46 protein-coding genes (2 of these 46 cut by a window edge) are annotated in these 57,671 nt (G+C 62.5%); 8 read left to right on the forward strand and 38 right to left on the reverse strand.

Going from position 1 to position 57,671, the window contains the following annotated elements; all coding sequences use genetic code 11:
* The 8 genes from BLL38_RS14000 to uvrD form a co-directional block, all read right to left on the reverse strand.
* Positions 1 to 186, reverse strand: the beginning of a protein-coding gene (locus BLL38_RS14000; RefSeq protein WP_029290059.1) for an SMI1/KNR4 family protein. Its footprint begins 222 nt before the window's first position; only the first 186 of its 408 coding nucleotides appear in the window; it begins with the start codon at positions 184 to 186; the stop codon falls past the left edge of the window.
* A 99-nt stretch (positions 187 to 285) separates the two neighbouring features.
* A complete protein-coding gene (locus tag BLL38_RS14005) occupies positions 286 to 1,719 on the reverse strand; it encodes a surface lipoprotein assembly modifier (RefSeq protein WP_076963119.1) in 1,434 nt (477 codons plus the stop codon).
* 159 nt (positions 1,720 to 1,878) lie between these two features.
* Positions 1,879 to 2,637 carry a Slam-dependent surface lipoprotein gene (locus BLL38_RS14010; RefSeq protein ID WP_076963080.1) on the reverse strand — a complete coding sequence of 253 codons (759 nt, stop codon included), beginning with the start codon at positions 2,635 to 2,637 and terminating at the stop codon, positions 1,879 to 1,881.
* A gap of 88 nt (positions 2,638 to 2,725) precedes the next feature.
* Positions 2,726 to 5,842: a TonB-dependent receptor domain-containing protein gene (locus BLL38_RS14015; RefSeq protein WP_076963081.1), complete on the reverse strand. Its 3,117-nt coding sequence runs from the start codon at positions 5,840 to 5,842 to the stop codon at positions 2,726 to 2,728.
* Between the two features lie 135 nt (positions 5,843 to 5,977).
* Positions 5,978 to 6,958, reverse strand: a complete 981-nt coding sequence (locus BLL38_RS14020; RefSeq protein ID WP_242627611.1) for a FecR family protein — start codon at positions 6,956 to 6,958, stop codon at positions 5,978 to 5,980.
* A gap of 43 nt (positions 6,959 to 7,001) precedes the next feature.
* Positions 7,002 to 7,499 (reverse strand): RNA polymerase sigma factor, encoded by a 498-nt coding sequence (locus BLL38_RS14025; RefSeq protein WP_038444572.1) that lies wholly within the window; start codon positions 7,497 to 7,499, stop codon positions 7,002 to 7,004.
* Between the two features lie 185 nt (positions 7,500 to 7,684).
* Positions 7,685 to 8,557: a Tim44 domain-containing protein gene (locus BLL38_RS14030; RefSeq protein WP_076963082.1), complete on the reverse strand. Its 873-nt coding sequence runs from the start codon at positions 8,555 to 8,557 to the stop codon at positions 7,685 to 7,687.
* Positions 8,558 to 8,780: 223 nt separating this feature from the next.
* Positions 8,781 to 10,964: a DNA helicase II gene (uvrD, locus tag BLL38_RS14035; RefSeq protein ID WP_076963083.1), complete on the reverse strand. Its 2,184-nt coding sequence runs from the start codon at positions 10,962 to 10,964 to the stop codon at positions 8,781 to 8,783.
* A 279-nt stretch (positions 10,965 to 11,243) separates the two neighbouring features.
* On the opposite strand from uvrD, the gene BLL38_RS14040 reads away from it, so the two are divergent.
* The 3 genes from BLL38_RS14040 (at position 11,244) to BLL38_RS31425 (ending at position 15,566) form a co-directional block, all read left to right on the forward strand.
* Positions 11,244 to 14,117 carry an EAL domain-containing protein gene (locus tag BLL38_RS14040; protein WP_076963084.1) on the forward strand — a complete coding sequence of 958 codons (2,874 nt, stop codon included), beginning with the start codon at positions 11,244 to 11,246 and terminating at the stop codon, positions 14,115 to 14,117.
* 162 nt (positions 14,118 to 14,279) lie between these two features.
* Entirely contained in the window at positions 14,280 to 15,146 is an 867-nt protein-coding gene (hexR, locus tag BLL38_RS14045; protein ID WP_029290040.1) for a transcriptional regulator HexR, read from the forward strand.
* A 222-nt stretch (positions 15,147 to 15,368) separates the two neighbouring features.
* A complete protein-coding gene (locus BLL38_RS31425; protein WP_076963085.1) occupies positions 15,369 to 15,566 on the forward strand; it encodes a PA3496 family putative envelope integrity protein in 198 nt (65 codons plus the stop codon).
* On the opposite strand, the gene BLL38_RS14055 is transcribed toward BLL38_RS31425, so the two are convergent.
* Complete coding sequence (locus BLL38_RS14055) at positions 15,496 to 16,470, reverse strand: LysR family transcriptional regulator (RefSeq protein ID WP_076963086.1); 975 nt, start codon at positions 16,468 to 16,470, stop codon at positions 15,496 to 15,498. The two genes, BLL38_RS31425 and BLL38_RS14055, sit on opposite strands and share 71 nt — an antisense overlap.
* Before the next feature lie 194 nt (positions 16,471 to 16,664).
* On the opposite strand from BLL38_RS14055, the gene BLL38_RS14060 reads away from it, so the two are divergent.
* Together BLL38_RS14060 and oadA are read left to right on the forward strand one after the other, a co-directional pair.
* Positions 16,665 to 18,080 carry an acetyl-CoA carboxylase biotin carboxylase subunit gene (locus tag BLL38_RS14060; protein WP_029290035.1) on the forward strand — a complete coding sequence of 472 codons (1,416 nt, stop codon included), beginning with the start codon at positions 16,665 to 16,667 and terminating at the stop codon, positions 18,078 to 18,080.
* 11 nt (positions 18,081 to 18,091) lie between these two features.
* Positions 18,092 to 19,900 (forward strand): sodium-extruding oxaloacetate decarboxylase subunit alpha, encoded by a 1,809-nt coding sequence (gene oadA, locus BLL38_RS14065; protein ID WP_076963087.1) that lies wholly within the window; start codon positions 18,092 to 18,094, stop codon positions 19,898 to 19,900.
* 78 nt (positions 19,901 to 19,978) lie between these two features.
* On the opposite strand, the gene BLL38_RS14070 is transcribed toward oadA, so the two are convergent.
* Entirely contained in the window at positions 19,979 to 21,247 is a 1,269-nt protein-coding gene (locus tag BLL38_RS14070) for an autotransporter outer membrane beta-barrel domain-containing protein (RefSeq protein WP_076963088.1), read from the reverse strand.
* 281 nt (positions 21,248 to 21,528) lie between these two features.
* Here BLL38_RS14070 and BLL38_RS14075 point away from each other — a divergent pair, with 281 nt between their 5' ends.
* Together BLL38_RS14075 and BLL38_RS14080 are read left to right on the forward strand one after the other, a co-directional pair.
* Positions 21,529 to 22,863 carry a type II toxin-antitoxin system HipA family toxin gene (locus BLL38_RS14075; RefSeq protein WP_076963089.1) on the forward strand — a complete coding sequence of 445 codons (1,335 nt, stop codon included), beginning with the start codon at positions 21,529 to 21,531 and terminating at the stop codon, positions 22,861 to 22,863.
* Positions 22,860 to 23,138, forward strand: coding sequence for a helix-turn-helix domain-containing protein (locus tag BLL38_RS14080; RefSeq protein WP_076963090.1), 279 nt, complete (start codon positions 22,860 to 22,862; stop codon positions 23,136 to 23,138). The genes BLL38_RS14075 and BLL38_RS14080 overlap by 4 nt, the downstream gene beginning before the upstream one ends.
* 3 nt (positions 23,139 to 23,141) lie before the next feature.
* Here BLL38_RS14080 and BLL38_RS14085 read toward each other — a convergent pair whose 3' ends face one another.
* From BLL38_RS14085 to BLL38_RS14095, 3 genes are read right to left on the reverse strand one after another with little or no spacing between them, the layout of a single operon-like run.
* Positions 23,142 to 23,813 carry a GNAT family N-acetyltransferase gene (locus BLL38_RS14085; RefSeq protein ID WP_076963091.1) on the reverse strand — a complete coding sequence of 224 codons (672 nt, stop codon included), beginning with the start codon at positions 23,811 to 23,813 and terminating at the stop codon, positions 23,142 to 23,144.
* A 10-nt stretch (positions 23,814 to 23,823) separates the two neighbouring features.
* Positions 23,824 to 24,270 carry a GNAT family N-acetyltransferase gene (locus BLL38_RS14090; RefSeq protein ID WP_076963092.1) on the reverse strand — a complete coding sequence of 149 codons (447 nt, stop codon included), beginning with the start codon at positions 24,268 to 24,270 and terminating at the stop codon, positions 23,824 to 23,826.
* Positions 24,267 to 24,902: an FMN-binding negative transcriptional regulator gene (locus BLL38_RS14095; protein WP_076963093.1), complete on the reverse strand. Its 636-nt coding sequence runs from the start codon at positions 24,900 to 24,902 to the stop codon at positions 24,267 to 24,269. Before BLL38_RS14095 ends, BLL38_RS14090 begins: the two co-directional genes overlap by 4 nt.
* 103 nt (positions 24,903 to 25,005) lie before the next feature.
* On the opposite strand from BLL38_RS14095, the gene pdxR reads away from it, so the two are divergent.
* A complete protein-coding gene (gene pdxR / locus BLL38_RS14100; protein ID WP_076963094.1) occupies positions 25,006 to 26,541 on the forward strand; it encodes a MocR-like pyridoxine biosynthesis transcription factor PdxR in 1,536 nt (511 codons plus the stop codon).
* A gap of 3 nt (positions 26,542 to 26,544) precedes the next feature.
* Here the strand turns inward: pdxR and BLL38_RS14105 are convergent, their stop codons facing one another.
* From BLL38_RS14105 to BLL38_RS14225, 25 genes are all read right to left on the reverse strand, one after another.
* Positions 26,545 to 31,155, reverse strand: coding sequence for a dermonecrotic toxin domain-containing protein (locus BLL38_RS14105; protein WP_076963095.1), 4,611 nt, complete (start codon positions 31,153 to 31,155; stop codon positions 26,545 to 26,547).
* Between the two features lie 114 nt (positions 31,156 to 31,269).
* Positions 31,270 to 32,361 (reverse strand): polyamine ABC transporter substrate-binding protein, encoded by a 1,092-nt coding sequence (locus BLL38_RS14110; protein ID WP_076963096.1) that lies wholly within the window; start codon positions 32,359 to 32,361, stop codon positions 31,270 to 31,272.
* The gene (locus BLL38_RS14115) at positions 32,358 to 33,392 is read right to left on the reverse strand and encodes a histone deacetylase family protein (protein WP_076963097.1); all 1,035 of its coding nucleotides are present in this window, start codon (positions 33,390 to 33,392) and stop codon (positions 32,358 to 32,360) included. Before BLL38_RS14115 ends, BLL38_RS14110 begins: the two co-directional genes overlap by 4 nt.
* Positions 33,393 to 33,539: 147 nt before the next feature.
* Positions 33,540 to 34,532 carry an AraC family transcriptional regulator gene (locus tag BLL38_RS14120; protein ID WP_076963098.1) on the reverse strand — a complete coding sequence of 331 codons (993 nt, stop codon included), beginning with the start codon at positions 34,530 to 34,532 and terminating at the stop codon, positions 33,540 to 33,542.
* 48 nt (positions 34,533 to 34,580) lie between these two features.
* Positions 34,581 to 39,152, reverse strand: coding sequence for a coiled-coil domain-containing protein (locus BLL38_RS14125; protein ID WP_076963099.1), 4,572 nt, complete (start codon positions 39,150 to 39,152; stop codon positions 34,581 to 34,583).
* Positions 39,153 to 39,265: 113 nt separating this feature from the next.
* Positions 39,266 to 40,243, reverse strand: coding sequence for an asparaginase (locus BLL38_RS14130; protein ID WP_076963100.1), 978 nt, complete (start codon positions 40,241 to 40,243; stop codon positions 39,266 to 39,268).
* Between the two features lie 77 nt (positions 40,244 to 40,320).
* The gene (locus BLL38_RS14135) at positions 40,321 to 41,772 is read right to left on the reverse strand and encodes an alanine/glycine:cation symporter family protein (protein WP_076963101.1); all 1,452 of its coding nucleotides are present in this window, start codon (positions 41,770 to 41,772) and stop codon (positions 40,321 to 40,323) included.
* 360 nt (positions 41,773 to 42,132) lie between these two features.
* Complete coding sequence (locus BLL38_RS14140; RefSeq protein WP_076963102.1) at positions 42,133 to 43,359, reverse strand: hypothetical protein; 1,227 nt, start codon at positions 43,357 to 43,359, stop codon at positions 42,133 to 42,135.
* A gap of 385 nt (positions 43,360 to 43,744) precedes the next feature.
* Entirely contained in the window at positions 43,745 to 44,704 is a 960-nt protein-coding gene (locus BLL38_RS14145) for a PDR/VanB family oxidoreductase (protein ID WP_076963103.1), read from the reverse strand.
* Entirely contained in the window at positions 44,697 to 45,104 is a 408-nt protein-coding gene (locus tag BLL38_RS14150) for a Rid family hydrolase (protein ID WP_076963104.1), read from the reverse strand. The genes BLL38_RS14145 and BLL38_RS14150 overlap by 8 nt, the downstream gene beginning before the upstream one ends.
* Positions 45,101 to 46,135 (reverse strand): aromatic ring-hydroxylating oxygenase subunit alpha, encoded by a 1,035-nt coding sequence (locus BLL38_RS14155; protein WP_076963105.1) that lies wholly within the window; start codon positions 46,133 to 46,135, stop codon positions 45,101 to 45,103. The genes BLL38_RS14150 and BLL38_RS14155 overlap by 4 nt, the downstream gene beginning before the upstream one ends.
* Before the next feature lie 21 nt (positions 46,136 to 46,156).
* Entirely contained in the window at positions 46,157 to 46,384 is a 228-nt protein-coding gene (locus BLL38_RS14160) for a recombinase-like helix-turn-helix domain-containing protein (RefSeq protein ID WP_029289990.1), read from the reverse strand.
* Between the two features lies 1 nt (position 46,385).
* Positions 46,386 to 46,703 (reverse strand): hypothetical protein, encoded by a 318-nt coding sequence (locus tag BLL38_RS14165; RefSeq protein ID WP_075122335.1) that lies wholly within the window; start codon positions 46,701 to 46,703, stop codon positions 46,386 to 46,388.
* 2 nt (positions 46,704 to 46,705) lie between these two features.
* Positions 46,706 to 47,848, reverse strand: a complete 1,143-nt coding sequence (locus tag BLL38_RS14170) for an FAD-dependent monooxygenase (protein ID WP_076963106.1) — start codon at positions 47,846 to 47,848, stop codon at positions 46,706 to 46,708.
* 13 nt (positions 47,849 to 47,861) lie between these two features.
* A complete protein-coding gene (locus BLL38_RS14175) occupies positions 47,862 to 48,827 on the reverse strand; it encodes a VOC family protein (RefSeq protein ID WP_076963107.1) in 966 nt (321 codons plus the stop codon).
* On the reverse strand, positions 48,827 to 50,320 hold the full coding sequence (locus BLL38_RS14180; RefSeq protein WP_076963108.1) for an aldehyde dehydrogenase: 1,494 nt from the start codon (positions 50,318 to 50,320) through the stop codon (positions 48,827 to 48,829). The genes BLL38_RS14175 and BLL38_RS14180 overlap by 1 nt, the downstream gene beginning before the upstream one ends.
* A gap of 10 nt (positions 50,321 to 50,330) precedes the next feature.
* A complete protein-coding gene (locus BLL38_RS14185; RefSeq protein WP_076963109.1) occupies positions 50,331 to 51,134 on the reverse strand; it encodes an aspartate dehydrogenase in 804 nt (267 codons plus the stop codon).
* 10 nt (positions 51,135 to 51,144) lie between these two features.
* Positions 51,145 to 52,827: a thiamine pyrophosphate-binding protein gene (locus BLL38_RS14190; protein WP_076963110.1), complete on the reverse strand. Its 1,683-nt coding sequence runs from the start codon at positions 52,825 to 52,827 to the stop codon at positions 51,145 to 51,147.
* Positions 52,820 to 53,617, reverse strand: coding sequence for an SDR family oxidoreductase (locus tag BLL38_RS14195; RefSeq protein WP_076963111.1), 798 nt, complete (start codon positions 53,615 to 53,617; stop codon positions 52,820 to 52,822). Before BLL38_RS14195 ends, BLL38_RS14190 begins: the two co-directional genes overlap by 8 nt.
* 1 nt (position 53,618) lies before the next feature.
* On the reverse strand, positions 53,619 to 54,452 hold the full coding sequence (locus BLL38_RS14200) for an IclR family transcriptional regulator (RefSeq protein ID WP_076963112.1): 834 nt from the start codon (positions 54,450 to 54,452) through the stop codon (positions 53,619 to 53,621).
* Positions 54,449 to 55,327: an alpha/beta fold hydrolase gene (locus BLL38_RS14205; RefSeq protein WP_076963113.1), complete on the reverse strand. Its 879-nt coding sequence runs from the start codon at positions 55,325 to 55,327 to the stop codon at positions 54,449 to 54,451. The genes BLL38_RS14200 and BLL38_RS14205 overlap by 4 nt, the downstream gene beginning before the upstream one ends.
* Before the next feature lie 4 nt (positions 55,328 to 55,331).
* Complete coding sequence (locus tag BLL38_RS14210) at positions 55,332 to 55,871, reverse strand: cupin domain-containing protein (protein ID WP_029289969.1); 540 nt, start codon at positions 55,869 to 55,871, stop codon at positions 55,332 to 55,334.
* A gap of 13 nt (positions 55,872 to 55,884) precedes the next feature.
* Positions 55,885 to 56,649: an SDR family oxidoreductase gene (locus tag BLL38_RS14215; RefSeq protein ID WP_090413059.1), complete on the reverse strand. Its 765-nt coding sequence runs from the start codon at positions 56,647 to 56,649 to the stop codon at positions 55,885 to 55,887.
* Positions 56,649 to 57,422 (reverse strand): ABC transporter permease, encoded by a 774-nt coding sequence (locus BLL38_RS14220; RefSeq protein WP_076963115.1) that lies wholly within the window; start codon positions 57,420 to 57,422, stop codon positions 56,649 to 56,651. Before BLL38_RS14220 ends, BLL38_RS14215 begins: the two co-directional genes overlap by 1 nt.
* Positions 57,419 to 57,671, reverse strand: partial view of an ABC transporter substrate-binding protein gene (locus BLL38_RS14225; protein WP_076963116.1) — the final stretch only. It continues 755 nt past the right edge of the window; the window shows 253 of its 1,008 coding nt (coding positions 756–1,008); its start codon lies off the right edge, out of view; its stop codon occupies positions 57,419 to 57,421. Before BLL38_RS14225 ends, BLL38_RS14220 begins: the two co-directional genes overlap by 4 nt.

A 57,671-nucleotide genomic window follows, 5' to 3' on the forward strand; every position in this document is an offset into this window, starting at 1 on the left:
GATGGTCACCGGCTCCAGGCTGCCATACACCACATCGCTGACGGTCAGCAGGAATTCCTTGAATACAAACGGGATGTTGATAAACAGCTGTTCTTCGACTTCCACCAACTGGTCTTCGTCGGGCAGTTCCAGAGGAACCGGTACCGGTTCGTTGGCTTCACGCAATTGTTCGATGACTTCTTCCACGGCCGGGATCCTCATGCTAGATGGCGCGGTTTATAGGGGCGTTTTATACAGTAGCTCGCTATAAGTGCAACCGCGAAATAGAAAACCCGGTGAAGCCGGTTAAAACTGCTTTTCTAGCTTTAGGCTGATGCTGTTTTTGTCGTAGGAATAAAGCCAATCCACATTACTGACAACCTTGTTGTACTTGACCGTCAGGCTGGGCACCGCATCCAGCACCGCCAGGCGTGGGGCACGTAGGATAAAGGTGTAGCCTTGTTCTTTCTCATTGCGTCGGTCATCGACGATAGCGCTGTAGGCATCGTATTGGCGTTTGCGGTACGAGGCGAACAGCACGGCGCTGACGCCCACCTCGAAATCCTTCGCCACCCCTAGCCGCACGCCCTTTTGCAGGTAGGCCGCCGTGCGGTCCTGGGTGTTGCGGTCGCTCAGGTCTACGCCGCCGAACAGCGTCCACCGCTGGGGCAGGGCCTGCCACAGGGTGGCGTAGACCGAACTGATGCCGCCGTCGAGGTTGCTATTGATCTCGTGTTTGTAGGCCATGTCCTTGTATTCGCCTTCCAGCTTGAACATACGCGTGGCCGACAGTGTATGAGTCCATTCGCCGCGCAGCCCCCAGGCGCTGTACATGGCGTTGTCACCAATCGTATTGAATTCAAACGACGGCCCGAGGGCGTACTGGTTTTTGGCGTCGTGGTAGCTATAGCCGGCGTTATTGATGAGGGTGCCTTCGTTGTACTTGCTCTGTTTTTCATAGGCCTGGCCATAGAGCAGCGAGCGCATGAACACCCCGTGATGGCCGCTGATGGCCACGCGTTTGTTGAGCGTGGCCTCGTAGTCCGCGCCGTGGGCAGACACGGCCTTGGGCAGTGAGCGTTTGACGTAGATGGTTTCGTCGGGGGTGACGTAGCGATAAGTCACCTCGCTTTCCGGGGACTGGTTGAGGTTGTAGCCCCAGGTCGGGCCGATAGCCAGGGAGCCCTGCCAGTCTTCACGGTGGTCCAGGGCCTGGATAAAACTGTCGACGGTCTTGCCCACGCCCATGGCTTGCGCGTCAGCTGGGCTGAGGCTGCTGCTGATCTGCTGGAATACGCTGTTGGACTCGCCATCCTTGCGGTTCTCGAACAACACCCGCGCCAGTTCCAGGCGCCCGGGCAGGAAGTCGGCCTGCAATGCCAGCAACTGGCGGTATTGGCTTTCGGCCTGTTCAAGATCGCCATCGGCGCGGGCCAGGCCGCCCTTGGCATAGGCGGTGAGCATCGGGTCGTGGCCGGGCAGGGCGGTGTAGCGCCTAAGGTAATCCCTGGCTTGCGGCCATTGCTGGCGCTCGATGGACAGGTACACCGCGCGCCCCAGTTCATCGAGGTTGTTGCCCACGCTGTAGGTCTGCCCATCGATATTCAACAGCGGCGGTGCGCCGTCGCTGGGCAGTTCATCCTTGAGCAGCTCGCGCTCTTGCTGGTTGGCGCGGTATTCGATGGTCTGGTTCAGGCGCAGGCGGGTGTCCTGGTCGGCGGCAAAAACCCTCGGGGCCATGGACAGCAGCAGAAAAAAGGGCAGAACGTGGAGCGTAAGGGATCGCATGCAGTAGGGCTGGGGCATTACCGGGCTCTCGGGATCGCTTCAAAACGCCAAAAGCAAGTGCCTGGGGGCAGGCACTTGCTTGGGTGGTGCTACAACAGGTTCAACGGGCGATTACTTGGCGACGCCACCGAAGGCGGTGTCGTAGTTGCGGTCGGTGAACTTGGCGATACCGGCCAGCGACGCGGTAGAGCCTGCGCCGAAGAAGCTGCCTTGTGAGGTGCCGGACGAAAGCAATGCGTTGGTTGCGGTATTACGCGCCTGGGCAGTACCGGCGAAGCCTGCGGTGGCGGTGTCGATGGCTGCGGTGACTTGAACTTTAAGCGCGCTGTTGCTCAGCGAGCCGGTCAAGGTGGGTGTCGCGTTGCCGAACGAGGCGGTCAGGTCGCCAGACAGCACATTCGCCCCGGAGTAGTTGTTGATGCCCTGTACTGCATAGGTCACGTTGGCTGTTGGCAATACACGGCCGGTGGTGTCGCCGGAGTAGTACACGACACGGGTCGGGTCGTTGGTGGCGCCGGTCTGCGACCATTCGCCGTAGTACACCTGCTGGTTGGCGACTTGTTTGAAGTCGAAGTTGCCAAGGGCGGAGTGAGAGGCTGGCATCATCGCCGGGGTAATGGTTGTCACCCCATTGGTGTCAGTGGCCACCATGCCTTTGAGGCCGCTAAACGGCACTTTTGCGCCACCGTAGAACGCGAGGACGCCCACGGCGGGCTGGCCTGGCGAGCTTGGGTGGTTAGGCGATGTGGCGCCCGTGCCGCCGACGACGATAGTACCGGTGTAACTTTGCGCGGAAGAAGTGTCTGCCTGGGCAACGCCGGCTAGACCCAGAAGTGCCACTGCCAATACTGTGTAGTTGAAAGATTTCATTTCATCATCCATTGAGTGATTTAAATTAAGTCAACACGTCAAGCGTTTGCCAATTTCTTCTTTAGCCTCCCATGCAGTACCTCCAAACTTAAAAAGTAGTGGTGAAAGCGAGTTTTAACGTTCGACCGGGCGCGGGCATGGCCGAACGCGTCAGTGGGTCGATGTAATAAAGGTTGCTCAAGTTGGTGCCGGTTAACTCGATGGATGCGTCATCGGTCAATTTGTAGTTAACGTAGGCGTCATACGTGATGATCTTGTCCCATGACATGGGCGTATTCAGGTAATAACTGACCATGGCGCTGTTGGGGTAGTTGTCATAGAACTTGTTTTCATGTTGGCGGTAATAAATAGCCCGTCCGCCCACTTCCAGTTTGCGATCAAGGAAGCGCGCACCTAACCCGAGGTTGGCAGTCCACTCCGGCATTGCCATGCTCACCAGGTATCCACCTACAAAACCGTCATCCACGCAGTTGGGGGTACTGCCATCGGTGCTGACGGAGACCGCCGAGTTTTCATCGCAGACTCTGTTTTTCAGGACATGGCCGATACTCATATCGGTGAAAAAACGTCCGTTATCGTAGCGACCCTGGAACTCCACGCCGGAAGTGACTTGCTTCTCAAGGTTACTGAAGCGCAGTTGTGGGTCGCGTTCGATCACGTTTTTTGTAGTGTTGTAGTAATAGCTCAGCTTGATGTCAGCGCTTTCACTGCCACCCCAGCCGGCCAGGTTATGGATGTAGGCGGCTTCGTAGTTATGCGCATGTTCTGGCTCAAGCCCCCAGGGGTTGACCGATGAGGAAAAGCCAATGGTGCTTTCAAACATGCTTGGGTAACGGATGGCCTCGCTGTAGCGCAGGTAGACCCGGCCATTTTCCGAGGTATAGAACGTTGCAGAAAGCGAAGGTGTCCAGCCACTGTCTTTCTGGTGTTTGGCTTTGATATCTTTTTCGTAGCCCTCGCCGTTTCCGGAAGCGCTGCAGGAAATGATATTTTCGCCTGCACTCAATCCATTAATGCATGGATTGTTATCGCGTGAATAACGACCTTTTGCGTCACTCGCCCAATCCGCCTTGTGCTGAGTGTCTTGCACACGTGGTGTTTGTTGTTTGATTACGTCAATTATCTCCTGACGCTCCGACTCCGGGGTATCAAACATATCCCAGAAAACTTTGTTGTTTGCAATTTGTCGATCAATGTCGGCTTGCCACTCGGACTCGGTCAGCGTCTTTCGCGTGGTGTAATCCACCTGCCGCCCGGTTTCTTCAAGTTGTGTTGTGACCCCACTCTTGTCTTGGGCACTTTTCAAGTAGTCATCAAATGCCCAATAAGACGAATAACGCATCCCCGCCTCAAACTTGGCAAAACTCACGGGCCGCCAGTCGAATTTGAAGTTGTATTCCTGTTCCTCGCGGCGTCCGGCCCGAGGGTACATGCGCAACGTGTCGCTGATGATAGGGTCGTAATAGTTGTCGTTCGAGCCCAACTTTTCATGCTGATAACTACCACCCAGGGTCAGATCGAGGCTATCAAGCAACTTAAACTTATTGCTTGCGGTCAGGCCGACCCGATCATGCTTGGCGTTGGCCAGGGCGGTATTACGGTACACCGGGTCGGTGATGGTGGTTTGATTGGGCACGCCACCGCTGCTGTAGGTATCGCTACGGGTGTTGGTCATCCACAGGTTGGAATAGAAATCCACCCACGGGTTGCCTTCGGGCTTGAGGTTGTATTCCAGGTTGTAGGCTTTGCTTTGCACATGGCTCAACGGCCATTGCGGCACGCCGTTGGTGGCGGCGTCGTAAGTCGTGCCGGGTTTAAAGAACGAGATCCGTGATGGCAGGATCTCGCCGTACAGCGCATCGGTGTCGCGATAGCCGAATTCCAGGGACTGGTTTTCATCAATCTTGAGTTTGGCCTTGCCCAGCCAGGACTCCATCTTGCTGGAGGTGTTGGGCACTTCATCGCCCGGTTTGTAGATAGTGGCGAGGTTGGGAATGTAGTCAAACTCGCCGTTGACTTGCTTGCCGCTGGAATAGAAGCCGCTCTTGTTCTTACCCGCGTAGTGGTTGCCTTTTTCACGCAAGGCGTAGGCTGCCAGCAGTTCGAATTTTTCCTGGCGCGTGGCCAGTGCCAGGCGGTAGGCGGAGTCATCGCTGGACAGCAGTTTGTTACTGCTGCTGGTGCGTGGGTGTTTGTACAGCGAGTGATCGTAATAGCCCCTGATGGGTGAGTACTCATAGCCGGGGCTGGGCATTTGCCCGGTCATCAGCGTCGGCAGTTTGGGCGACACCGAGTTGTTGCTGCCTTCGATTTTAAGTTCGCCACCATATTCCTGGTCCTGCTTGAGCACGTCGTCGACGTTTAGGGTGCTGGCCACCACCGCGCCGCCAATGCCGCTGTAGACGTTACGCTCCAGGTTCGGCCCCTTGAGCACCTTGATACTGCCGATCAGGTTGGGGTCGATATAGTTACGGTTGTTGGCGCCCATGTAGCCGCGATAAGCGGTGATTGCCTGTTCGGTGCCGTCGATGGTCAGGGGCACGCGGCCAGGGCCCTGGATGCCGCGGATGTTCGGATCCAGTGCGCCGCTGTTGCGCGAATCGCCGCTGTACACGTTGAGCATGCCCTTGAACATATCGGCGGGGGCCGCGCCTTTGTAGCGTTCGATCTGCTCCTTGCCGGCATACACCGAGGAGATGTCCTGATCGTAGATATCGTTGTAGCCCTTTTCGTCGCGGGACTGCTTGCCTTCCATGCCCATGACGTAGGTCGGATGCAGGTCGCCGGCCTGGATCCCCGTCGAATTGGGTGCCGATTGCACCTGGATGATCGGGCGCTCGGCTGAGCCGGTGAGGCTGTAGCTGACCCCTTGGTTGGCCAGCAGTGTTTGCAGCGCAGCGTCCAGGGACAGGCGACCCTTGACCGGGTTGCCGTAGCTGTTGGTGAAGTCGTTGCTGCCCAGATACAGCTCGACACCGGCCTGGCGCGCCAGCAGGACCAAGGCTTGATCCAGCGCCAGGGTGGGCACGTCGAAGTTGTGTACGTCAGTGGCCGGGGCGTGGTTGGCGCTTGCGGCTGGCGCTGCCAGCACCGGGCTGATGGTCGTGGCATCGGCGACCAGCGCAATGGCGGCCAACTGAATCCCCAGGCTCAGTCGGGTGCGTTTTGTTGCCTTGCGCTTTTTGTTGTTTTCTTGCGTCTGCAAAACCGGCCTCACTAAAGTAAATAAGATTTATTCACATGTAGTAGAAACGGCCCAGCTGCAAAAACGCGATAGATCGTTATGATCTATTAATATTGTTTTTTATCTGATTTTGAAGTTGTCGCGGCGTGAGGCCGCTCAGTAGATCAGCGTCAACCCAGGCAGGTTAACCATGCGCCCGTGGACTTGCGCCACCAGGCGTTCAAGCGCGGCGTCGAGGTTATCCAGGCGCATTACCGCGCTGACCCGTACGTTGCGCAGGGCCTCGCCCTTGACCAGCACCCGCCCGGGTCGGTAACGGTTGATGTGGGCTGCGACGTCGGCCAGGGATTCGCGCTGGAAGACCAGCCGGCCTTCCTGCCAACTGGCCAGTTCCTCGGGGCTGGTGTTCAGCGGTACCAGGCCCGTCTTGGGGCTGAAGTGCAGGCTGTTGCCCTGTTCCAGCAGCGCGGAACCTGCGGCTTCATCGCGCCCGTGCTGGGTCAGGTTGACCTCGACCCGATGCTGCAGCACACCCACCCAGCCTTCGCGATCCTTGCCGACACCGACCAGGTAACGTGTGCCTCGCGCGGTGATATCGGCCCCGGGCGCTTGTACGGTGAAGGGCCGCCGCTCCTGTTCATTCATTGGCGCAGGGGTGAAGACCGCCTCGCCCTGGCTCAAGCGCACCCGGCGGGTCTGGTCGTCGTAGGCCAGGTTCAGGATGCTGTGGCTCCCCAGTTGCACCTGGCTGCCGTCGGCCAGGGTGATCTGGCGCACTTCGCCAAACCCGGTGTGATAGTCGCTGTTCAGGGCTTGGACCCAGAAAGGTGGCGCCAGCAGCATCCAGCAGCCCAGCGCCAGCGCAGCCACGGCGCTGCCGCCGACCACCGGCATACGCAGCCAGGCGGCACGCGGCGGGCGCTGGGGTTTTATATAACCGGGGCGTTGCTTAAGCTGGGCGGTGGCCTGCCACGCACGGTTGGCGCGCTCGGCGGCGGCGGCGTGCAACGGGTCGGCGGCCAGCCAGCGCTGAAAAGCCTCGAGTTCACGTGCCGAAAGCTGTCCTTGGCGATGGCGCATCACCCAATCGGCAGCTTTGCGCTCTACCGGGTCGATAGTGTGTGGGGAGGCGTTCACGGTTCGGTCTATTTACCTTTTGGCTCTTTGTCGTACACAAGGCTCAGCCCTCTTGGCCTGGCTCCAGCGCCCGACCAATCCTGGCCAGGGCCATTGCCATGTGTTTTTGTACAGAGCTTGTGGATATCCGTAAATAGCGCGCGGTCTCTTTGTGCGTCATGCCCTCCACCCGGCACAGCATGAACACATCGCGGGTACGCGGTGGCATGCGCTCCAGCAGGCTTTCCAGGTGCTCCAGCTCCAGTGCGCCGAGGGCCTGTTCTTCGGGGCAACTGGTCTCATCGACCAGGGTGGCGAAGAAGGCGGTGGGGTCATTGTCGTAGCGCTTTTCACCATAACGGCGGTGATGATCGATCATCAGGTTGTGCGCCACCCGAAACAGGTAGGACGGTGCGCACAGCACGCGCTCCAGGCTCTCCAACTGAGCGATGCGCAGGAAGGTGTCCTGCACCAGGTCCGAGGCCAGGCTTGGGGAGCATTTCTTGCGCAACAGGTAACGATGCAAGGCAGGTGCATGTTGAGTGAACAGTTTTTCCAGCACGGCGGCACTTTCCTATGCTCGGGCAGAACCGGGGAGGGCGAGTATAATGAGAGTCGTTCTCATTAATCCAGCGAAACTGCGCACTGACTTTTCCACAGGCAAAAAAACACCCCGGTTGTGCAGGCTCCCAAGAGCACTGCACACGACCGGGGTGTGTGTTACAGCAGGCTGTGTGCCTTTGCGGATCAGCCGTTCTGGCGGATACCGGCGACCAGCCAAAGCTGGTTTTCGCCCTGCGGACGTTCCATGTTCCAGCTTTCGCTGAACACTTCGCCCTGGTCGAAGCGCGAAGTCTTCGACACACCGCTGAAGGTCAGGGTGGCGATGGTCTTGTCGGCGCGGTCATCCACACCTTCCAGTTGCACGCGCAGGTCGTCGATATAGGTCGACTGGAACGCGTCGCCCAACTCGGCGCGTTCGCGCTTGAGGAACTCCAGCAGTTGCGGGGTCACGAACTCGGCGATCTTGTCCATTTCGTTGGCGTCCCAGTGTTGCTGCAGGGACTGGAAGTGGTTGCGGGCCGCTTCGACGAAACGCTCTTCGTTGAACCAGGCTGGCGCGTTGATCACCGGACGAGCGGCAGCAGGTGCTGCCGAGCCGCCGAAGATCGAACCCATGGCAGGCTTTTGCTCGAACACTTCACGCTGCATCGGCGCGCCGGCTGGAGCCAGGTGCTCCTGCTGCTTGCGGCGACGGGCGGCGATAAAGCGGAAGATCACAAAGGCGATGACCGCCATGATCAGGATGTCGAAGATCTGCATGCCCTGGAAGCCGCCGCCCATGAACATGGAAGCGAGCAGGCCGCCGGCAGCGATACCGGCCAGCGGGCCCAACCAGCGCGAAGCACCGCCGGCCTTGGCAGCAGCGCCCGCGGCACCGGCCGCACCTGCGGTGGCCGCCGCTCCGCCCATGCCGCCAGCGGCGGGGGCCATTTGGCTGGTCTGGTGGCTCGGTGCTGCGCCGGAGCTTTTACCGCCACCGAAGCGTTTGGCGTTGGCGTCGAGGCTCATCGTCAGGCCGATGCACAACGCCATGGCGATGCTAAGAAAACGTTTCATAAAGGGAATTCCCATTTGTGGATTGCACGCGCGCCATGTTGCACAGGTGCAGAGGCAGTGGCTAGCGGCATAATGTTTCGGGCTTTTGCGTAAGACCTTTGCGAATGGTCTGTAGGACTAATTACAGATATTGGCCCGTACTTGCTAAAAACAAGGGCAGGGCGCCTTCAAGAGCGGACGCAGAGCGTCCAGGGCAGCGTTCCCACGCAGAGCGTGGGAACGATCAGACTGCTTCGAGCTTGGCGTAACCCATCATCAGCCACTTGCTGCCTTCGGCGAAGTTCACCTGCACCCGAGCCTGGGCCCCGGCGCCTTCGAAGTTAAGGATCACCCCTTCGCCAAAGATCGCATGCCGGACCTGCTGGCCAAGGCTGAACGGGGTCTCGGGAATTTCCGAACCGGCAAACAGGCTGCTGGAGCTCTGCTGCTGGCCCCCGCCAAACGGCCGGCTGACGCTATTGGACAAGCGCACTTCCTGAATCAGCCCTTTCGGCACTTCCCGTACGAAACGCGACACTTTGTTGTAGGTCTCGCTGCCATACAGGCGCCGTGTCTCGGCGTAGGTCATCACCAGGTTCTGCATGGCCCGGGTGATGCCCACATAGGCCAGGCGGCGCTCTTCTTCAAGGCGGCCGGGCTCTTCCAGGCTCATCTTGTGCGGGAACAGGCCTTCTTCCATGCCCACCAGGAACACGTAGGGGAATTCCAGGCCCTTGGCACTGTGCAGGGTCATCAGTTGCACGCTGTCTTCGTGTTCGTCGGCCTGGGTATCGCCGGCTTCCAGGGAGGCGTGGCCGAGGAACGCCGCCAGTGGCGACAGGTCGGCATCTTCCTCGCTGTTCTCGAAGGCGCGGGCGGCGCTGACCAGTTCCTCAAGGTTTTCTACCCGGGCCTGGCCTTTCTCGCCTTTTTCCGCTTCGTGATAAGCGATCAGGCCGGATTGCTCGATCACGGTCTGGGTCATCAGGTGCAGCGGCATTTCCAGGCACTTGGCGGCGAGGTTGTCGATCAGCTCGACAAACGCCCCCAAGGCCCCGGCAGCACGGCCGGTCAGGCCTTTATTGGCGATCAGCAGGCGCATGGCCTCCCACATCGACACATCGCTGTGACGCGCATGCTCGCGGATCGCCTCGACGGTTTTCTCGCCGATGCCCCGCGCCGGTACGTTGATCACCCGTTCCAGCGCGGCGTCATTGCCGCGACCTTCCAGCAAACGCAGGTAGGCCATGGCGTTCTTGATTTCTGCGCGCTCGAAGAAGCGCTGGCCGCCGTAGATACGGTACGGGATACGCTCGCGCAGCAAGGCCTCTTCCAGCACCCGCGACTGGGCGTTGGAACGGTACAAAATGGCGATATCGCTGCGTGCCAGCCCGGTTTTCAGGGCGCTTTCAATGGTTTCCACCACGTAGCGCGCTTCGTCGTGCTCGTTGAAGGCCGCGTAGAGGTTGATCGCCTCGCCTTCGCCGCCGTCGGTCCACAATTCCTTGCCCAGGCGCCCGGTATTATTGGCGATCAAGGCGTTGGCGGCCTTGAGGATCCCGGCGGTGGAGCGATAGTTCTGCTCCAGGCGAATGGTCTCGGCGTCGGGGAAGTCGTCGGAATACTGGTAGATGTTCTCGATTTTCGCGCCACGCCAGCCGTAGATCGACTGATCGTCGTCGCCCACCACCATCAGGCTGTCGCCGCCCTTGGCCAGCAGGCGCAACCAGGCGTACTGCACGGCGTTGGTGTCCTGGAACTCGTCCACCAAAATGTGCCGGAAGCGCTTCTGGTAATGGGCCAGCAAGCCGGGGTTGTCGCGCCACAGGTCGAGGGCCCGCAGCAGCAGTTCGGAGAAGTCGATGACGCCGGCACGCTGGCAGGCCACTTCATAGGCTTCATAAATGCTGCGCATGGTGGCCAGGAACAGGTCGCCACTGGCCTGGATATGTTGCGGGCGCAGGCCTTCGTCTTTCTGGCCGTTGATAAACCACTGGGCCTGGCGCACCGGCCAGCGTTGTTCATCCAGGCCCAGCTCGCGGATCACCCGCTTGACCAGGCGTTGCTGGTCATCGCTGTCGAGAATCTGGAAGGTCTGGGCCAGGCCCGCCTCCTGCCAGTGGGCCCGCAACAAGCGGTGCGCCAGGCCGTGGAAGGTCCCGACCCACATTCCGGCCGGGCTGATGCCCATCAACTGCTCGATGCGGTGGCGCATCTCGGCAGCGGCCTTGTTGGTGAACGTCACCGACAGGATGGAATGCGGGGACGCGTTCTCGACCTGGATCAACCAGGCGATACGGTGCACCAGCACTCGGGTTTTACCGGAGCCAGCACCGGCCAGGACCAACTGACGGCCAACGGGGGCGGCTACGGCCTGGCGTTGGGCATCGTTGAGGGAGTTCAGCAAAAGGGAGAGATCATCGCGCATCGACGCATTCTAGGGTGCCGGGGGGAGGGGGGCAAATCCCATTGCCCGGTGGTCGGCACAAAAAACCGCCGGCGATCTTCAATTGGTCACTGTTGGAGCCATAGTGATGACCGGTAAGTCATCGCCTGTAGCCCGCGCCCTGTCTTGTTAAGCCCCTCTGGCCCGAAGGTTTGCGCAGGTTTATTCGCGAATTTTTATGATCCAGAGCAGTTTGGTCTGCCCGTCTGCTTGTGTATGCTCCGTCGACGTTTCGGGCTCACCATTATAAGAACACTGCCTATGACCCTCAGCACCGACTTGTCTGGCCCCTCTGTCGTGCCGGCGCAGGTTATCCGCAAGCATTACGCCATGGAGATGGCGGTCGAGCGTACGCGTCTGTTGTACCAGGGGTCGCTGCTCCCCACTTTATTGATGTTGCTTAACGGTCTGGTCTGCGCCTGGTTGCTCTGGAGCCCGCAGCGCTATGTGCTGGTCGGCAGTTGGTTGGTGTGGTTGCTGGCCCTGGTGGCGCTGCGCGTGATCCAGGTAGCGGCCTTCGATAGCGCCCTGCCCAGCCGGCAGGCCCAGCCGATCTGGCGGCGCATGTTTATGCTGGGCTCGGCGGCCAGCGGCCTGACCCTGGCGAGCGCGGCCATTGCCCTGGTGCCACTGGACAGCTTTGTGCAACAGGCCTGGATCTTCGGCCTGATTGGCGTGGCCACCCTGTCGGCCAGCGTGGCCTATGCCGTCAGCGTCCCGGCGTTTTTGTCGTTTGCCTTGCCCTGCCTGGTGCCCACCATCCTCTATCTGTTCTGGAGCGGCGAACCGCAATTACAGGGCTGGAGTTACCTGGGCTTGATCCTGCTGGCGTCCCTGAGCCTGGTGGCATGGCAGGTCAACCGCCTGATCCAGCGCGGTTTGCTGCGCCGGTTCCAGAACCAGGCCTTGATCGAGCACTTGCAGCAGGCGCGCCAGCGCAGCGAGCAGTTGAATCAGGACCTGGTGCGCGAGGTCGAGCAGCGGCGCGAGGTCGAGCAGGAACTGCGTCAGGCCCAGGTCGGCCTGCAGCAGCGCGTCGAGCAGCGCGGCCAGCAATTGGACGCCGCCAGCCTGGCCCTGAGCAAAAGCGAGGCGCGCCTGGCCATGGCGTTGCAGGCCAGCGAGCTGGGCTTGTGGGACTGGAACCTGCAAACCGATGAAGTCCACCACACCCGGCTCAAGGAACTGTTTGGCCTGGAGCCGGAGTACGTCACGGCGATGCTGCGCGACCTCAAGCCACGCCTGCACCCGGACGACTTGCCGCTGCTCAAGCGCGCGCTGGTGGGGCACTTGAAGGGGCGCAGCGAGGACTATCAGGTGGAGTACCGCGTGCGCCATGGCGACGGGCGCTGGGTGTGGATCGAGGACCGTGGGCGTGCCGTGGAGCGTACCGCCAGCGGGCGCGTGACGCGCATGCTCGGCACCCGGCGCGATATCAGCGTCGGCAAGGCGCTGGAAGAGCAACTGCGGCTGGCGTCGACGGTGTTCGAGGCGGCCAGCGAAGGCATTGTGATCCTGGACCCGGAGTACGTGTTGATTGCCGTCAACCAGGCCTTTAGCCGCGTCACCGGTTTTGATATCGACGACATGCTCGGGCGCAATGTCGTGGAGTTGCCGTGCAGCCGCGACGCGCGCCGACACTTCCCGGTAATTCGCCAGGCCTTGTTGAGCCACGGCAGTTGGCAGGGCGAGCTGGTGGAAGCGCGCAAGAACGGCGAGCTCTACCCCCAGTGGCTGCAATTGAGCGTGGTGCGCGATGTTCGGGGAAATGTCAGCCATATCGTAGGCTTTTTCGCCGATCTGTCGGCCCGCCGCGAATCGGAGGAGCGCATGCGCTACCTCACTCATTACGACGAACTGACGGGCCTGGCCAACCGCTCGTTGTTCCGCGAGCGCCTGCGCGAGGCCCATCAACGGGTGCGCCAGGGCGGCCGCAGCCTGGCGTTGCTGCATATCAACCTGGACCGCTTCAAGCTGCTCAATGACAGCCTGGGCCATGAAGTCGCCGACCAGTTGTTGCAGAAAATGGCCCGGCGCCTGATCAATGCCTTACCGGAAGCCGACACCATTGCGCGGCTGTCCGGCGACGAATTCGCGGTGTTGTTCGACGCCTATGGCAGCTTGTCGAGCCTGGCGCGGGTGGCCACCCGGCTGTTGGCCAAACTGCGCGTGCCGATGACGGTGGACGGGCATGAGTTGGTGGTCAGCGCCTCAATGGGTGTCAGCCTGTTACCGGATAACGCCCGGGAAATTTCCGCACTGGTCAGCCAGTCGAACATGGCCATGCAGCATGCCAAGCACCTGGGCGGCAATAACTTCCAGTTTTACACCGACAGCCTTCAGGCCAGCACCCTTGAGCGTTTGCAGCTGGAAAACCAACTGCGCAAAGCCATTGATGAGCGGCAATTGAAAGTGTTCTACCAACCCAAGCTGTGCCTGGTCACCGGCAAGATGACCGGCGCCGAGGCACTGGTGCGTTGGGATCATCCGCAATGGGGCAGCGTGCCGCCCGGTGATTTTATCGGGCTGGCGGAAGAGACCGGGCTGATCGTGCCATTGGGCGAGTTCGTGCTGCGCCAGGCCTGCTGGCAGGCGTGTGAATGGCAGCGCCAGGGCCTGGCGCCGATCCGGGTCTCGGTCAACCTGTCGGTGCATCAACTGCGCCAGGGCAAGCTGGTGAGCCTGGTGCGCCAGGTGCTGGGCGAAACCGGGCTGGCGCCGCAATACCTGGAGCTGGAACTGACCGAAAGCCAGTTGCTCGACAGCGTCGAGCACATCATCGCCACCTTCCAGCAATTGCGGGACTTGGGGGTGAAGCTGGCCATCGACGACTTTGGCACCGGCTATTCGTCCCTCAGCTACCTCAAGCGCATCCCAGTGGATTACGTGAAGATCGACCAGACCTTTATCCGTGGCCTGGGCCAGGGGCGTGAAGACCTGGCGATTACCCGGGCGATCATCGCCATGGCCCATGGCTTGGCGCTCAAAGTGGTGGCCGAGGGCGTGGAGGATCAGCAGCAGCTGGATTTCCTCAGGGCCGAACAGTGTGACGAGGTGCAGGGCTACTTGATCAGTCGTCCGATGGAGGCCGAAGGGCTGGCAGATTTGTTACGGAAAAATGCAGATTTTCCTTAGTGTATCCAAGGCCGCATCCAGGGCTACATTGCGCTTGCCCGCTGATTCAGGGGGCAACAGGGTGATTTAGTGATGCATCGAACGGGCAAATCGGCAATTCTTGTAGTATAACTACAAGCTTGCTACATCCCTGGCGCCTGCCAATAACAAGAGTCCTGCCCTTTGAACCTGTTGCAACATATCGCCCAGTCGCGCCACCTGTTACGCAAATCGGAACTCAAGGTTGCCGATCACGTGCTGCTTGACCCTGCGGCCGTGATGCACAGCTCCATGGCTGATCTGGCCCACAGCGTGGGGATCAGCGAGCCGACCATCGTGCGCTTCTGCCGCGCTATCGGTTGCTCGGGGTTCCAGGACTTGAAGCTGAAACTGGCCCAGAGCCTGGCGGCCGGTGCCAGCTTCGGGCAGTTTGCGATCCACGAAGACGACTCCGTCGCCGACTACAGCCTGAAAATTTTCGATACCACCCTGCACACCCTGATGGAAGTGCGGGAAAAGCTCGACCCGATCGAGCTGCAAAAAGCCGTGACGGCCATGTCCCAGGCCCAGCGCGTGGAGTTTTATGGCTTTGGTGCCTCCGGCGCGGTGGCGGCGGATGCCCAGCACAAATTCTTCCGCCTGCTGCTGACGGCGGCGGCCTACAGCGACCCGCACATGCAGGCGATGTCGGCGGTGACGTTGAAGCCCACCGACGTGGCGATCTGTATTTCCCAGTCGGGCCGCTCCAAGGACTTGCTGATCACCGCCAATCTGGTACGTGAAAGCGGCGCGTCGCTGATCACCTTGTGCCCGAGCCAGACGCCCTTGGCGGAACTGTCCACGGTCAACCTGGCGATCGATGTGCACGAAGACACCGAGATCTACACCCCGTTGACCTCGCGCATCGCCCACCTGGTGGTGATCGACGTACTGGCAATGGGCGTGGCCATGGCGCGCGGGCCGAGCCTGGTCAACCACCTCAAAAGCGTCAAACGCAGCTTGCGCAGCCTGCGTCTCTCGCCCAAATCGGTCAAAGCCCTCGACGACTGAAGGTTACACACAGTCAAAAATGTGGGAGCGGGCTTGCTCGCGATAGCGGTGGATCAGTCGACATATCAGGCGTCTGGCCCACTGCTATCGCGAGCAAGCCCGCTCCCACATTTAGATCTTGCGCATATTAAGAAGATTCATCGTCCTGTAACCCCCACGCCGCCAAACCGTCATCCCCCGCGCCCATCCTGAACTCCCCGTACTCGCATTGGGAGACTCGAAATGGCCCGGCACTACGAAGACAGCACCAGCACCGTCAAGACCCGTCGTCAGCAGGAAGACCAGCGCCGCATGGCGTTCCGGCGTGCAATTGAAGATCGCTGCGAACAGCGCCAATTACAGCAAAGCATCAGTGACTACCCGGAGCTGCACTGGCAGGCATCCGCGGCTGCCCAGCGAAGCGTTCAGCCAGCGCGCTGATCTGCACCCGCTCGCTGCGGATAAAGCCCAGGAACGCATGGGCCACCGGTGACAGGCGCTTGGCCTTGGCCTGCACCAGGCACCAACTGCGGTACAGCGGCAGCTCTTCCACCGGCAGCTCCTTGAGCCCGCCGGTGGCCAGTTCCAGGTTCAGGGCGTGGCGCGTCAGCAGCGCCACGCCCAACCCCGCCACCACGCACTCACGTTGCGCCTCGGCCGACGCCACTTCCACCGTCTGGGTGAAGTGCACGCGTTTTTCCTTGAAATACTCCTCGCAGGCCAACCGCGTCCCGGAACCCGGCTCGCGCAGCAGCAACGTATAAGGTTCCAGGTCCTGCAGGCGCAATGGGCCTTGCAGGCTCAGTGGATGGTCCGGCGGGGCCACCGCCACAATCGGGTTATTAAGAAACGGCAGGAACTCCAGGCCCATGTCCTGGGGCACCATGGACATGATCACCAGGTCATCACGATTGTCTGAGAGCCGGCGGATCACCTGGGCGCGGTTGACCACCGTCAGGTGCAACTGCACCTCCGGGTGCTGGCGCTTGAAGGCCGCGAACAAGTGCGGCACGAAGTATTTGGCGCTGGACTCCACCGCCAGCTTCAATTGCCCCTGCAGCGAGCCCTGCATGTCCGAGAGCTGCATATCGAGGTTTTCCAGGCGCCCGAAAATGTCCCGGCTGGCCCGTTGCAGGGCTTCGGCGGCTTCGGTCATGTAGAGTTTTTTGCCCACATAGTCGAACAGCGGTTGGCCGATCAGCTCTTCGAGCTGGCGAATTTGTAGGCTGACGGCGGGCTGCGTAAGGGACATTTCCTCGGCGGCGCGGCTGTAGGAGCGCAAATCACAGACCTCATTGAAGATCTGCAATTGCCGTAATGTCAGGCGCATCAATGACTTACGCATAGTTCAAAGCAACTCGCCGGGGCTGTAGGGTCAACTATAAGGCTTTACTTATACACGGCCCAATAATTATTGATTTTTGTTAATCCCTAAGTGCGCATAGTGTGTGTCTGGCGACTGGCCTGAAACATTTGGTCACGCGCCGACCTGGTCTAGCAGGTCGAAGAACGCAGCAATCGGCTCAAGGGAATTTCCAAGTGATAACAAAGATCCTGATCGCCAACCGTGGTGAGATTGCCGTCCGCATTGTGCGGGCCTGTGCCGAAATGGGGATCCGTTCGGTGGCGGTCTATTCCGACGCAGACCGGCATGCCTTGCACGTCAAGCGTGCCGATGAGGCCCACAGCATTGGTGCCGAGCCCCTGGCCGGTTACCTGAACCCGCGCAAGCTGGTGAACCTGGCCGTGGAAACCGGCTGCGACGCGCTGCACCCTGGCTACGGCTTCCTGTCGGAAAACGCCGAACTGGCGGATATCTGCGCCGAACGTGGGATCAAGTTCATTGGTCCATCGGCCGAAGTGATTCGCCGCATGGGCGACAAGACCGAAGCGCGCCGCAGCATGATCAAGGCCGGCGTGCCGGTCACCCCCGGCACCGAAGGCAACGTCGCTGACATCGCCGAAGCGCTGACCGAAGGCGACCGCATCGGCTACCCGGTGATGCTCAAGGCCACCTCCGGTGGTGGCGGTCGCGGCATTCGTCGCTGCAACAGCCGTGAAGAACTCGAACAAGCCTTCCCCCGCGTGATCTCCGAGGCCACCAAGGCCTTTGGTTCGGCGGAAGTGTTCCTGGAAAAATGCATCGTCAACCCCAAGCACATCGAGGCGCAGATCCTCGGCGACAGCTTTGGCAACGTGGTGCATCTGTTCGAGCGCGATTGCTCGATCCAGCGTCGTAACCAGAAACTCATCGAAATCGCCCCCAGCCCCCAACTGACCCCCGAGCAGCGCGCCTATATCGGCGACCTGTCGGTGCGCGCGGCCAAGGCCGTGGGCTATGAGAACGCCGGCACCGTGGAGTTCCTGCTCGCCGAGGGCGAGGTGTACTTCATGGAAATGAACACCCGGGTGCAGGTGGAGCACACCATCACCGAAGAAATTACCGGCATTGATATCGTTCGCGAGCAGATCCGCATCGCGTCCGGCCTGCCGCTGTCGGTAAAACAGGAAGATATCCAGCACCGTGGCTTTGCGTTGCAGTTCCGTATCAACGCCGAAGACCCGAAGAACAACTTCCTCCCCAGCTTCGGCAAGATCACCCGCTACTACGCCCCCGGCGGCCCTGGCGTGCGGACCGACACGGCGATCTACACCGGCTACACCATCCCGCCGTTCTACGACTCCATGTGCCTGAAACTGGTGGTCTGGGCGTTGACCTGGGAAGAAGCCATGGACCGCGGCCTGCGTGCCCTGGACGATATGCGCCTGCAAGGCGTGAAAACCACCGCCGCTTACTACCAGGAAATCCTGCGCAACCCGGAATTCCGCAGCGGCCAGTTCAACACCAGTTTTGTGGAAAGCCACCCTGAGCTGACCAACTACTCGATCAAGCGCAAACCCGAAGAGCTGGCCCTGGCCATCGCCGCCGCCATCGCCGCCCACGCAGGCCTGTGAGGAATATAACAATGAGCAAGAAGATCTTCGTTACCGACACCATCCTGCGAGACGCCCACCAATCGTTGCTGGCTACCCGCATGCGCACCGACGACATGCTGCCGATCTGCGACAAGCTCGACAAAGTCGGCTACTGGTCCCTGGAAGTCTGGGGCGGCGCGACCTTCGACGCCTGCGTACGCTTCTTGAAAGAAGACCCGTGGGAGCGCCTGCGCAAACTGCGCGCCGCGTTGCCCAACACGCGCCTGCAAATGCTCCTGCGTGGGCAGAACCTGCTGGGCTACCGCCATTACAGCGACGACGTGGTCAAGGCCTTCGTGGCCAAGGCGGCGGTGAATGGCATCGACGTGTTCCGCATCTTCGATGCGATGAACGACGTGCGTAACCTGCGGGTGGCCATCGAAGCGGTGAAAGCGGCGGGCAAGCACGCCCAGGGCACCATCGCCTACACCACCAGCCCGGTGCACACCATCGAGGCGTTTGTGGCCCAGGCCAAGCAAATGGAGGCCATGGGTTGCGACTCGGTGGCGATCAAGGACATGGCCGGCCTGCTGACCCCGTACGCCACCGGCGAGCTGGTCAAGGCGTTGAAGGCCGAGCAGAGCCTGCCGATCTTTATCCACTCCCATGACACAGCGGGTTTGGCCGCGATGTGCCAACTCAAGGCCATCGAAAACGGTGCCGACCATATCGACACCGCCATCTCCAGCTTCGCCTGGGGCACCAGCCACCCGGGCACCGAGTCGATGGTCGCCGCCCTCAAAGGCAGCGAATTCGACACCGGCCTGGACCTGGAACTGCTGCAGGAAATCGGCCTGTACTTCTACGCCGTGCGCAAGAAGTACCACCAGTTTGAAAGCGAATTCACTGCGGTCGACACCCGCGTGCAAGTCAACCAGGTGCCGGGCGGGATGATTTCCAACCTGGCCAACCAGTTGAAAGAGCAGGGCGCCCTCAACCGCATGAGCGAAGTGCTGGCGGAAATCCCGCGGGTGCGTGAAGACCTCGGCTTCCCGCCGCTGGTGACGCCAACCTCGCAGATCGTCGGCACCCAGGCGTTCTTCAACGTGCTGGCCGGCGAGCGCTACAAGACCATCACCAACGAAGTGAAGCTGTATCTGCAAGGCGGCTACGGCAAGGCACCAGGCACGGTGGACGAGAAACTGCGGCGCCAGGCCATCGGCAGCGAAGACGTGATCGACGTGCGCCCGGCCGACCTGCTCAAGCCGGAAATGACCAAGCTGCGTGGTGAAATCGGCACCTTGGCCAAGTCCGAAGAAGATGTGCTGACTTATGCGATGTTCCCGGACATCGGGCGCAAGTTCCTCGAAGAGCGTGAAGCCGGCACCCTGAGCCCGGAAGTGCTGCTGCCGATCCCCGAAGCCGGCGGCGTGGCCCGTGCCGGTGGCGAAGGTGTACCGACCGAGTTCGTTATCGACGTGCATGGCGAAAGCTACCGCGTGGATATCACCGGTGTCGGCGTCAAGGCCGAAGGCAAGCGCCACTTCTACCTGTCCATCGACGGCATGCCGGAAGAAGTGGTGTTCGAGCCGCTCAACGAATTCGTCGGCGGCGGCACCAGCAAGCGTAAGCAAGCCAGCGCGCCGGGCCATGTCAGCACGGCGATGCCGGGCAATATCGTCGATGTGCTGGTCAAGGAAGGCGATGTGGTCAAGGCCGGTCAGGCCGTGCTGATCACCGAAGCGATGAAGATGGAGACCGAAGTACAGGCGGCCATCGCCGGCAAGGTCAGCGCCGTTCACGTGGCCAAGGGCGACCGGGTCAACCCGGGCGAAATCCTGATCGAAATCGAAGGCTGATCCCCAGCCTTCGACACTACCGTTTAATCCTCGGGGGGCAATGTTGCCCCCTTTTTTTCGCCTGCAAAACGTGCGAAATCAGAAGGCCAGGGTCCATTGGCCCATCACGGCCTGGTTGCTGCTGCGGGCGCCAAAGTCGCCGGTATAGGTCAGGCCCACGCTTTGCGTGGTCGACATACCGAGCCCCAGCCCGGCTTGCAGGGCCAGGCTATTGCGGTCCAGGGCCGTGCCTTCGATGGTGAAGTCGCTGTTGAACACCGACCTGTCCACCCAGGCCGAGGACTGGCGCACACGGCTGCCGACATTGCCGTACAGGTGCTTCCAGCTTGCACTGAGGTGGGGCTTGAGGGTCATCTGGTTGTCCAGGGTATAGAGGCTGCTCAGGCGCAGGCCCAAGGTGCTGCTGAGGTTTTGTTGGGTCTGTTCGCCGACGTTAAGGGCGCTGAGGCCGCCTTTCTCCTTGAAGCGTTCGCGGTGGTAGCGCTGAAAACCCACGCCGGCGAATGGTTCGACGGCGAAACTGCCGGAGTCCACGCGATAGCCCAGTTCGCTGAAGACATTCTGGCTCTGGGCGGTGTACTTGCCCTTGAGCTGCTCTCGATAATCGATGAAATCAAAATCGACACTGCGCTTGTTCAGCCCGGCGTGGTTGCTGTAGATCGCCCCCAGGCGCAGCGCCAGCGGCCCGTCCTGGCGCACCGCATAAGCCCCCAGGTGCCAGCTGTCCAGTGCAGCCTTGAAGCGTTTGGCGCTGAGGTCGCTGGTGGTCTTGGCCCCCATGACCCCTGCGCGCCAGGCGTGGTCCACGGCCCAATCGGCGCCCAGCACCAGGCCTTGGGTGCGCTGCTGCAAATCGGCCGCGCCGTGCTGGCCGTCCAGGCTGCCGGCGTTGCCCAGGCCTTGCAGCCAGAAGCGGCCAGCGGCGTCGCTGTTCACGTCGCCCATGGCTGACAGCAGGCTGGCCTGCACAGGCTTGAGGCTGTTATGGGTGGCGCTGCCCAGGTTGGCGTTCTGGCTGGCGGCCAGTTGCTCAAGCACCGCGCCGATTCTTCCGGGGGCCAGGTTGCCCATATAACGGGCGTCATCTGCAATCAGATACTGCTCGCGCACGCTCAGGTTGTCTGACTCCAGCAAAGCATCCACTGCACGGTCCAGCACCTGGGCCACGCCCCGGCCATTGCCGGTGGTGGCGTAATCGACAAAATAGAACGGCGTGGCCGGTTCTGGGTAGGCAGGGTCATGGTCGCTCGGCGGCTCCATATCCCCGCGTGCCACGGCCAATTGAATGCTGAAAAGACTCAGCGTGAAGGTGATGACAAGGGCGAGTCGCTTGGATGTGCGGGGCATAGGGTCCGACCTCTGATATGTGAGGCGGGGAATTTATCGAGGCGCTGGAGGGATAACTGTCAGGGTGAGCGTTTGCGGTTTGCGGGAGAGGTCTTCGGTGCCAGAAGAATCAAGGCGTAGGGGTTGTGGTCTGGAGGGGTGTGTATTTTATTGCGTATTTGACCGAAGTCATCCGTGATAAATGCATTTTAATGCGTTAATTGAGTTCGTCGCGTCGAGATAAATGCACTATATTGCAGAGTAAGCTGTGCATAAGCTCTTGAGGATGCATTAAATTGCAAATGGAAACGCCTTACACATTCATGCTACAGATCTTCAAGGAGGGCCATTGGCATGACGCCATGCGGCTGGAGTTTTCCGAGCCGCAGCAAGGCTTCGATGGGCCTTGTCGGTTTCATTATCGCCAGGATTATCTGGTCGAGAACCTCGATGACATTCAACGGGCATTCTCCAACGCCGTGAGTGGCCGGTTCCCTTTGGAGTGGGATATCAGTTTCTTGAAGATGGCCCCCGCGTTCTTGCACGATATTGCGCCGGCAGGTGCGGCGAAGCGCTTTTTGCTCAAGCGAGTAGGTCAGAGCAAGCCGGACAATGTCAGTATGGACTTGTTTTTACTCGGTCTCTGCACCCCGGCGCCCATTGGCAATCTGCGTATCAAGGAGTCCTTCGAGGCATTGGATACCCGTTCGCCGATTGGCTTTGCCCGGCAGGAAGTCATTACTCGCGATAACGGTTTTCTGGAATACGCCTACGAGCAAGGCGCGGCCATTGGTGGAGCGACTGGCGCGGGTGGCGAGGCGCCGAAGTTGTTGATGGTGCAGAACCGCGAAGGTCTGCTGTACCCGGACGCGATTCTCGATGACGCCGACGTCGTCCAGCACTGGTTTATCAAGTTCGCCCGCCATGGTGCGAGCCTCAACGATCAAGCGATTCTCAGGAGCGAGTTCCACTATTACAAGGCTCTGCAGGCACTAGGCATCGAAACCGTCGCCGCCCAAGGGCTGGCATTGGAAGAAGCGACCAAACCCAGCCTGTGGATGCACCGCTTTGATCGCAACGTGACGCCGGCGGGTGTCGAGCGGCTGGCCGTCGAGTCAATCTATTCATTGGCGGGTGTGATTACGCCGGGCAGTTACATGGATCACCTGGAGGTTGTGCAACTGCTGGCCAATCAATGGGCAGCGGTAGGCCAGGCTGATGGTGTTGCGGATCTGATTGCCGAATACCTGCGACGGGACCTGCTCAACAAAATCCTCGGCAACTCGGATAACCACGGGCGTAACACCTCGATTATCCGCGAACGTGCTTCGGTGCGCCTGGCACCGATCTATGACTTGGCGCCCATGGTCATGGATGCCGAAGGTATTACCCGCACCACCAAATGGCCCAAGGCGTTGGAAGTGGCCGGGGAAATCAACTGGCGCGGGGTCTGCACGGCGCTGGCCGATCTGGTTGATCCCGAGCAGGCTTTTGAACGGTTGCGAGCGGATGCCGATCACTTGCGGGCATTGCCCGACATCCTGGTGGCCAATGGTTTGCCTGCGGTCACCCTCAATCACCCGGCCATTGCGCTCGGCAAACTGGACCAACGTCTACAGCAATGGGGGCTCAGATGACTGTCAGCATGGATACCCGCGCCTTGTTGATCCAGAGCGTGGAACAGGGCCTGGCCGAGGGCACCCTGCAGATCGGCGAAGCCGTGCGCCGGCTACGGGTGGAAGTCACCGGCCTGCACCAGAGCCAATTCGCCAGGATGTGCAAGATTTCCCTGCGCACCCTGGTGCATATCGAGCACGGCGAGGGCAATCAGACGCTCAAGTCGTTGAACGCGGTGTTCCGGCCGTTCGGCTTGCAGATGGGCGTGGTCAAGGTTCGGCGGTCGTTGAGCTGAGTGTCAGCCCCGGCATTGCGTCAGGCTTTTCACCTGCCCATCCGCCGTCTGGTTAGCCTCGCCCAGCCACGCCTCAAACCCCGCGCCCACCTTGGCCCATTCCCCATCGAGGATCGAATACCACGCCGTATCGCGGTTTTGCCCCTTGACCACCATATGCTGGCGGAACACCCCTTCAAAACTGAAGCCCAGGCGCTCGGCCGCGTATTTGGAGCGGGCGTTGGCGTTGTTGCACTTCCATTCCAGGCGCCGGTAGCCCAGCTCAAACGCGTGCCGGGCCAGCAGGTATACGGCCTCGGTGCTTTTGGGCGAGCGCTGCATCGGCGCGCCGAAGGTGACGTGGCCGATTTCGATGCGGCCCTGGGCCGGGACGATCGACATCAGGCTGAGGAGGCCCTGCACATCGCCGCTGGCGCGGTCGAGCACGCTGAAAAAGTACGGGTCGCTGTTGGCCGCGTGGTTGTCCAGCCACGCGTCGAACGCGGCGCGCTCGGGAAATGGGCCGTAGGGCAAATAGTCCCACAGCTTGGGATCGGCGCCGGGGCCCTGGAGGGCCTGCCACAGGCCATCGGCGTGGCGGGCCGGGTCGAGTTTTTCCAGGCGGATAAAACGCCCTTCGATCAATTGGGCGGTGGGCGCCGGGGCACCTTTCCAGTCTGCGAGTGAGGTCGACATGCGTTGCTCCTTAAAGGCCGTGGAGAAATTGGATAAAGCCGGGACGTTCGGCGATGCGCTCGTATAACGCAATCGCAGTGGCATTGCTCTCATGGGTCAGCCAGTGGACTTTGCAACACCCCTCGGCCTTGGCGGTGGTGTAGACGAACTCGATCAGTGTGCGACCGACCCCGGTGCTGCGTTGGGCGGCCTCCACGAACAGGTCTTGCAGGTAACAGGCGCTTTCGATGCTCCAGTTGGAGCGATGGTAGATAAAGTTGACCAGGCCCAGCGCCTTGCCGTCCTGCCAGGCCAGGGCCGAATGGGTCGGCTCGTTGGGGTCGAGCAGGCGTTGCCAGGTACTGGTGCTGACCGCGTCCGGCAGCTCGGTGTTGTAGAAGCGCAGGTAGGCCTGCCACAGCGGCAACCAGGCAGCGTGGTCGGCGGCGCTTACCCGGCGGATTGCGATCGGGCTCATGTGGGCTCCTTGGGAATGAATCGGGCGAGGGTTTGGTCGCGCACGTCAGGGCTGGCAGCCAGCCCTTGGCGCACGCCGGCGATATCCGCTGCGCTGCGGTTCTGGCTGAGCTTGCGTTTGCCTTGCAGGCGCTGGATCGGCAGGGCGAAACCGACGATGGCCTTGAGCATGCCATCCATGTAGTCCGCGGGTGCGTCGCTGACTTGCCAGGGCTGGGCGCGGCCGCGTTCGTGGCGGTCGGTCAGGGCGCTGACCAGTGTGAGCAGGCGCTCGGCTTCGGTGAACACCTCGGCCTGGCCATAGGCATGGACCGCCAGGTAATTCCAGGTGGGCACCACTTTGCCGTGCTCGGCCTTGGTCGGGTAAAACGCCGGGCTGATATAGGCCTCGGCACCGGCAAAAATCACCAGGGCCTGGCTGCCGTTCTGCAGGTCCTGCCACTGGCGATTGGCTTTGGCCATATGCCCATAGAGCGTACCGTTGGGTCCTTCATCCGGGTTGAGCAGCAGCGGCAAGTGGCTGGCTTGCAGGCCGTGTTCGCCAAAGGTCACCAACTGCGCCAGGCGCGTGTGCCGGATCAGTTGCTGTATTTCGGGCAAGTCGTCGAGGGCAAAGGCGCGGGGTGTGTACATGAATATTTTCCTTGGCGAATGGCAGCATCCTAGGCAGGCTAATGGTTCGTTGTAAGAGCCATCTTTGATCCATTTCATGGGTCCAATGTGCGGAGTCCATGCCATGCCCCCGTTAGCGCCCCCGCTGTCGTTCAACCCGGCCGGAATCGAACTGGACCGCCGTCAGGGCCTGACGCGGCAGTTATACGAAGCGCTGCGCCAGCGGGTGCTGGATGGGCGGCTGGTCAGCGGCACCCGGTTGCCGGCCAGCCGGGATCTGGCGGCGGCGTTGTCGATTTCCCGCAACAGTGTGGTACGGGCCTACGACCAGCTGTATGCCGAGGGCTTTATCCAGGGACGGGTCGGCGATGGGACCTATGTGGCGCAACTGGCAGAAAAATTATCCACAAAACTGTCCACAGGGTTATCAACAGGCTTATCCCCAACCTTATCCACAATTCACGCCAATCCGCCTGGAATTTCCCCCAGGAAAGTTATCCACAGCCCCGCCTTGGGGCGCCTGGAAACCAACCATTTACCCTTGCCACCCACGGGCCCGCCCCGGGCTTTTCGCGTAGGTGTACCAGCCTTTGACCTGTTCCCGTTTGACGTGTGGGCCAAGCTCAATGCGGCTTTTTGGCGCAAACCGGACCTGCAGCAACTGTGCTACGGCGATCCGGCGGGGGACGAGCGCCTGCGCGGGCTGATCGCCGCCTACCTGCGCAGTTCGCGAGGCCTGCAGTGCAGCGCTGAGCAAATAGTGATCACCAGCGGCGCACAGCAGGGAATCAGCCTTTGTGCACAGCTGCTGGTGGCGCCCGGGGATCGCGTGGCGCTTGAAAATCCCGGCTATCGGGCGGCAGGGCATGCGTTCGCCATTGCCGGGGCGAAACTGGAGGGCGTGGCGGTAGACGCCGAAGGCATCGACTGCCAGGCATTGAACGCGCTCCACGACTGCCGCCTGGCTTATGTCACGCCTTCGCACCAGTACCCGACTGGGGTGGTCATGAGCCTGCCCCGGCGCCTGGAGTTGCTGGCCTGGGCCGAGCGCACGGGCGGCTGGATCATCGAGGACGACTACGACGGCGAGTACCGCTACAGCGGCGCGCCCCTGGCCCCGCTGGCCGCCCTCGACCGCAGTGGCCGGGTGCTCTATGTGGGGACGTTCGGCAAGGTGGCGTTCCCGGCGTTGCGCCTGGGCTACCTGGTACTGCCACACGGGTGGGTGGACGCCTTCACCCGGCGCCGCGCCGTGGATGTGCGGCACTCGGAAGTCAGCACCCAGGCGGTGATGGCCGAGTTCATGGCGGCCGGGCACTTCCAGCGGCATATCCGCCGCATGCGCCGCGCTGCCTTGAGTCGGCGCAATGCTTTGCTCGCCGGCTGGCCGGCTGACGTGCCGGGCATGGGCAGCCTGCCCGGCGTCGCGGCGGGGTTGCACCTCACGGTGCGGGTAGAGGGCCTGGCCCGTGAAGCGCAATTGCTGGCCCAGGCCCATGGGGCGGGTGTCGAGATCAATGGCCTGAGCAGCTATTGGTTGCCCGACGCCAGCCCTACGGGCAACCCGCGTGCCGGCCTGGTGCTGGGGTTTGCCGCCGTGCCCGAAGCCGCCATCGCCCAGGCCCTGGCCAGGCTGCGTCGGGCATGGCAGGTCGGTTGACGGTCAGCTTTGGAAGAACAGTGACCGGGCCAATTGCGGGCTGATTTCACTGCGATAAATGGCGATCTGGTCGCGGTCGCTCAAGCCTGTACGGTGGATCGCGCCGCCGAGTTTTTGCTGGTCGCGGGTTTTCAGGTGGCCGGCGCTAAAGTGTTCGGGGGCGGCGGTGGGCGATTCATAGTGAAAGTGGGCATACCACAGCACGGCGTGAGTCTGGTGATCGCGCACTTCGTATTCGTCCAGGTAGTTTTTGCCGGGGCCCTTGAGGCGCCGGCGGGTGACGACCTTGGCAATTTTTACCAACCCCTTGGCATGCAGCCACTCCACCCGTGCGGCGGTGGGCGGTTGCTGTTTGGTCATGCGGATGCGGGTGGTTGTGCCCTGCTCGTAGAGCCGCTGGGCTGTGTCGTTGAGTTTGCGGTTGAGGGTGGCGGCCGATGGGTTGTCGCTGTCTGTGAGGTTGAGCCGGGTCAGCGCTTCTTCAATGGCGCTCGCTGCGTGCTCCAGGCGTGCGGCGTACTGATGGAGCATTTCTTCGATTTCCACCGGGATGCGTCCGGCTTTTTTTGCATGTTCCAAGGTGCGCAGGGTGGAGGTGGGTTCTTCATTGAGCAGTGTCTGCCCAGCCTCCATGCTGGTCGCCAGGTCGCGGGTCTGTGGCTCGCGCCGGCTTGAAGACGGGCTCTGGCGCTCGACCCAGACCCCCGGGCTTTTTTCGTGAAAGGTCGCAATGACCTTGCCGGTCACCGGTGCCTTGATGTCGACCAGATCGCTTTGGGCCGCCCGCGGTTCGCCCACCATCACACCATTGAAGCGCGTCTTGATGACTTTGCGCCTGGGTGTCTGCGGTGTTCTTGAAGTGCCGGGCTTGGGCACCTGGGCTTTTCTTTCTCTGAGCAGCAGCGCCAGTTCCCGCACGGCGGGCTGGTTGAATTGCTCGACTTGCTGGCGAAGGGTTTCCAGGGGTTCGCGCAGCACGTACTCCGGGTGTTCGGCATGCAGGTCCAGCAGGCGTTGATCGACGAGTGCAAACTGCTCGACCAGGCTGTTGAGTACCTCAATGCGCTCGTCCCGGTTGCTGATATGGGTTTCGGTCAGGGTCTCGATCCACGTTTGCACGTTGAGGTCGGCGATATTGATGATGTCATTGAGCTGGATATAGGTATCGGTGAAGGCTTCCCCACTGCCTTCCCCTATGCACAGGTAGCGACTAAGGGTCAGTTGCAGGGCCTTGAGGTCGTGAATCCTGAAATCGGGCAAGGCCCGTATGGTGGCCTGAATCACCTTCGCCCCTTCTACACCAAGGCTTTCAAGCTCACGGTAGCGGGTTTGCGTGTACTCCATGCGCTTGATCATATCCAGGTTCAGTTCAGCCATGGTCTGTGCGACCTCGGTGCGCTTTTTTATATCCAGGCTGGTCATGGCTTCGATGTCTTCCACGGTCCCCACCAGTTTGTCGCGAAATATCGGTAGACGCTCGGCGATGGCAGAGCGTGTCAGCAGCAGTTGCTTGCGCAGATAGTCGATCATGCTGCTCTGGTAGTTGGGCACCGTGTCGATGATGTTCAGCGACCGCAACTGCCGGATGGGCACGTCATAGTCCGCCAGGCGGCTGTCCACCTTATCGAGGAACGCTTGGCGCTGCCGGTTGCTGGACGGCCCGGGCACCGGGTCGATCGCCGCCCGTGCCTGGGACACTTCCGTTTGCCCGCGTTTTTCGTCGGCGTCGAATTTGTTGAGTTTTTCCCGTAGGTCACTGATGCGCGAGGGCGCCTTGTCTCGGGCCGATTGCCGGCGGTTCCTGAAACCGGCACCGCGCAGGCGCAGGCGGGTATCGACAAACCACTGGCCGGCCAGATTACTCACCAGCAAGGGGCCGGTGTGCGAGGGGTGGGTGGGGTCGATGATGATCACATTGTCGTTGCTATCCACCTTGACCTCGAACCAGCGCTCCCCGACGTTTGCGTACCATTTATGTGCAAGGGCATAGAGGTGCAGGTGCGGCCCGGGCTCTTTGACCTGTTCGCCCAGCCCGGCAGGTTGACTGACTTTGAAGCGGTCCAGGGTTGCACCCAGGCTGGAGGGCGTGCGGTTCAGCGCACCGCTGATGTGCAGGGGGCCTTGATGGTGTGCAGGGAGTTCGACGGTGGGCAGATCGGGTTGTCGCACCACAAGGATTTTTTTTACCGGGGGCAGGCTTTCAGGTTCCTCTACCAGGCTGAGGCCAGGTTCTAAGGGACGGACCTTGGTGGTGTCTACCGGGTCGGGGTGTCGTAGCGCCACGTGCAGTAGCAGCGCCATGCCCAGGTTGAGCAGCAGGTCGACCTGGGCGGTCCAGGCCGGTTGCTCGTCAGCGCTGGGCTCGCTGTGCGCCACTGTTTGCAGGTCATCCATGATTTGCCAGATCCAGGCGGCGATGCCGACGGTGCGGCCCATAAAGGGCAATGTCGCACTGAAGAGCTGCCAGCCGATCTGCCGGTAGCTTGCCCAACGTTTCTGCACGTTGGACACCGACTGCCGGGTCGCCAGTTCAACCAGGGCATGGGCGTGGGCCTGGAACAATGTGGCCAGGGTATCGTTACCGAGCACTTCATCGCTCAGGGCGATGGGCCCGCTCATTTGCACCGCCACCTGCGGCTCCACCAACCCCTGCACGACGGTCCACGGTGAAGGCAGTTTGCCAGGGAAGACATACTGTTCGTAGTTGAAGCGTATGTCTTCGGGCAGCCAGGCCAGTACGGCATCGCGCAAGGTGCGGTGGTGTTTGATGGCATAGAGCAGGTTTTGCCGCGACGGGTATTGCGCCAGCACCGGGTCCAGCAGCGGGCTATACAGCAGGCAGGGGCCTTGGGTGTGGTCGCGGGGGCCGATCACGAACATGTTGGCAACCACGTCCTGTTCCTGGCCGGGGCGCAGGGTCGGGATAAACGCCAGGCGCCGGATGACGATCTCTTGCCCGTCGGCTTGCCGGTCATGGTCCTGGGCCTGTACGGCGGCGGCGACCATGCGGTAGCCGCGCTCGTCAAGGCCGTTGCGGCCCTGGATCTTCCACTGCAAGGCCAGTAATGGCAGCTGCAGCCGTAAGTGCCGGGTGTAGAGCAATTGGCGGTCTTGGGCTTCGGCCGGGTTGTCCAGGAGGGTGCGTTTGATCAGCGCCGGGTAGTGCTCGCCGATGTCCAGGGTTTCGATCAGCTCTTTAAGGTAGTTGTACGACAGCCATTCGGGGGCCGGGCCACCGTTGTAGCGTACGCTGGCCTGGCCGGTGGGCAGCCCGGTCAGGTTTGCCAGGGCCAGGTCGATCAGGCTGTGCTGGGTGGTATCGCTGGCGCCGGGCAGGATGAATGTGCCCCAGAGCACCGGGCTTTCGATACTGACCTGGATCTTGTCCACATTCAGGCCAGCGCCTTGGGGGTGCTCGCGAAGACGGTTTTGCAGGTGTTCGCGGGCGTAGTCGCGGATCGGCAAGATACCGTCGCGAAAGGAGCGCCCACGGGACTGGGTATGCAATTGGGCCAGTTCGGTCATGTACCGGCTGTAGGTCGTCACGTCCAGGTCCGACGCATTGGCCAGCCAGTCGGGCAGCCGTTCATGGATCTGGTGCATGTTCGACAACGATTGATCGCTGAGGTCTTCAAGCACCGGCAAGACCCGTGTGACGGCCTGCACGGGCATGGTCTGCGCCGGCGGTTTTTCAAGGTCGGAGGAGCCCAGTGAGCCGATGGCCTGCAGTTGCAGGGCGATCAGGGCACAGGCCGTGCTGTCGAAGAAGTTGCCGGCGGGCTCGTACAGCCGCCACTGCAGCGTCACGTCTGGACGGTACTGCACCACACTGGAAGGTAGCGCTGCGCCGAGGCGCTCCAGGGACTCGAATTTCCGGTACCCGTCGGCCAGCGAATACGTGAGGATCCGCTGGCGCCGCTCATGCTCGCCAATCAACACCGCCATGTCTGTGAGGCCGACATGGGTTAAGCGGTTGTCGTGCAAGGCATCGATGTCCACCAGGTAGGCCCGGAGCCGATAGGGGTCGAATCCCGGGCGCCTGAGCGGGTCGGGAAAGTGGAACAGCATCCTGGCCATGGCGCAGTCGTGTTCATCCCAGCCCTCCAGGGCGGTGAGGTTCCACATGTTGCGCAGGGACTGGGAGAGCCGCTGCCAGCGAGGGCCTGTGGTGTCATTGGATGCATTCCAGTGGTCCAGTTGCTGTTCCTGGAACGCCACGAATATCAACGGCGACAGCTCATTGATCAGGCGGGCGATGGCATCGATCTTGACCGGTAGATGCAGGGCCGGACGTACGTCTGGTTGCAGCGTGAGGTAATGCTCGCCATCGATGTAGATCACCGGCTCAGGCGACAGGGCCTGGCGAGCCAGGACGCTGGTCAGCGACTGGGCAGACGGCGGTGCCGGTTGGATGAGATAGGGGGCGATACGCCAATGGGGCGTGATGACCATGGCCAGGTCCGGGTCGATCATGAGTGTCGGGTATTGCTCCCTGAGGGCTGAACGCAACAGGTTGGCGGCGACTTCCCGGATGGTGGGGCCGGTGCTCAACTGTGTCAGCAGTTCGTAGGTACTGGGGGCGTGGTGGTTGTCCTGGGTCGAGTTGTCGGGCATGTGCAGCTCCTTGGCCGGTGTAAGGCGTGAAGAGCTGCACAGTAGTTTCTGGTGTGATCGGGAAGACGGTAGATAAATAAGCCTGGCCGGGGATTTGCCCCCGGCCATCCCCGGTCAGGTCCCGGACTTGATCTTGGTCCAGGCGCGCGTCCTGGCCCGCTCGGCATCGCGGCCCAGGGGCTTGAGCGTATAGAGCGTGGCCATCGCCGCGTCGGTGGGGTACAGGTTGGGGTTGTTGCGGATCGCCACGTCGACGTGTTCGGTCGCGTCTTTGTTGGGGTTGGGGTAACCGACAAAATCACTGATGGGCGCGATCACCTGGGGTTGCAGCAAGTAGTTGATAAAGGTGTAGGCGTCCTGCGGGTTTTTTGCCCCCTTGGGGATGGCCAGCATGTCGAACCAGATCGGTGCGCCCTCCTTGGGCAGGCGCATATCGACGACCACCCCGTTCCTGGCTTCCCTGGCCCGGTTGGCGGCCTGGGAAAAGCTGCCGGAGTAGCCGACGGCCACGCAGATGTCGCCGTTGGCAATATCGGCCATGTATTTGGAGGAGTGGAAGTAGGTGATGTACGGGCGGATTTTCAGCAGCAGCGCTTCGGCCTTTTCATAGTCACCGGGGTGGCTGCTGTTGGGGTCAAGGCCCAGGTGCTGCAGGGCCAGGGGCAGGATTTCCGAGGGTGAATCCAGCAGCGCCACGCCGCACTGCTTGAGCTTTTTGATGTGCTGTTCGTTGAAGATCAGGTCCCAGCTGTCCACCGGTGCATCGGCGCCCAGGGCGGCCTTGACCTTGTCCGGGTTGAAGCCGATCAGGATAGTGCCGTACATGTAGGGCACCGCATGGTTGTTACCGGGATCGTTGGCCTCGATCAGCTTCATCAGCTTGGGGTCGAGGTGGTTCCAGTTGGGCAACTGGCTGCGGTCCAGCGCCTGGAACACCCCGGCCTCGATCTGCTTGGCCAGGAACACATTGGAGGGCACCACCACGTCATAGCCGGAGTTGCCGGTGAGCAGCTTGGCCTCCAGGGCTTCATTGGTATCGAAGATGTCATAGACCAGTTTGATCGCCGGGTTCTGCGCCTTGAAGTCTTCCAGGGCCTTGGGGGTGATGTAGTCGAACCAGTTGTAGACCCGCAGGGTTTTTTCTTCGGCCTGGGCGGCGCTGCTCAATATCGCAGCGCAGAGCAGCAGAGACTTGAGCCTATTCATTTAGCTGCCCCCTCAAAACCTTCAAGAACATTGACGGCGTTGATGCCGATTTCCTCCACGGCATAGCCGCCCTCCATCACAAACAGCGTCGGCTTGCCGAGCCTGGCGATACGCTTGCCCATGGCCAGGTAGTCCGGGCTGTCGAGCTTGAACTGGGAAATGGGGTCGTCCTTGAACGTGTCCACCCCCAGGGAGACCACGAGGATGTCGGCCCCATAGCGCTCGATTTCCTCGCAGGCCTGCTCCAGCGCCGCGCTCCACTGGGCCCAGCCAGAGCCGGCCGGCAGCGGGTAATTGAAATTGAAGCCTTCGCCGGCCCCCTCGCCCCGCTCATCGGCATAACCGAGAAAAAACGGAAACTCCGCTTCCGGGTGCCCGTGGATCGAGGTGAAGAGCACGTCGTCGCGGGCATAAAAGATCGACTGGGTGCCGTTGCCGTGGTGGTAATCCACATCGAGAATCGCAACCCGGCTGTGGCCCTGGTCGATAAAGGCCTGGGCGGCGATGGCAGCGTTGTTGAGGTAGCAATAGCCGCCCATCAAGTCGCTGGCGGCATGGTGCCCCGGTGGCCGGCACAGGGCGAAGGCGCCAGGGGCGCCGTGTTGGATCGCCTGTTGTGCCGTCAGCGCGACCTGCGCCGCGCTGTAGGCCGCTTGCCAGGTGCCGGCGGTGATCGGTGCGCCGCCGTCGAAACTGTAGTAACCCAACTGGCCATGCAGGCTGGTGGGCAACACCCGGCGCAGGGTGCGGGCGGGCCAGGTGTAGGGCAGCAGGTCGCCGTCCTGGCCAAAGGCCGTCCAGCGTTGCCAGGCGCCTTTGAAAAAATCCAGGTAGTCGCGGCTGTGGATGCGTTGCAGCGGCGCCAGGCCAAAGTCCTGCGGCGCTTGCACCGGGCCCAGCTCACGGTCCTTGACCCGTTGCAGCACATGGTCGGCGCGCGAGGGCATTTCAAAGCAGGGCATCAGTTGCCCGTCCATCAATTCGCAACGGCCGTGGTGCAGGTGATGATCGTCTGAATAGATCGTCAGCATGGTTATTGTTCTCCGCAGGCGGGTTGAGATGCCTTGCAGTGTTGCGGGGCGGGCAGGTTTGGAGAACGGCAGGAGCGGCCAAAAGGGGATAAATATGGCCAAAGAATGTGTCCGTTATTCGCCCCATGCAGGCGCACTGCGCGAGGCTCAAGGGCGAAACTGACTCGGCGCCACGCCACTCCAGCGCACGAAGGCATGGCGGAAACTCGCGGTTTCGCTAAAGCCCAACTGCTCGGCAATGCAGTAGATCGGCAGTTCATCCTCCCCCAGCAACTGTTTGGCTCGCTCGAAGCGTAGTTCATCCAGCAGTTCCTGATAGCTACAGCCCAGGTCGTGCAGGTGGCGGCGCAAGGTGCGCGGCGAACAATTCATCTGCGCGGCCAGGCCATCGATGCCCGGTGCGACGTTCAATTGCGCCGCCAGCAACAGGCGCACCCGCCCCAGCCACGCCTGGCGCCCGGTAAACTCGGTGTTTTGCTTGCGGCAGCGCTCGGCCATGGCGCGGTGGGTGATGGCATCGGCCAGCGGCAGCGGTTGATCGAGCCAATGGCGGTCGAAGGCAAAGGCATTGGTGCTGGCGTCGAACTGCAGCGGGCAATCGAAGCGCTCGGCATAACGCGCCCGGTAGTCAGGCGCGGTGTATTCAAAGCGGGCGCCGAGCAACGGCAGGGCGTGGCCCAGCAGGTCGTCGCAGATGACTTTCAACGAGACCAGGCAGAATTCGACATTGAAGGCGGCCAGCGCCGGGTTTTCCCGGTAATCGCTGGCGGTAAACCAGAGGTGCTGGCCGTCTTGCTCCAGGTTCAACGCAAAAAGTGTTCCCAACAGCGCCGGGTAGCGCAGGGCCAGGCGCAAAGCGTCACCGAAGGTGGCACTGGTCAGTAGCGCGTAGCCGAGCATGCCGTAGGACGACACATGCATGCGCTGGCCCAGTTCCAGGCCGATATCCCGGCGCAAGGCCACGGCGTTGGCACACACGCGCATCTCCTGGTTGGTGGTGATGCGCGGGTCGGGCCGGCTCAGGTCGGCGCTACAGATGCCGCTGCCGGCCAGCAACAGGTCGCTCGCGACGCCTTCGGCCTTGAAGGTATCGAGTATCAGCGAGACGGCATTGAGCGTTGTCAGGTGCGAGTGCAGCATCGGTGAGTCCTGCCAGGGTTGGGCAAGAGCCAGCAAGGAGTGTGCCGCCTACTTGTGGTCAAAAAATAAGCGCTTGGCGGTCTCCAGGTTGATCTCGCTCCGGTAGTAGGCAATTTGCTGCTGTTCGTCGAGCCCTTTGATGGAGTCGGCCGCCGGGCCCTGGCGATACTCGTGGGTTGTTTTCAAGCGCGCGGACAGGAATGACTTGGCGGGTGTCCAGTTGGCCGAATAATGAAAATGCGCATACCAGAGGACTTCGTGGGTGCTGCGCTCGGTGATGATGTATTCGTCCAGGTAGTCTGGCTCGCGGCTCTTGAGGCGGCGGCGCTTGATGGATTGCTTGATGGCGATGAGGTTGCGGTCCTTGAGCCATTCAACCCCGGCGGTGGTCGGCGGATGCTGTTTGATCATGCGTGTCATGTAACGGCTGGCCTGATCGTAGAGATCGCTCGCGGCCTTCTCGAGTTGTTTGCCGAGGACGGTTGCCGGGTGCGCTTGGCTGTCCGTGACGTTACTGCGGGTCAGCGCCTCTTCGATATGTTGATTGGTTTCTTCCAGCAGCAACGCATGGCGGTGGTACAAGTATTCGATGCCCACCGCCGTGCGATCCGGCTTGCTCGCCTGCTCGCTGGCCCTGTGCTTGAACGCGCCCAAGCCGTCCAGCAGGGCTCGGCCCTGTGCCAGGCTGGTCGACAGATCGGGTACGGCGGCCTTGCTTGGCGTTGAGGTAACGCGCTGTACCCACACGTTCGGGCTTTTCTCGTGGAACGTGGCGATGATCTGCTGGGTCAGCGGTGACTTGACGTCCACCAGGTCCGTTTCCAGCCCCAGGGCTGTCAGGCGCGTCTCGCCAATGATCACGCCGTTGTAGCGGGTATGGATAAACCGCTTGCGGGGCTTGGGGGGTGTGGCGGGAGGCGTGGGCCGGTTTCTCAGCATGTCGCGTTCAGCATGCAGTATGGCAAGGTGGCTCAGGGCGTCGCGGGCAAACCCGCGCAGCCGTTCCCGCAGGCGTTCGACGGGGCCGGGCAGGGCCTGCCGGGAAAACTCCTGGGGGAAATCCTCCAGGCGTTCGTCGATGACCTTGAACTGCTCGATCAGGCTGCCCAGGCTGTCGATACGCTCGTCCAGCCGGGACTCGCTGCGCTCCTGCACGGTATCGCGCAAGGCCTGCACCGACAGGTCGGCGCTGTCGACAATATCGTCGAGGGCGGCCCAGGCGGTGGGCTCGGTGGTGTCTTCTTTCAGGCACAGATTGCGGGCCAGGGTCACTTGCAGGCTCTTGAGGTCGGTACTGGTGTAGGAGGGCAATTTTTTCTTGGCGTCCTGAATCAGGCGCAGGCCGTCCTGGGCGAGGGTCTGGAGTTGGCTGAAGCGTGTTTGCGTGTACTCCAGGCGTTCGATCATGTCCTCGCTCATCTGCGTCATCTGCCGGGCGTCTTCTATCTGCCGGCTCTGGGGGGTGTGGGCCTGGAGTTCAATGTGATCGAGCACGGTTCTGAGCTTGGGCGTGAAAGTGGTCTGTGCTTCCCGGATGCCGGCATCGGTGAGGTCCAGTTGAGCCTTGACATAACTGAGTGCCCTTTGCGGGTAATCGGGGAGCGGGGTAAACACATTCAGGCTTTTGAGCTGTTGCAGCGCCGCTTCATAGTCCGCACTCTGGCTGTCGAGTTTGTCCAGGTAGGCCTGGCGCCTGGTGGCGCCGGCGGAGGTGCCAACAACGTCGCTCATCGCCAGGCGCGCTTGTTGCAGCTCATGCTGGGCCGTCTTTTTGGCGTTCTCGAAGGCGGTCAGTTTGCGTCGCACCTCGGTCGCCTTGAGCGTTGCATCGGCCTCAGCTTTATTGATCATGCGCTTGGGGCCACCCCCGCGCAGGCGCAGGCGAGTGTCGACGAACCACTGGCCGGCGGCGTTGTGCAGTAGCGGCGGCCCGGTTCGCGCGGGTTGCCGGGGGTCGATGATCAGCACGGTATCGTCCTCGTCCGTCGTTACTTCAAACCAGCGCTCGCCCACCTGGGCGTAGTGTTTTTCGCCAAGGCGAGAGAGGTATTGGTACGGGCCCGCTTGGGTTTGCGGGGTGCCCAGACCTTGTGGCTGGCTGACCTTGAAGCTGTCCAGCACCTTGCCCAGGGTTGCTGGCGCACGATTCACCGCGCCACTGGTGTGCAGCAGTTGAGCATGGTTTGGCGGCAGTTCGTGGGTAGCCAGGGTATCCAGTTGCTTGACCTTGACCTGATGTTCTACCGCAGGTGTGCCTGGCTCGGGCTCGGTTTTATGGGCGCCGGGGTGCAAGCGCGTGCTGATATGCAGGGTGATCGCCATTGCCAGGTTCAGCAGGGCATCGGTGAAGGCCGCCCACTGTGCGGGTTTATCGCCCTGCTCGCGGGCATCGACGAACTGCTGCAATTGCTCGACGACCTGCCAGATCCAGGTGCCGGTGGCCACTGCAGGGCTGGTAAAGGGCAGCAGGGTATTGAGGATCAGCCAGCCGGCTTGCTTGAAGGTGGCCCAGCGGTTTTCGGCATTGGAAACCGACTGGCGGTCAGCCAGCGTGGTCAGTGCGCGGGCGTTGGCTTCGTACAGGGTACTGAACCACTCACCGTCCAGAGCCCTGTCGTCCAGGCGCATGGGCCCGCTCATGGTCCACAGTGTCGAGGTATCCACCAGGAAGTCCGCGACGGCCCAGGGCGATGGCAGGTCGCCGGGGAACACATAGTTGGCGTATTCGTTGCGCACCGGGTCGGGCAACCAGGCCAGCACCGAGCTGCGCAGGCTGGGGGACTGGGCAATGGCATACAGCAGGTTGGTCGGGGATGGGTATTGGGCAAGTGTGGGGGTAAACAACGGCCGATACAGCAGGCAGGGGCCGGCGGACGGGTCCCGGGGGCCGATCACATACATGTTGGCGACCGTATCCGGCGTGGAGAGCGCACGGCGTTCGGGGATGAAGGCCAGCGGCCGGATGACAATCGGCTGCCCATCCACCCGGCGGTCTGTGGCTTGCGCTTGCATCAGTGCAGACACGTAGCGGTAGCCTTGCTCGTCCAGCCCGTGTTCCTGGCGGATCTTGTTTTGCAGGGCCAACAGCGGTAGTTGCGTACGCATCTGTTGCTCATACAGGGTTTTGCGCCGTGAGGCTTCGCTGGGGTTCTCCAGCAGTTTGCTCTTGATCAGCGCCGGGTAAGCCTGGCCGATATTGGCTTGAGTGATGAGCCCTTCGAGGTAATCGACAGTCAGCCATGCCGGTAGTGGCTGGACACTTTTCCACTGCAATGTCTTGTTGCCGACAGGCACCGCGATCAGGTTCTGCAGGGCCAGCTCGCTAAGGCTCAAGAGTGTGGTGTCGGTCCTGCCGGGGACGATGAACGCGCCCCAGACCACCGGGCTCTGGACCCGCAGGGTGAGCTGCTCCAACGGCAGGTGGGCGGCTTCGGGATGCTGCTTGAGCATTTCGGCTTTCAGCACACTCAGCGCATAGGGCTCGATGGACGGAATATCGTCCTGATAGGAGGCTGCGCCGTTGAGGCTTTGCTGCACGGCCAAATCCTTCAAGTGCCGCGCATAGAAGTTCAGGTCTGAGGTGGAGGCTTCCCGCAACCAGTCGGGCAGCGATCTCTGGTACCAGGCCCGGTCCATCTCGTGATCACCGGACAGTTCACTGAGGATGGGGGCGGGTGGGGCGTCAGGCGACTGGAGATCGGAAAAATCCAGTGCGCCGATGACCGCAACCTGCAACGCGATCAGGTTGATGGCCTGATGATCGAAAAAATTGCCATCGGGCTCGAACAGGCGCCACTGGAGCTGTCGGCGTGTCGCTGAAGGGGTCAGGCGCTCGGGCAGGGTCTGGCCCAGTTGTGCCAGGGAGGTGAACTTCTCATAGCCCCTGAGCAGGGAGTGGGTGAGGATGACGTCCTGGCCGGCCTGCTGGCTGATCAACACGGCCATGGAGAACTCATTGAGATGGGTCACCTGCGTGCCATCGACCTGGTCAATATCGATCAGGCAGGCGCGGATGTTGTAGGGATCGTTGAGCCGTCCCAGGCGGGCCGGGGCGTGGAACAGCAGGCGGGCCATGGCGCAGTCGCGGTCACTCCAGCCCTCGACCTGATGCACGTTCCACGCGGTACGCAAGGTATTGGACAGCTCGTGCCAATGGGGGCCATTGCCATCGCTCTTGTTCCAGTAGTCCACCTGCTGCGCCTGGAAGGCGCGCAGCATGACCGGCGCCAGGATGTTGAGGGTATGGGCAATGTCGACAATCCGCACCGGCAGGTGCGTTGGCGGCTCGGTGAGGGGGTGCCGGGTGAGGAAATGCTCGCCTTCGATACACTCGGTCGGCCGGGCCAATACGGCCTGTTCGGCCAGGATATCGCTCAGCGGCTGGTAGGTGGTTGGGCCGCGCACGATCTGTTCATCGACGATCTCCCAGGTGGGCGTGCCCAGCAGGGTGGTGTCGGGGTCAAGGTCCAGTGTCGGGTGCTGTTCCTGTAGCCTTTGGCGCAATAGCACCGCCGCCACTTCTCTGAATGAGGGGCCCGCGTACAGCTGCGCAAGCAGTGCCTGCTGCAGGTTGGCGGCTTGGGCGGGCGATGATGAGGCGGTTGAGTGAGGCGTGGTCATGGGGCATCCCTGTCTTGCCGGTAGATGGAAACGGCCCGAGGTATCCACTCGGGTGTTCCATGCTAGGGGCCGGCCAGTCAGGGGCGGGGGTGATTATGTAGGGCGCAGGGGGCTCAGCCCAGCTCGCCGCACAGGTCCAGCTCCACCAGCCGGCGCACCTCGGCGTTGGCCAGGCCTGCGCCGAGCAAGGCGTTGAGCTTGCCGAATGCCGCTTCGCGGGTCATCCCTCCCCCCGACAACACCCCAACACCCCGCAGGCGGCTGCCCGCTTCATACACGTCCAGTTCCACTCCGCCTTCATGGCACTGGGTGATTGCCACCACCACGATGTCCTGCTCCTGCGCCCGCTGCAGGCTGGCGAGGAACGCCGGGTTATCGCTGGGCCCGGTGCCGCTGCCAAAGCATTCGAGCACCAGCGCCTGGATGCCGCTGTCGAGCAGGGCATCCAGTTGCCCGGCGCCCATGCCCGGCACCAGGGGCAGTACACCGATATTGGCCAGGGCCTTGGGCTGGCGGTAGTCCAGGGCGGCAGGCAGCGCCTGGGCCTTGGCCACGCCACCGTTGCGCTGCAAGGCGGCAAACGGATGGCGGCCAAAACTGCGGACCTTCGCACAACGGGTCGGCGCCATCAGTGCGCCGTGGAAGTACAGGTGCACCCCCGCTGCCAGGCCTTCGCCCAACGCCGCCAGGGCGCCGCTGACGTTTTCCCAGGCATCGCTGTCGGGCACCCCGGCCGGCAGCATCGAACCGGTGAACACCACGGGCGCCGGTAGGCCCAGCAGTTGGAAACTCATGGCCGCCGCGCTGTAGGCCAGGGTGTCGGTGCCATGCAGAATCAGCACGGCGTCGCAGCCCTCGTCCACGGCCTCGACCACGGCACTGCGCAGGCGCTGCCAGTAGGCGGGGGTCATGTTGGCGCTGTCGATCAGTGGCGACATTTCCCGAAAGCGCCAGGCTGGCGCCGGCAGGTGGGCCAGTTGCTCGCGCATGCGCGCTTCAAAACCCGAAGCGGGCGCCAGGCCGTTGGCGCTGGCCTGCATGCCGATGGTGCCGCCGGTGTAGAGCACCATGATGTTATTGGCTTTGGACATCGAAGAATCTCCTGAACGAAAAACGCCGCCGGGCCCAGAGCATGCCCAAGGCCGGGCGGCGTGTCATCTGTCTACGCTCAGCGTTGCACTTGGGCGTTCAGTTTTACGCTGGCTTGAGTGCTGGGTTCAGGCTTTACCGGGTTGGCCGGCCAGGCCTTGCGGTCCAGGTCCAGGTCCGGGAACTGGCTGGAGTCGAACACCGGGGTCTTGATGCCCGCCGCGCGCTGGTTGTCGTAGTCGTTGAGGATGCGCATGGCGATCTTGAACAGGAACGCCAGGGCGAACAGGTTGACGAACGCCAGCATGGTCATGGTGATGTCGGCGAAGGCGAACACCGTGCTCAGGTTCTCGATCGAACCCCAGAAAATCAGGACCAGCACCAGTGCGCGGTAACCGATCAGCACCTTGCGGTTGTTGCCCACCAAAAAGCGCAGGTTGCTCTCGCCCAGGTAGTAGTTGTACATGATCGACGTAAACACGAACAACGCCAGGGCCACCGAGATAAACATCCGGCCCCAGTCACCGACCACCGCCGCCAGGGAGTTCTGGGTCAGGGCAATGCCGTCGCCTTCAAAGCCCGGGGTGTAGAAGCCCGAAAGCAGGATCAGCAACGCCGTGCAGGTGCAGATGATAAAGGTGTCGAGGAACACGCTGAACGCCTGCACCACACCCTGGGCGACCGGGTGTTCCACCGAGGCCACGGCCGCTACGTTGGGCGCGCTGCCCAGGCCTGCTTCGTTGGCGAACACGCCCCGTTTCACACCCATGATGATCGCGCTGCCCACCAGGCCACCAAACGCCTGGTCGAGGCCAAAGGCGCTCCTGACGATGGTCGCGAGCATGGCCGGCACCTGGTCGAATTGCAGCACGATCACGTAGATCGTCACGGCGATATAGACCAGGGTCTTGACCGGCACCAGCAGGTCGGCAATCGAGGCAATGCGCTTGATCCCGCCGATAAACACCAGGCCCAGCAACACCGCCAGCGCCAGGCCGGTGTAGGTGGTGTCGAAACCAAAGGCGTTGTTCAGCGAGTGGGTCACGGCATGGGCTTGCAGGCCGTTGAAGGCGAACCCGAAGGTCACCAGCAGCAGGAACGCCATGACCATGCCCAGCCAGCGTTTTTGCAGGCCGTGCTGGATGTAATAGGCCGGGCCGCCACGGTAGGTGCCTTCGGCGTCGGTGCGTTTGTAGAGCTGGCCCAGGGAGCACTCGATAAAGCTCGACGACATGCCCACCAGCGCGGTGACCCACATCCAGAACACCGCCCCCGGGCCACCCAGGGTCACGGCAATGCCGACCCCGGCGATATTACCGGCGCCCACCCGTCCGGCCAGGCTGAGCATCAGCGCCTGGAACGAACTGAGTTGGCCGGCGCTGCTTTTGAGGCTGTCGCGAAACACCGCGAACATATGAAAGAAGTGACGAAACTGAACGAAACGCGAGCGGATCGTGAAGTAACCACCGAGCCCGACAATGAGCACGATCAGTACTTTTCCTGAGAGGAAGTCGTTGATGACTTCTAGCATGGAGTATTCCTCGCTGTTTTTTTGTAAAGGCAAAAGCCGGACGGCTCGACGCCACACCATTTCGCAGACAGCACGATAGGTGGGGCGAGGGCTCGTCCCGGCTCCAAGTCGCGGGTTGTTATTAGTTCGGCGTTCGCATGCGGCAGACGATCGTGCATGCGAAGAGGGGCGGCACTATACCTAGCTGCGCGCCAGCCGTCTGCAAGCAGCGCAACTGACCGAGGAATGGTCGAGCGTCACACTGACCTAATGTGGGAGCTGTTGAGCTTTAGCGAGGCTGCGATAGGATCAACTCGGTACACCTGGGAAACCGAATTTGCTGCATCGCAGCCTCGCTAAAGCTCGACAGCTCCCACCTGGCTAGAAGTAGTAACCGATATTCACGTTGGTGCGGTAATACCACTCGTTGCTGCCCACCGAACGGGTGTTGGTAAAACCGCTGCCATTCTCCGCGCCGCCGTAGGGGTTGGCGTTGCGCGCCCAGGTAAAGTCGACCCAGGCCATCACCGGCATCGCCAGGAACTGTGCGCCCACGGTGAACATCTGCGAGTCATCCCAGCCACTCTTGTCTTTCATCATCCGACTGTAATCGGTGTACAGCTTGACCTTCTTCAACTGCCCCAGCGTCGGCGTGTAGACGTCGTAGCCGAGGTTGACCGATGCCAGGCTGGCCTTGGACGCGATCAGGTACGCCGGGGTCAGGCCGTTGCCGCCCATCAGCACCGAATCCTTGCTGACGCCGGTGGGGTTTTCAGGGTCGTACTCGTAGCGGATGGCCTGGCTGGTAACGGTCCACAGCCCCTTGTTGATGATGGCGTGTACGCCAGCGGCCCAATAGTCGCCATCGTCCCTGGTGGTAGCGTTGTACAGCTGGGCGGTGACCAGCGAGGCGCCGATCTCGGTCTTCCAGCCATCGCTGTTGAAGGTGCGCGCCACGCGGGCGTTGAGCTGGTTGCGTTTCTCGTTGTCCTGGCGCGACTGGATCGCGGCAATCGCATTGCCCTTCAGGTCGGCGTAGCGCCCGACCTCAGGCGAATAGCGAATGTCGCTGGGCAACATGCGCGGGAAGAAACCCAGCTGCACATCCCAGTCCTGGTCCTTGTAGCTGTACTTGAGGCCGGTGCCGGCACTGGAGGCATAGCCCATGAAAAACGGCAGGTGGTAACTCCAGCCAAATTGCGGATACGGCTCCAGGCCAAAGGGCTTGAACGGTGCGCCCAGTTGCAGGTTGGAATGGGCATTGAGCCGATAACCAACGAAGCCACGGTCGATGGAGCGCTTGCCGTCGTCCTGGAACCAATAGCCGAGATCGCTATAGAGGTTCTTGTAGGTGGCCTGCACGTCCAGGCGGAACGTGTCGAAGAGGAAGCGGCCATTGTTCTCGGTGGTGTCCCAATGCTCGTCGCGATAGTTGGTGCGCAGCGCGCCGCCGATATCCAGGCTGCTGTCGCCGGCCTCACTGCGCCAGGCAATATGCGGGAAAGGTTTATTGGCGGCGTTGGCCCGCACCGGCTCCGAAGGAACCGGCTCTACGGCAAAACTGCTGAAACTGGTAAGTATCAATCCTGCACACAAGACACGCTTCATAGAGACCTCTATACCGGGTGATCGGCAACACTCGCCCGCTTGCCATTAAAGGCAACTAAGGAGGGAGCGGGTCTTACCGGGTTTAAGTGTTGGCTATTATTGTTTTATCGGCGAAACACCGTTTAACCAGTGGATGCGCAGGAGTTGAGCAGGAAGTGTGCCAGGCGGATTATTTACTGGTATTTAATAAAAAGTCGCTTAAAAACAATTGTTTATATGGGAAACAAAGCATTTTGTATAACCCATGAAACAACCCGCAAGTGCGGTAACAAAGTTGCCCGTGATAGGTGCGAATTTATTGCACGCTGCCAATTAAACGGGCACTTGTGTGTTTTACGAAGATCGCTGTAGGAGCGAGCAAGCTCGCTCCTACATAGGATTGGGGCTAGAGGTCCAGCACCAACCGTTGGCTCTTGCAGCCCGACACACACACCATCATCGAGGTGTTCGCCGCGCGCTCGGCCTTGGTCAGCACCCCGTCGCGGTGGTCGATCTGGCCTTCCACCACCCGGGTTTCACAGGAGCCGCACACCCCCTCGCGGCAGCTGTGATCGATGTCGCAGCCGGCTTCGAGCAGTACATCCAACAGGCTCAGGCCGGGCTCCACCGACAGCGTCTTGCCGGACTTTTTCAGCTCTACGCTATAGCGGCTCTGGGCGTCTGTGCTGGGCGGCAGTTCGGCGGCGGTAAAGCGCTCGATATGCGCATGGGGATACCCCAGGCGCTCACAGGTGCCCTCGAACGCATCCAGCATCGGCGTTGGGCCGCAGCAGTAGAAGTGCGTGTCCGCAGGCTGGCCGGCGAGGTAGGCGGCGAGGTCCGGCGGTACGCCTTTTTCGTCGTTGAAGTGGTACACCACCCGCGCATCCAGGCCGTTCAAGGCCTCCACCAGCGCCGCTTCCTGGCGTGAGCGTGCGCAATAGATCAGCTCGGCGGATTTTCCCTGGGCCAGCAACTGGCGGAACATGCAGTAGATCGGGGTAATGCCGATGCCACCGGCCACCAGCACACTGTGGCTGGCGCTCAGGTCCAGCGCGAAGTTGTTGCGCGGCGCCGAGATCGATAGCGCCATGCCGACCCGCAGTTGGCTGTGCACATATTCCGAGCCGCCGCGGCTGTTGCGGTCGCGCAGGATACCCACGGTGTAGCGCCCCTGGTCGCTGGGGGAGTTGAGCAGCGAGTAACTGCGCACCAGGCCGTTGGCCAGGTGCAGGTCGATGTGCGAGCCGGCCTCGAACGGCGGGAACACGGTATCGCCCAACGGCCGGAACTCCACGCTGATGATGCCTTCGGCTTCATAGCGCAGGGTGTGCACGCGGGCGTTGAGCAGGGAGGGCTTAGACATCATTCACCTCTGTGACGGTACGCAGGTCGACATCGAGCCGGGCACTGGCCTCGATCTCGACCCGAAGTTCAGGAAACACCAGCGCGCTGACGGCCACCAGGGTGGACGTGGGCAACACGGCCTGCCCGGCGAAAAAATCCCGCCGGGCTTGGCCCACCTGGTCCTTGTCGGCGATGTCGGTGAGGTACACCGTCAGCCGGTAGATATTGCCCACATGCCCACCGGCCGCCGTCACCAGCGCCTGAATCTTGCCCAGCACCACCAGGGTCTGGGCGTAGCAATCCAGGGTCGCCTCGCGGCTGGCGGGGTGTGCGGTCATCCCCGACATCACCACCTCGCGGCCGATCAGCAGCGCATTCGACCAACTGGCCCCGGCGGGCGCCACCACGACCGGGTTCATGGCAGTTGCTTCGCGTCGATCAGTTCAAGCTGGGCCTTGGCCGCGTTCTTCAGGTAACGGCGCATACGCACCACGCCCAGGTCGTGCTGGTAGAGGTTTTCGCGCTGGTTGGCGTCCGGTTCCATAAACTCCAGCAGCACCCGATCCTGCTCCAGCACGGCCCAGTGCCGCGCTTCCAGGCGGTTCTTGTAGAGGAAGCGCCAGGTGTCGCGCTGCCAGCCGGTCAGCGGCCGGCAACGCCAGTGGAACACCGCCGACAGCGCGCGGCTGCTTGGGGTGTAGCTGCCGATAATGGTGAAGTTGCCGCCCGGGCCGCCGGTTTTCGGGTAGGGGATTTCCAGGCGCAGCCAATGGCAGCCGTTGTCCATGAATTCGGTCCAGTCGAAGTTCACCCCGCGCTGGCCTTCCTTCTCGAAGAAGAACCCGTTGTCGGTGTCGCGGGTGACGAACCTGGCGGTGGCTTCGCCTTCACTCATCGAGTGCGACATCTTGTGCAGGTAGGTGCCGTGCATCGGGTCCATGACGTTGTCGATCACGTAGCGGTAGTCGCCTTGCCACTCGGTGTAGCAGACGAAGCTGCTCCACTCCGGCGAGGTCAGTTGCTCGGGCAGCACCAGTTCCGGCGGGGTCGCTAAATGCGGGTCGGTGGCATTGAACAAAAAGATCGCGCCTGCCGCTTCGCGGGTATGGAACATGCGGGTCGGGCGGCTGCCTTCGAGTTTGCAGCCGGGGCTGCCGGGCACCTTGGTCACGGTGCCGTCACAGCGCACTTCGATGCCGTGATACGGGCATTGCAGGCGATCACCCAACACCGGGCCCTGGGACAGCGGCGCACCGCGATGAGGGCAATGGTCTTCCAGGGCGTGTACGCGGCCATCGTTATCGCGCCACAGGGCGATCTTGTAGCCCAGGCGGCGCACCGATACTGGCTTTTCACCCAGCAGGTCCGAGGGTAATACCGGGAACCACAGGTCTTTGAGGCCATTGGCCAGATGGTTTTCAACAGGGTCGACGGTCACTTGCATAGTCATTGTTCTATTCCTTCTGCCGGGTCATTCGCCCAGCCGGGCCATCAGGGTTTGATAGGCATCTGCCGTCCACTCGCCGCTGGTCAGCGGGCAGGGCGGGCCGGCCAGGTTGAGGTGGGCGAGCAGCGCCGCAAGCTCAGTCACGCCGTTGCCGAAGGCGCGCTCGATGGAGTCGCCCAGCAGCTCTTCAAACTGGGTATTGGGCCGTTTGCGCGCCTGATGGGGTTCGAGGAAACGTTCGGTAGTGCTCATGTCATTGGCCTCCGTTGCGTACCCGTTCGCGGATGGTTTCGCGCACCGGGATAAAGTCGTATGTCGGGAAAACTTCAGTGCTGAACACGCCCCACGCCGAGCGCTCAAGCTCGACGTTAAGGGCCGGCAGCAGGCTCGGCGGCAAGCGCAGGGTGACGATCTGGCCCAGGCCCATGGCCACGGTCCAGCTCACCAGTTCCACGCCTTGGGGCGGAAAACGCTCCCACCAGTCCTGCTGCTTCATATGGCGCTGAATGTCTTCCAGGTTCTTCGATTGGTCGTGCTTGAGCAGCACCGTCACCAGCAAGGTCTCGTTCATGTTCAGGCCGCACGTTCGGTGGGCACGGCCCAGGCGTCGTAGCCGTAGACCCAATCGGCATTGCCGCCGTCCTTGAGCCACTGGTTGCCGCGCGAGCCGATCTGGATCTGGCTGGTGCGTTCCAGGCGCGCCTGCTGATAGCCCTGCAAGGCAGCTGCGACCTGGGACGGGCTGTCGAGGTCTTGCAGGTAACGGGCGAGCACCACCGCATCCTCGATGGCCTGGCCGGCACCCTGGGCCATGAACGGCATCATCGGGTGGCACGCATCGCCCAGCAGGGTGATCGCGCCCTTGGACCAGAACGGCAGCGGGTCGCGCTCATACAACGCGGTCTTGAGCACATCACTGCACGCATCCAGCAGGGCACGGGCGTCGGGGTGGAACGCCTGATAGTGGCTGCGCAGCTCGTCGGCATCGCCGGCGCTGGTCCACGACTCTTCGTGCCAACTGTCCTGGGCGGTGGTGGCGAAGATAAAAATATCTTTGCCCTGGTTCAGCGGGAACGTAACGATCTGGCTCTGCGGGTTGGGGCCCCACCATTTGGTGAAGGCCTGGATATTCGGTACATGGGCCACCCGCTCGGCCGGCACCACCGCGCGGTACGCCACCACCCCGGTAAAGCGCGGGTGCTCTTCGCCGAACAGTGCGTTGCGCACCACCGAGTGGATACCGTCGGCGCCGATCAGCACGTCACAGTGGTGCTGGCTGCCATCCTTGAAATGCAGGCAGATGCCGTCGTCAGTGTGCTCGACCCGTTCGGCACGCTTGGCGAACTGCACCTGCTCCAGCGGGAACACTTCGGCCAGGGCCGCCAGCAGGTCGGCGCGGTGGATGGTCAGTTGCGGGGCGCCGTACTTCTGCTCGGCGGCGTCGGACATTTCCAGGCGTGACGTCTCTTCGCCGCTGTCCCACATCCGGCTGATACGGTGGGTCGGCCGCGCGGCCGGGATGCGCACGGCGGCGCCAATGCCCAGGCCATCCAGCGCCCGTACCGCGTTGGGGGTGAGGTTGATGTCGGCACCGACCCGCAAAAAGGCCTTGGACTGTTCAAACACGGTGACCTGGTGACCGGCGCGGTGCAGGGCGATCGCGGCGGTCAGGCCGCCGATGCCGGCGCCGGCGATAGCAATATTTAAGGAAGGCATGGGCGACTCCTGCTCAAGGTTTCGGTTTGTCGGTGAGGAACTTGCCTTGCGGCGCCTCGACGTGTTGCTGGCGCCGGGTATTGCCGTCGATACCGCCGGCAATCGCCCATTCGGCGAACACCGTGGGCCCCGGTTCAAAGGTGCGTGGCTGCCATTCGCCGGTCAGTTGGTCTTCGTCGGCGTAGTACTCCACCAGCGCGCCGGCCGGGTTTTTGAAGTACCAGAAAAACGCCGACGACACCGGGTGGCGCCCCGGGCCGATCTCGGTCGGCCAGCCGCTGCGGGACACATGCATGCCGCCGCCAAACACCTCGTGTACATCGCGCACGGTAAAGGCCACATGGTTCAGGCCGGCCCGTGGCGCCGGCAGTTGCAGCATGAACAGGTCGTGGTGGCCGCCTTCCTCGGCGGTGCGCAAGAACGCGCCGCGATCCGGGTAGCGGTCCGAGGCCTGGAAGCCGAAACGCTCGTGGTAGAAGGCCTCGCAAGCGTTCACGTCCTTGACGAAAAACACCACGTGGCCGACTTCAATCGGCGTGGCGCGTTCGTAGATCGGCGCCGCTTTGTTGATCCGGCCCTTGGTCTGCCAGGTGTTGTGGCCGCTGCATTCAATCTCCAGCTCACGCTTGCGCGTCACTTGCAGGCGGATCGCCAAGCCGTTGGGGTCGGTGCAGCCGATGCGCCCGTTGCCCTCGACAAACCCCGGGTCGTTGGCGATGCGTTCGGCGTACAGCGCAAGGTCGGCCGCGTCGGCCACGCCCCACACCACTTCGCGCACGGTCGAGCCGGCCTCGATGGCGGGCGGCAGGCTAGGTTTGTTCAGGTCGGCGAGCACTACGCGGCAGCCGTTGAGGGTCTCGAAGATCACCTCATCGGGTTGCGCGCTGACCTGGGTCAGGCCCCAGTCGCTGAAAAAACGCACGCAGGTGTCGAGGTCCTCGACGCCATAGGTGACTTCATCAATACCTAAAACGCTCATCACGCTACCTCGTGTGGCACACCGGCCCAGGCCAGTGGCTGTTGGTTCATGCCCCAGTAGAGGCTCTTTTGTTCCATGTATTGCAGGATCCCCAGGCGGCCTTTTTCGCGGCCCAGGCCGCTGTCGCGCCAACCGCCGAACGGCGTGGAAATCGAGAACTGTTTGTAGGTGTTGATCCACACCGTGCCGGCCTGCAAGCGCCGGCCCAGGGCCCAGGCGCGCTTGTAGTCACGGCTCCAGATGCCAGCCGCGAGGGCGTACAGGCTGTCGTTGGCCTGCTCCAGCAATTGCGCTTCGTCGTCGAAGGGCATGGCCACCAGCACCGGGCCGAAGATTTCTTCCTGGCACACCTGTTGTTGGTTGTGCAGGCCTTCGAGGATGGTCGGCGGGTAGAAGTAGCCCTGGTCATACAGACCACCGCTGGGGCGCTGCCCGCCCAGGCGCAGGCGCCCGCCTTCGGCCAGGCCGAGGGCAACGTAGCGCTCCACCGATTCACGATGGCTGGCGCTGATCAGCGGGCCCATCTGGGTGTTTTCGTCGGCCGGGTCGCCCAGGTGCAGGTTCGCGGCGGCGGCCACCAGGCGCTGCATAAAGGGTTCGTACAGGGCGCGCGCCACAAACAGCCGCGAGCCGGCAATACAGGCCTCGCCAGAAGAGCTGAAGATGCCGTAGAGCACGCCCGCCACCGCGTGGTCGAGGTCGGCGTCATCCAGGACGATGGTCGGCGACTTGCCGCCCAGCTCCAAAGACACCGGCATCATCTTGTCGGCGGCGATATGGGCGATGTGCTTGCCAGTGCGGGTGCCGCCGGTGAACGACACGCGCTTGACCAGCGGGTGGCGGGTCAGCGCATCACCGAGCAGCGAGCCCTTGCCCGGCAGCACGCTGATCAGGCCCTTGGGCAGGCCGGCCTCTTCGCACAGACGCGCCAGGCGCAGGGCCAGCAGCGGGGTGATTTCCGCGGGCTTGATCACCACCGCATTGCCCGCGGCCAGGGCTGGCGCGACCTTCTGCGCCTCGCTGGCAATCGGCGAGTTCCACGGGGTGATCGCGGCGACCACGCCCATCGGCTCATACACGCTCATGCTGACGAAATCGCCGCGCGAGGGGGTGATGGTTTCTTCCAGGGTTTCGCAGGCGGCGGCGAAGAACTGGAAGGTGCCGGCCGCACTGGCCACCAGCGCGCGGGTTTCATTGATCGGCTTGCCGTTGTCCTGGCGTTGCAGCTGCGCCAGTTCTTCACTGTGCCGGCGGATCAGCTCGGCGATGCGGTACAGCACACCGGCCCGCTCATGGGGTTTGCGCTGGGCCCAGCCGCTGTGCAGGAAGGCCTGGTGCGCGCCCTGGATGGCGTCTTCCACATCCTGCAAGTCGGCGGCATTGAGCCAGGCCACGGCCTCGCCGGTGGCCGGGTAGCGGCTGGCATAGCGCTCGCCACGGCCCAGGCGCCAGTGGCCGGCGATGCAGATCGGTAAAGTCTGTTCGAGAGTCATCGACGGGCTCCTAAATTGAGATGGCATGGGCGTGGTTGCCCAGCGCACGCACCACGCTGTACACGGTCAGCGCCGAGGTCTTGGGGTTGGCCAACAGCGGCTTGCCGCGCAGGCTCAACTCGAAACGGCCAAAGGCGCCGCAGGCTTCAAAGTGGTGGACGTTTTCGTCGCTGTGGGGGTCGGCGATCAGCGTGACGTGGGTGCGATCCAGGCCCAGCCCGGCCAGGGACAGGGTGGCGGCGACGTTGGCATTTTTCGGGTACAGCCGCGCCGCTTCGCGGGCGCTGCCCTGGAAGATCACCGTGGCTTGGCTGATGGAATCCAGATCGCAGGCCTGCTCGCCGGGGGTGTTCTTCCAGGCCCGGGCCGGCTTGCGCCCGGTGTAGTTGACCGAGTCCAGGCCGCCGACCTTGGCCGCCGACAACGCATCAATACCGCCAATGGCCCCGGGCAGCAGCTCGATGCGGGTCTTGCCGCGCTCGGCGGCTGCTTCCAGGCGCTCGACCAGACCCACTTCAGACAAGGCGCCGACCGAGACAATCAGGCAGGCAATCCCACGCTCCAGGGCCGGCAGCACATGTTCCTCGATAGCGCGGTGACCGGCGCACTCCACCAGCAAATCCGGGCGGGCGTCGGCGGGCAAGGCGGTGAGCACCTGCGGCGGTTGCTTGAAACTGGCCAGGCGCTGGCGCACCAGGGCTTCGGAGCCCTCGGAGGCAATGACGTAATCCACGCATAACTGTGGATCGTTCTCCAGCAACTCCAGCACGCCGACGCCAATGGCGCCGCAGCCGATCATGGTGATATGCAGCATGCGACGATCCTCAGGCGGTGGCCTTCTGGGCTTTGGTTTCGCTGTTGGGCGGGCCGGCGAACTGGGTGGCGAAATTGCCCACGCTGAGCATGTCCACTTCCAGCAGGAACGGGCCGGGCTGGCTCAAGGCGCTGTCGACCACCTTGCCGAAATCCTTGAGGTCGGTGACCAGGCCATGGCGCAGGCCCATGGATTCGGCGAGCTTGGTGTAGTCCGGGGTGTGCAGGTCGACATAGCAATGCCGGCTGCCGTAGACCGCGTCCTGGATATTGCGGATGACCCCATAGCGCTGGTCGTTCATCAGCAGGATCACCAGGTTGGCGCGCTCCTGGACCAGGGTCGCCAGCTCACCCAGGTTGAGGATGAAACCGCCATCGCCCGCCAGGGCGAACACTTTGCGCTCGGGCGCGGTTTCAGCGGCTGCCACCGCTGCCCCGATGCCCATCGCCAGGCCTTGGCCAATACCGCCGCCCAAGGCGTGAACCCCGGCGCGTGGGTGGTACAGGTTGAGCAGACGGTTGCCCCAGATGCTGTTGGACAGGGTCACATCGCGCACCCAGGAGAAGTTGCGCCCGGTGCTGGCCTGCAATTGTTCGACCATCGCCGAGTACGGGCCCAGGTCCGCCACCAGTTGGTTGCGCGATTGCTCGCGCACGGCCTTGAGTTCGCTGAGGAACTGCGGATCGGTGTGCAGGCGGCCTTCCAGGCGGTCAGCCAGGCCGTCCAGGGCCAGGGCCGTATCGCCGCAGATAAACAGCTCGCTGGCATAGCTGCGGCCTTCGATGGCCGGGTTGGCGTCGATGCGCAGGGTGTTCTGCGGCAGCTTGAGTGCGTACTTGAAGGTCTCGTTGCTGCGCAGGCGCGACCCGGCGATCAGCAGGGCATCGCAAGTTTGCAGGAACTGCTCGACCCGCTTGTTTTGCGAAAAGGCCCCCAGGCAACGCTCGTCGTCTTCATTGACCACGCCACGGCCCTGGGTCGAGGTGATTACCCCCACGCCCATCGCCAGCAGGCGCTTGACCTGCGCCCCGGCATGCCGTGCGCCGCCACCGAGCCAGAGCATCGGGCGCTTGGCACTGGCCAGGCGTTCGGCTACCAAGTCCAGGGCTTCCGGCGGCGGCACGGCCACCGGGATCGGCAGTGGCGACAGGTCGGTGGGCATGGGGATAAAGGTCGACTGGATATCGATCGGGATCTCGACGCTGACCGGGCCGGTGGGCGCGGTGAGGGCGGTCTGCACCGCGAGCTTCAGGGTGCTGATGGCGGTCTCGACGCTGCGCACGCGGAAGGCGGCCTTGGACACGGCCTTGAGCATGTTCAACTGGTCGCGGGCTTCGTGGATATACGCCAGTTCCTGGTCCAGGTATGGCGTCTCGATCTGCCCGGTGATGTGCAGCAGCGGGGTGCCGGCGGTCTGTGCTTCAACCATGGCGCCCGCGGCATTGCCGGCGGCGGTGCCGGTGGAGGTCAGGCACACGCCCAGACCGCCGGTGGTGCGGGCATAGGCGTCGGCCATGTTGGCGGCGCCGGCTTCACCCCGGGCCATGACGAAGCGGATATTGCCGCGCACGGCGAAGGCATCGAGGATCGGCATGTTGTGGATCGAGATCACGCCAAACACGGCCTTGACGTCGCATTGTTCGAGAAAGGCGGTGATGGCAGCGCCCACGGTGACAGTGTTTTCATTACGCATGGCGGGACAGGCCTCCAGAGACATCGATATGGCTGCCTGTGGTGTAAGCCGACAGAGGCGAGGCCAGAAACAGGATCGCGCGGGCCGCTTCAATCGGCAGGCCCAGGCGCCCCAGGGGAATATGTTTTTGTTGGGCCAGGCGGGCGGTCCATTGCGCCCAGTCGAGGTCGCGTTCTTCACGCGCCTCGAAGCGGCGGCGCCATTGCCCGGACTCCACCAGGCCAATCAGGATGCCGTTGACGCGGATGCCTTGCGGGGCGAATTCGGTGGCCATCGAGCTCACCAGGTTCTTGACCCCGGCGCGGGCGGCCGAAGTGGCGACCATGTGCGGTTCCGGCTGGCTGGCCAGCAGCGAGTTGACGCAGACGATGGCGGCATCGGCCTGGTGTTGCAGTTGCGGCTTGAAGGCGCGGACCGGGTTGATCACCGAAAAAAACTTCAGGTTCAACTCTGCGGTCCAGGCGCTGTCGGTGGTGTCGGCAAAGGTCGAGACCCGGCCTTGCCCGGCGTTGTTGATCAGCACGCTGGCGGCGCCCAGCGCGGCCTGGCTGGCGCTGGCAAAGGCGTTGACCGCTTCGCCATCGAGCACATCGCACACCTGGGCCAGCAGCCGGCCTTGGGGGAAACGCTGGCGCAGGTCGCTTTCGGCACGGCGCAGGCGCTCTGCATCGCGGCCGCAGAACGCAACGGCGGCGCCGGCTTCCAGCAGCAGCTCGACGCACGCCAGGCCAATGCCCGAGGAGCCTCCGGTGACGATTGCGGTGCGGCCCTGCAATGAATAAAGGCTCATCTCAATCTCTCATCAAGGCAGTGACGCGAGGCTGGCCGCTGTGGGCGCCGCCGTTGTAATTGAGCAGGCGCGACAGCTCGTCTGCGCTGCGCCGCACTTGGTTCAGCAGCTCTTCAAAATTCACATGACCGATCTGCGTGGTGGGGATAGTCACGCCAAGGGCCGCCACGATGCCGCCGCTCTGGTCGCGCACGGGCGCGGCCACTGTGGAAATCGCCGACTCAAAGAACCCTTCGCCGCTGACAAAGCCGCGCTGGCGATCGGCCTGGAGCATGTCGAACAGCTCCATCACGGTTTTTGGCGTGCAGTGGGAGTGCTGTTCCAGGTGCTCTTCGGGGTACAGCTCGCGCAGTTCGGCCAGTGACAGCTCTTCGAGGAGGATGCGCCCCAGCACCGTGGCATGGGCCGGCAAACGGGTGCCGACGTTGACCGCGTTGGAGAACACCGAAGGCGGCGAGACCTTGGCCACGTACACGATGGAACGCCCGTCGCGCACCACCAGGTTGCTGGGGTAGTTAACCCGGTCGCACAAACGGGCCAGCAGTGGCTGGCCGAGTTCGGTCAGCTCCAGCGACGCCAGGTACTCGAAGCCCAGGCGCAGCACCGACATGCCCAGGCGGTATTCGTTGCCGCTGCGGGTGACGAAGCCCATGGTTTCCAGGGTGGTCAGCAGGCGGAAAATGGTCGAGCGCGGCAGCGCCAGGCGCCGTGCCAGTTCCGGCGCGGTCAGGGTGCGGTTGCGCCGGCTGAACTCGCACAGCAGCAGCAAGCCGCGCTCCAGGCCCGGCACGATGTATTTATCCTGGGCGTCCTTCAGCAGATCTGAGTCGTTCATAGGGTTCTACCTGTCAGGGATTGTTTGAGGGCGTAGGCCAGGCGACCGGCAACCACCAGCGGTTGTTCGATGGGGCTGGCATGGCCGGCGTCGGCGATCAGGTTGAAGCTGGCACCCAGGGCCTTGGCTACGCCCAGGCAGGTGTCGGGCGTGGTGATGGCGTCGGCTTCGCCGCAATGCACCTCGCAGGGCATTGCCGGTTGGCCGTGGCGCAGCAAGTCGTCGCCGCACAGCAATTCGATGGCCTGGCGATAACCCAGCGGGTTCAGGCGTGCCATGTTCCAGTGCACCCAGGCCAAGGCTTCGGGCTGGGCATGGGGCGAGAGCATATGGGCGCTGCGTTGTGCGGCCAGGCCGGCGATGCCCAGGCGTTGCAGGTTGTCCAGGCGTTGCTGGCGCACTTGCTGGCGCTGCTGGCTGCGCTCAGGTGCGCCATAGCCGCGGGCCGGGCTGATCAGCACCAGGCGGCTTACGCGCTGGGCCTGGGCACTGCGGGCCAAGGCCAGGGCGGTCAGCGCGCCCAGGGAATGGCCGACCAGCACGCACTCATTCACCTGCAGCGCATCGAGCATCTGCACCAGGCGCGCGGCGTATTGCTCGGCCTTGGGTACTTGCGATTCCAGGGGGCTGGAGTCGCCATAGCCGGGGGCGTCCCAGGCGATAATCCGCGCCTGGGCCGCCAGGTGCTGTGCCACCTGCAGCCAGGACGCCGCCCCGGAGCCGATGCCGTGCAGCAGCACCACCGCCGGCCCGGTGCCGCATTCGCGCAGGGCCTGCTGGCCACCCGCTGACGCGACCCATTGCTGGGGGAAATCGCGCTGCAGTTGGGCTTGCAGGTCGGCCGTCGGCGCGGCTTGCGTGAGTCCTGGCAACATGGGCTTACCCGCGCTTGATCGAGGCCAGAGGGTGCTCTGGCGGATAGGTCGGGGTGATCGGCTTTTTCGCGCCGAGCATCACGCACATCAGCGCGTCTTCGTCGCCGATGTTGATCTCTTCGCGGTACACCCCCGGCGGCACGGAAATCACGTCGCGGTCGGTGAGGATGGTTTCAAAACGCTCGCCGTCCTTTTCCAGTACCACCTTGAGTTTGCCGCGCAGCACGAAAAACACTTCTTCGACGTCAATGTGCAGGTGCGGCGGGCCTTCGTGACCGGCGGGGATAACCATGGTGGAAAAGGTGAAGTGCTCCGACGGGATGGTGTTCATGTCGGTGCTGATGCCGGTGCCGCCAGTGCCGATGTAGCGCATTTGCGCGCGGCGGAACTTGGGGTCGTAGTCGGCCTGGAACTTCAGGGCATCCCAGTCGTACTTGCGCGTCTCGTAGCGGGCGATGCGCGTGCTCATCCAGCTTTCCAGGCTGGCGCCGGCAGGGCGGTCCCAGCTTTTGGGGGTGTCGTTTTGGGCAGATAGATCAGTCATGACAGTCTCCAGATCAAGGCATGACGAACCCGCCGTTGACCGGCAGGGTTTGTCCAGTGATAAAGCGGGCAAGGTCGGACAGCGCGAACAGCACGGCGCCGCTGACGTCTTCGGGCAATTGCGGGCGTTGCAGGGCCCGTTGGTCGTTGTACAAACGGTGGCGCGCCTCGGGCACGTAGGCGGTGGCTTCCACCAGCACCAGGCCGGGGGCGATGGCGTTGACGGTGATGTTGCTGCTGCCCAGTTCCCGCGCCAGGCTGCGGGTCATGGCGATGATCGCGCCCTTGCTGGCCACGTAGGCCAACAGGTTCGGCGCGCCCCACAGCGGGGTGTCCGAGGCCAGGTTGACGATGGCGCCCTGGCCGCTGGCGCGCAGGGCCGGCAGGCAGGCGGTGGTCATCAGCCAGGTGCCGCGCACGTTGACCTGCATCACCTGGTCCCAGGTGTCGATGCTCAGCTCTTCGCAGCCCTTGCCCCCGGAGTTGGTGATCGAGGCGTTGTTCACCAGGCCATCGAGGCCGCCCAGCAGGCCGATCGTCGCGTCGACACAGGCCTGGATCGACGCGGGTTGCGCCAGGTCGACAGCCACGGCCTGCACGTCCAGGCCCAGCGCCCGCAGTTCACCGGCGGCCTGCTGCACACGTTCGTGCAGCACATCGGCAATCACCACCCGCGCACCGGCCTGGCCGATGGCCTGGGCAAAGGCATAGCCCAGGCCCCGGGCGCCACCGGTGACCAGCACGCGGCGGCCTGCAAGCAAAAGGTCATGGCGGCTCATCATTGGGTGCTCAACATGGCTTTGGGCATGTAGTGCAGGACGCGTTTTTCTGCCCACACCACTGCGCCGTAGGCGATCACCCCAATCAGGGTCAGCGCCACAATGGCGACGAACACCCCGGCGGTATTGCCCTGGCCCTCGGCGTCTACCAGCAAGAAGCCCAGGCCCTGGTTGCCACCGACCAGCTCACCGACGGTGACGCCGATCACGGCCAGGGTCGAGGCGATGCGCAGGCCGGAAAACAGCGCGGCCATGGCCGACGGGAACTCCACCAGGCGGAAGATCTGCCAGCGGCTGGCGTTCATGGTGCGGACCAGGTTGATCATGTCCGGGTCGACGGTGCGGATCGCCGAGAGCACGTTGATCATCACCGGGAAGAACACGATCAGGATCGCGATCAAAATCTTCGGGTAGATGGTGTAGCCCAGCCACATCACGAACAGCGGCGCGAAGGCGACTTTGGGGGCAATCTGCAAGGCCAGGATGTACGGCGACAACATGGCTTCGGCCGCCGGCGACAGGCCCAGGGACACGCCGATCATCACCCCCAGCAGGGCGCCGAGGGCGAAGCCGACGACGATCTCCAGGGCGGTGATCAGGGTGTGTTGCAGCAGGCCGCCGGTTTGCCACATCACCAGGCCTTCCTGGGCCACACGGCTGAGTTTGGGCATGACGAACTCGGGCATGCCGAGCAGGCCGGGGCCCCATTGCCACAGCACCAGGAACAGGATCAGCAGCGCGACGCTACCGAGCACGGAGTTGTTGTTTTTCATTGTGTGCGTTCCTCAATGTCCCCGACCGGGCTGTCGACGAATTGGTTGGTAAAGAGCTCCTCAAGCGCGGTCGCCTGGGTGACGATGCCTTCGCTGACATAGAACTGGCGGACCTTGTCCAGGTGCTGTGGGTCGATGCGCCCGAGCACGGCCTGCCTGGCGTAGACGTGTTCGATGTAGAGCTTGAAGATCTTCTCCAGCGAGTCTTCCTTGCCGGCATAGGCCGGCACCGCCTTGGCGAAGGTCACG

Origin of the sequence: Pseudomonas gessardii (assembly GCF_001983165.1) — a bacterium.
In the GTDB taxonomy this organism is placed as follows: domain Bacteria; phylum Pseudomonadota; class Gammaproteobacteria; order Pseudomonadales; family Pseudomonadaceae; genus Aquipseudomonas; species Aquipseudomonas gessardii.

Excerpts from the sequence above, each read along its gene's own strand:
- BLL38_RS14005 (WP_076963119.1), bottom strand. The coding sequence starts at position 1,719 with ATGGCCCCGAGGGTTTTTGCCGCCGACCAGGACACCCGCCTGCGCCTG.
- BLL38_RS14010 (WP_076963080.1), bottom strand. The coding sequence starts at position 2,637 with ATGAAATCTTTCAACTACACAGTATTGGCAGTGGCACTTCTGGGTCTA.
- BLL38_RS14030 (WP_076963082.1), bottom strand. The coding sequence starts at position 8,557 with ATGAAACGTTTTCTTAGCATCGCCATGGCGTTGTGCATCGGCCTGACG.
- uvrD (WP_076963083.1), bottom strand. The coding sequence starts at position 10,964 with ATGCGCGATGATCTCTCCCTTTTGCTGAACTCCCTCAACGATGCCCAA.
- BLL38_RS14040 (WP_076963084.1), top strand. The coding sequence starts at position 11,244 with ATGACCCTCAGCACCGACTTGTCTGGCCCCTCTGTCGTGCCGGCGCAG.
- BLL38_RS31425 (WP_076963085.1), top strand. The coding sequence starts at position 15,369 with ATGGCCCGGCACTACGAAGACAGCACCAGCACCGTCAAGACCCGTCGT.
- BLL38_RS14055 (WP_076963086.1), bottom strand. The coding sequence starts at position 16,470 with ATGCGTAAGTCATTGATGCGCCTGACATTACGGCAATTGCAGATCTTC.
- oadA (WP_076963087.1), top strand. The coding sequence starts at position 18,092 with ATGAGCAAGAAGATCTTCGTTACCGACACCATCCTGCGAGACGCCCAC.
- BLL38_RS14070 (WP_076963088.1), bottom strand. The coding sequence starts at position 21,247 with ATGCCCCGCACATCCAAGCGACTCGCCCTTGTCATCACCTTCACGCTG.
- BLL38_RS14075 (WP_076963089.1), top strand. The coding sequence starts at position 21,529 with ATGGAAACGCCTTACACATTCATGCTACAGATCTTCAAGGAGGGCCAT.
- BLL38_RS14080 (WP_076963090.1), top strand. The coding sequence starts at position 22,860 with ATGACTGTCAGCATGGATACCCGCGCCTTGTTGATCCAGAGCGTGGAA.
- BLL38_RS14085 (WP_076963091.1), bottom strand. The coding sequence starts at position 23,813 with ATGTCGACCTCACTCGCAGACTGGAAAGGTGCCCCGGCGCCCACCGCC.
- BLL38_RS14090 (WP_076963092.1), bottom strand. The coding sequence starts at position 24,270 with ATGAGCCCGATCGCAATCCGCCGGGTAAGCGCCGCCGACCACGCTGCC.
- BLL38_RS14095 (WP_076963093.1), bottom strand. The coding sequence starts at position 24,902 with ATGTACACACCCCGCGCCTTTGCCCTCGACGACTTGCCCGAAATACAG.
- pdxR (WP_076963094.1), top strand. The coding sequence starts at position 25,006 with ATGCCCCCGTTAGCGCCCCCGCTGTCGTTCAACCCGGCCGGAATCGAA.
- BLL38_RS14105 (WP_076963095.1), bottom strand. The coding sequence starts at position 31,155 with ATGCCCGACAACTCGACCCAGGACAACCACCACGCCCCCAGTACCTAC.
- BLL38_RS14110 (WP_076963096.1), bottom strand. The coding sequence starts at position 32,361 with ATGAATAGGCTCAAGTCTCTGCTGCTCTGCGCTGCGATATTGAGCAGC.
- BLL38_RS14115 (WP_076963097.1), bottom strand. The coding sequence starts at position 33,392 with ATGCTGACGATCTATTCAGACGATCATCACCTGCACCACGGCCGTTGC.
- BLL38_RS14120 (WP_076963098.1), bottom strand. The coding sequence starts at position 34,532 with ATGCTGCACTCGCACCTGACAACGCTCAATGCCGTCTCGCTGATACTC.
- BLL38_RS14125 (WP_076963099.1), bottom strand. The coding sequence starts at position 39,152 with ATGACCACGCCTCACTCAACCGCCTCATCATCGCCCGCCCAAGCCGCC.
- BLL38_RS14130 (WP_076963100.1), bottom strand. The coding sequence starts at position 40,243 with ATGTCCAAAGCCAATAACATCATGGTGCTCTACACCGGCGGCACCATC.
- BLL38_RS14135 (WP_076963101.1), bottom strand. The coding sequence starts at position 41,772 with ATGCTAGAAGTCATCAACGACTTCCTCTCAGGAAAAGTACTGATCGTG.
- BLL38_RS14140 (WP_076963102.1), bottom strand. The coding sequence starts at position 43,359 with ATGAAGCGTGTCTTGTGTGCAGGATTGATACTTACCAGTTTCAGCAGT.
- BLL38_RS14145 (WP_076963103.1), bottom strand. The coding sequence starts at position 44,704 with ATGTCTAAGCCCTCCCTGCTCAACGCCCGCGTGCACACCCTGCGCTAT.
- BLL38_RS14150 (WP_076963104.1), bottom strand. The coding sequence starts at position 45,104 with ATGAACCCGGTCGTGGTGGCGCCCGCCGGGGCCAGTTGGTCGAATGCG.
- BLL38_RS14155 (WP_076963105.1), bottom strand. The coding sequence starts at position 46,135 with ATGACTATGCAAGTGACCGTCGACCCTGTTGAAAACCATCTGGCCAAT.
- BLL38_RS14160 (WP_029289990.1), bottom strand. The coding sequence starts at position 46,384 with ATGAGCACTACCGAACGTTTCCTCGAACCCCATCAGGCGCGCAAACGG.
- BLL38_RS14165 (WP_075122335.1), bottom strand. The coding sequence starts at position 46,703 with ATGAACGAGACCTTGCTGGTGACGGTGCTGCTCAAGCACGACCAATCG.
- BLL38_RS14170 (WP_076963106.1), bottom strand. The coding sequence starts at position 47,848 with ATGCCTTCCTTAAATATTGCTATCGCCGGCGCCGGCATCGGCGGCCTG.
- BLL38_RS14175 (WP_076963107.1), bottom strand. The coding sequence starts at position 48,827 with ATGAGCGTTTTAGGTATTGATGAAGTCACCTATGGCGTCGAGGACCTC.
- BLL38_RS14180 (WP_076963108.1), bottom strand. The coding sequence starts at position 50,320 with ATGACTCTCGAACAGACTTTACCGATCTGCATCGCCGGCCACTGGCGC.
- BLL38_RS14185 (WP_076963109.1), bottom strand. The coding sequence starts at position 51,134 with ATGCTGCATATCACCATGATCGGCTGCGGCGCCATTGGCGTCGGCGTG.
- BLL38_RS14190 (WP_076963110.1), bottom strand. The coding sequence starts at position 52,827 with ATGCGTAATGAAAACACTGTCACCGTGGGCGCTGCCATCACCGCCTTT.
- BLL38_RS14195 (WP_076963111.1), bottom strand. The coding sequence starts at position 53,617 with ATGAGCCTTTATTCATTGCAGGGCCGCACCGCAATCGTCACCGGAGGC.
- BLL38_RS14200 (WP_076963112.1), bottom strand. The coding sequence starts at position 54,452 with ATGAACGACTCAGATCTGCTGAAGGACGCCCAGGATAAATACATCGTG.
- BLL38_RS14205 (WP_076963113.1), bottom strand. The coding sequence starts at position 55,327 with ATGTTGCCAGGACTCACGCAAGCCGCGCCGACGGCCGACCTGCAAGCC.
- BLL38_RS14210 (WP_029289969.1), bottom strand. The coding sequence starts at position 55,871 with ATGACTGATCTATCTGCCCAAAACGACACCCCCAAAAGCTGGGACCGC.
- BLL38_RS14215 (WP_090413059.1), bottom strand. The coding sequence starts at position 56,649 with ATGAGCCGCCATGACCTTTTGCTTGCAGGCCGCCGCGTGCTGGTCACC.
- BLL38_RS14220 (WP_076963115.1), bottom strand. The coding sequence starts at position 57,422 with ATGAAAAACAACAACTCCGTGCTCGGTAGCGTCGCGCTGCTGATCCTG.